The sequence below is a fragment of the Clostridia bacterium genome (assembly GCA_026414765.1).
In the GTDB taxonomy this organism is placed as follows: domain Bacteria; phylum Bacillota; class Clostridia; order Acetivibrionales; family DSM-27016; genus SKW86.
Map to the genome: position 1 here is coordinate 1 of JAOAIJ010000013.1, position 52679 is coordinate 52679.

The following is a 52679-nucleotide window of genomic DNA, read 5'->3' on the forward strand; positions in this document are numbered from 1 at the left end:
CAACTATAGGACCCATTGTTGCAGGAGGTAATACTACATCAAGCCACTTTGTTCCTACTGCTCCAATTATAAGAGCTGTTATAGAAAATATCAAACCAGCTAAGATAAAGCCACCTAAAGCTTTTGAAAAATTCAGATCCTTATCCGGGGAACTTGCTAGAACCGCACTGACTGGGGCTAAAAAAGCAAAACTTGAACCTAAGAATGCAGGTGCTTTGCCTTTACATAGGAATAAATAGATCAATGTTCCTATACCGTTCATAAGTAAAACTAACGCTGGATCAATTACCTGTTTTCCAGCCCAACTGTTGAATAGAAACGGTACTAATACAGATGCACCAAACATGGCGAACAGATGCTGAAAACTAAGTGGTAGCCCTTGGAGCAGTGGTACTTTTTCTTCTACTTGGATTACTCTTCTTTGCATGCTTGAATCCCCCTCAAATTTATTTATTTAAAGTAATGACAAACCAAGAAAACTTATAGGTTCATCATCTATTGGAATACAGTAAAATCAAAATAAAAAAAGCTTCATACCTACGAGCGGTAAGAAGCTTGTCTCCTATATTAACAAGGTTATAGAATAAACTTTACCAGCCTCACAGGACTAATTTAAAAGTTTGCTGTATTCAATTTCCTATAACAATATATCACATACTTAAAGAATAGTCTATAAGAATTTCGACAAAATTTTATGAGGAAAGATGAAATAATAAAACACGGTTTTCATGCGAGAAATTTTTTAATTTATTGTTTCATTGCTCCTTAATTATCCAAATCTTTCTACTTATATTCACGTCACTTTTTGAAACAATAATTATTAAGGAGGTGATATTATGGCAAGGAATAATAACAGCACAACTAATTTCGATCAGATGAAATACGAAATAGCAAGAGAAGTTGGCGTTAACTTAAAGCAGGGTTATAATGGTGACCTCGCAGCAAGAGATGCTGGTAAAATAGGTGGAAATATAGTTAAAAAAGTATTCGAATCATATACCGGAAACGCATACCCTACTGAACCTAGGGGAACAACCGGTAGATAATTAAGATAAGCAAAAGCAACATAAAAATAGCAGGAGTATACTCCTGCTATTTTTATTTCTTTACATAACCTCCGCAGCCACAATTATCTCCTGACATACAACTCTTATTGTTTACATTGCACTTTCCTTTTACAGATTCTGGTGCAATTTCCTTTGCAGCCTCGATATTTTTTTCCGGTTTGAAGCTCTTACAATCCTTGCAAATCATACTGTTTTCCCTCCGTTACATATTCATGGATGATTGAATACCGCTTACTTCCTGCTGTGCCCTGCTAATATCCTCCTGATTTGCATTCTGAACCTTATACCAGCCCTTTTGTGTCATCAGATCATAGATTTGTTTCTGATGCTGGAAAGTTCTTGTCAGTATGTTTGTTGTGTCATTTCTCAAAAACTGGTTTGTACTTTCCAGCACGAGATTTGTCAATGATGAAGCTGCCAATTTATGCTGACTTAACAAAACACTAGCTAAATCCTTATCTGTAATACTTCTCATCTGCTTTTCCTCCCTTATTGTATGGTTGCTGTGTTTATATGCTTGATAAGTGTCTGAAGATCATTCTGGTGATCACTTACCATTTGCTGGCATAAACTTCTGATTTGCGGGTCTGTGCATATTTCTGCACAACCTTGTATGAAATTGATATTGTTTTGTGTCATTGAGATATTATCCTCAATAAGCATTAATTCCTTACTTGTTAACGCCATAGTATTACCTCCTTGAAATTTGATTTTACTTCATATATAGTCTGCATTTTTCCATATAATATTCATTTACCCATGTATATATTTCAATACGATTTTCCCTCATAAATTTACTATTATATAAATATTGAATAAATCGGCATAATAATTTCTCTAACTATTTGTTTGACTGTATTTAGGCTCTGATATATAATAGAAAGAATGAAAAAATATTGTAACAGGAGGGCTTATCATGCCGTTATCATCAGATATGATTATTGCATCAATTATCTTTGTTCTTACATATATACTCATTGTATCTGAAAAAATAGACAGAGTGATAGCTGCTTTGGGCGGCGGAGTCATAATGATAGTTTTCGGGCTGTTTTCAGGAAAAAACCCATATACTCAGGAACTCGCCTTTGAGGCAGTAGATTATAACACTCTTGGCTTGTTAATCAGTATGATGGTAATTGTAATGATTACCAAAAGGACAGGTGTTTTTGAATTTCTCTCAATAAAAACTGTAAAAATAGCAAAAGGTGAGCCTTGGAAAATTCTTGTGTATTTATCGGTAATTACCGCTCTCATGTCCGCTTTTCTCGATAATGTCACTACTATACTCCTGATTCTCCCTATAACATTGGATGTGTGCAGGGAATTAAAACTCAAACCCGTACCATTTATCATAAGTCAGATATTTGCATCAAATATCGGAGGAACTGCAACACTTATAGGTGATCCTCCAAACATCATGATTGGTGCTGATACAAACCTCAGCTTTATGGATTTTATTTACAACGTAGCTCCTGTTATTGTTATTATTTTACCTATTACTGTATTAGCTTTTGTTATCTTGTATAAAAAACATTTTAGTACCAGTGATGACCTCAAAAAGAAGGTTATGCTGCTAGATGAAAGTAAAGCAATAAAAAATAAAACGCTTCTCATTAAGTCGCTGTCAGTACTGACCTTGACTATCACGGGTTTCATGCTTCACGGAGCATTGCATATAGAATCATCTACCATAGCAATAACAGGTGCCGTTTTACTTATGCTCATTTCAAAGGTTTCCATTGAGCATATACTTCAGGAAGTTGAGTGGAAGACGATTTTCTTCTTTACAGGGCTTTTCATGCTGGTAGGAGGACTGGAACATGCAGGTGTACTGAAGCTTATTGCAGAAACAATTGTTGGTGCTACAGGTGACAACGTAGTCCTTCTGGGTATTTCAATACTCTGGGTATCCGCAATATTATCTGCGTTTGTTGATAATATACCTTTTACGGCAACTATGATTCCACTAATCAAAAGTGTAGGGACATTAACCGGTATGAATATCGTCCCTCTCTGGTGGGCATTATCGCTCGGTGCATGTCTTGGTGGAAACGGTACTATTATCGGAGCCAGTGCCAATGTGGTTGCTTCAGGTATGGCAGAGGAAAACGGGCACAAAATCACTTTCGGACAATATTTTAAAGTATGCTTTCCAATTATGTTGATTACTATTATAATAAGTATGGTGTATTTACTGATTTTTCAACTACATTAATAAAAAGCAGGTAGGTAATAACATGGCTAAGATTACTTTTCGTATAGGCACAAACAGGATAATGAGACTTTCTCCAACCAGGATGGTTGTATTCAGCTTTGCCGTAATTATACTTATAGGTTCGATACTTCTCAGCCTTCCGGCAGTGTCAAACAGCGGTAAAAGCATAGGTTATCTTAATGCACTTTTCACTGCTACGTCCGCTACATGTGTTACAGGCCTCATTGTAGCAGATACTTATACACAATGGAATATCTATGGTCAAATCATAATACTCTGTCTTATACAGGCAGGTGGACTGGGCATTATAACTCTGGCAACCTTTTTCTCCGCCCTCTTGGGACGGAAAGTGAGCCTGAAAGGTATGCTTCTTGCTCAGGAATCAATAAATCACTTTTCTTTTGAGGGAGTGGTAAGGTTAGTAAAAAGGGTCGTGCTTGTTACTCTTGCCTTCGAAACCTTGGGAGCATTAATACTGTCTATAAGGTTTATACCGATATTTGGACTTAAAGGCATCTATATGGGTATATTTCACTCAATCACCGCATTTTGCAATGCAGGCTTCGACCTTATGGGAGGGTATAGCGGAGAATACAGCAGCCTGACGAGCTTTAACAATGATCCTGTAGTGATCTATACCATTGCAGCATTGATAATTATAGGCGGTCTTGGATTCCTTGTGTGGAAGGATTTATACGAATATAAAAAGAACAAAAGCCTCTTTCTCCACACTAAGTTAGTGCTAATTATGACTGTGCTATTGATTCTACTTGGTGCAGTTTTCTTCTTTGTTTTTGAGAGTAATAATCCATTGACAATGGGAAAACTAAATTTCTTCGAAAAAATAAATGCTTCCATATTCCATTCAGTTACTACAAGAACGGCTGGATATAATTCAGTTCCATTAAACGAAATGCAGGACATTTCAAAAGTAGCCACTGTACTGCTCATGTTTATAGGTGCTGCACCGGGTTCAACAGCGGGAGGAGTAAAGATTACTACTTTTGGTGTAATAGTAGCCGCTATTTTCTCTCAGATAAGCGGATCGAGCGAAACAGTAATATTCAGGCGAAGAGTTCCTCACTATGTAGTAAACAAAGCCCTTTCTATAATAGGCCTCAGTGCTATGGTCGTCATTGCTGTAGCAACAGTTATCCTCGCAATAGAAGGTGGGTCGTTTATAAATATATTTTATGAAGCCACTTCTGCTTTCGGTACTGTAGGATTATCCACCGGTATTACGCCTACACTTCACTCCGTAAGCAAGCTGCTGCTCATACTTACAATGTTTCTCGGAAGGGTTGGTCCTGTCTCTTTTGCAATTGCCTTAACACTAAGAGCAAATAAGAAGGATATGGATATGGTGTACCCTGAAGGAAAAGTTATAGTGGGATAAAAAAAGAGTTTGCATCTTCGGGTGCAAACTCTTTTTTCCTAATTACTTAATTATTATCCTGCAAAAATTCTTTTTACCTCTCTGCAGCAATGCTGATCCCTCAGTAAAGTCCTTCTTACTTGTGACAGCATCTATATCGGATATTTTCTGTTCATTTACGTATACTCCGCCTTGCTGGACTGCACGTCTTGCTTCGCTTTTTGACGGTGTAAGACCTGATTTGACAAGCAAATCCAGAAGCTTTATACCTTGCTCAGCCTCAGCCTCCGTAACTTCATATGATGGAATAGCATCCATATCACCATTGCCACCGAAAAGTGCCTCAGCAGCTTTTTGCGCCTTTAATGCCTCATCTTCTCCATGAACAAGCTTTGTAACTTCAAATGCCAGTACTTTTTTTGCTTCATTAATTTCTGCATCCTTCAACGCTCCCAGCCTTCTTACCTCATCCATAGGTATAAATGTCAGCAATGAAAGGCATTTTACAACATCATTATCCTGCACATTTCTCCAGTACTGGTAAAAGTCATAAGGAGAAGTTTTTGAAGCATCCAGCCAAAGTGCGCCTTTTTCTGTCTTACCCATCTTTTTACCTTCACTTGTAGTTAACAGGGAGAAGGTCATACCGAAAGCTTCCTTACCCTCAACTTTTCTTATTAACTCAACTCCGCCAATTATGTTGGACCATTGATCGTTGCCGCCAAGCTGGATATTACATTCATATTTATTGAACAATTCAAGAAAATCATAACTCTGCATAAGCATATAGTTAAATTCTATGAAAGAAAGGCCTTTCCCCTCAAATCTGGTTTTAAAGGCATCTGCTGTCAGCATTCTGTTTACAGAGAAATGTACTCCTATATCTCTGAGAAATTTTACATAATTCAATTCCAAAAGCCAATCTGCATTATCAACCATAATAGCTTTTCCCTCACTGAAGTCGATAAACTTGGAGATTTGCTTTTTAAAACAATTAGAGTTATGTTCAATTTCTTCCCTGGTCATCATCTTTCTCATATCGGTTTTTCCCGTAGGGTCTCCGACCATGGCCGTTCCCCCACCTACGAGAGCTATTGGCCTGTGGCCGGCTCTCTGCATGTGAGCCATAGCCATTAAAGGTACAAAGTGTCCTACATGAAGACTATCTGCAGTAGGATCAAAACCTGTATAAAAAGTAACATTTTCCTTTTCCAGCAACTCTTTCAGAGGTTCCTCGTGAGTAACCTGTTGTATGAATCCTCTCTCCATTAAGACATCAAAAACACTTGACATTTTCTATCACTCCTTTTACATAATACAAAACTTATCACAGTTTCAGAAATAAAAAAGTCTTATCATCCATAAGGACGAAAAGACTCGTGGTACCACCTTAATTCGTATCCAGACTATTAGCTATTGGTAATAGGAGCTTCCTATAAGCAATAGCTAAATCCTGAAAATACCTTTACAGATATAACGGTCTGAACCGGTACACTCTTGATGTACAGCTCTGAATCAGTAATTCACCATAGTTTCCTTAGAGTTCTTTATCCATGTACTACAGCCTTCTCACCAGCCAGGCTGCTCTCTCATGCTTATTCCGTATTAACCGGAATTTATGCTTGTAACCATGAACGGCTACTATTGATTCGTCATAGCTATATATGCTTACTTTATTATAGATTATGTTTCATTCTATTTCAAGAAATAATTTCTAAGCTCTTGCTGATCTTCCTGTGAAGAAACCGCAATTACCAAATCTCCGATGTGAAGCACAGTATAACCGTTAGGAATTATTACCTCCTCATCCCTTATGACCGATACTACGATACAGTCTGCCGGAATATTTATATCTTTAAGGCTTCTGTTGCACACGGGCGAACTCTCATTTATAAGAATTTCGCTAAGTACAATCTTACCGTTTTTTAGTTTCATAAGCGTCTTCATACCACTGTAGTCAACTTCCTGCTCTATCAAATCAGCTATGATGGAAGTGCTGCTGACTGCAATATCCACACCCAATCTTTCAAATACCTTTATATTTTTAGGATTGTTAACCCTTGCAATGGTTCTCTTTACACCAAAGCTCTTCTTTGCAAGTTGACAGGAAATCAGATTATCTTCGTCCCTTCCTGTTACTGCAATAAAAATATCCGCCTTATTAGCCTGTACATTTGACAGATCATCTATACTGGTTCCATCACCATTTACAACCGGAACATTCAGTTCATTGGCAATTTTCTCACAAAGCTCTTTCTGCCGTTCAATTACAGTTATCTTATGCTTATAAGGCAATAGTGTTTTGGAAAGGTAATAACCAATTTTCCCTCCACCGGCTATAACTATATACATACAACACCCTCCAGAAATTAATACGTCAAGAATATGTCCGCTTCTGATCGACTATCCGGACTTTTCCAGGCTAATCAACCATTTCGGTTATAACCAGAATATCATCCTTCTCTAATTTTATACCCGGATTTGCAAAACAAAATTTACCGTTTTGTATGACACCATACACCATTGTTTTGTCTTTCAGTTTCAAACTACCCAGCTTTTTTCCTTCATTTGCTTTAGTAACCTTTTCATGCTTAAAAGAAAATACATTACTGCCTATTGTATGATTCGATACACCTTTTTCCCCCAACACAATAGAACGGATAACCTCAGCTGTTATATTTGTAGGGCATATAGTTTCAAGACCGAATTCATGAAAAACATGCTCACGTGCAGGGTTATATATTCTTGCAATTACACGAGGAATTTTAAAAATCTCTCTCGCCACCTGACATGCCATGATATTCACATTATCATCAGGAGTAACTGCAGCAAGTGCGTCGGCCGTCTCTATTCCTGCCTGCTTTAATACATCCTGGTCTATAGGTACACCTGTAACTGTTATGCCGTTAAAGCCAGTACCTAAACTTTTAAAATTCTTTGAATCATTATCCAATATTACAACATCATGTCCCTCATCGGACAAAATATGTGCAAGTTTAGAACCAACCTTACCACATCCGATAACTATTATATGCATAAAAATCCCCCTGCTTAATGCTGCAAATCAGTTAGGTAAATCATGGCAGTCACTGCTTCCATGTATACCTAAATTGGCTCAATTATTATATAGTATATCATTTGCTTATGAATTGTATAGTTCTGATTTTGAATATTTTAGTTATATTTATATCTCTATAGTTTACTATACAGTTTCTTTTCCCTATAGCTTACCAAATCTGCTTCTAGCGTTCAATTGCTGCATTTCACAACTAATTATGCTATACATGTTAACATTTGTGTTAAGGTATTATTTTCTTTACATTAAAAACTGATAAATGAAAAAAATATTATAGTTAGTATTTAATAACCTAGTATGCTAAAGTAAAACGCTCCTTTCATAAATACATATTCCGTAAGGACCACCACTTTTAAGAAAGGATGATACCGTGCTGGTAGTTTTTATAAGGACATTGATTTTGTACTTTATAGTAATAATAATCATGCGGGTTATGGGAAAAAGACAAATCGGACAGCTACAGCCGTTTGAGCTTGTAGTGGCAATAATGATTTCAGAGCTGGCAGCCGTACCTATGCAAAATACAGGAATTCCCTTAATAAACGGAATAATCCCCATTCTTACCCTGCTTGTAGCTCAAATAGCCATGTCTTTCATATCACTGAAAAGCACTACGGCAAGAGCCATCATTTGCGGAAAACCCAGCATACTTATTGAAAACGGAAAAATAAACGAAAAAATACTAAAGAAAGAAATGTATACACTAAATGACCTGCTGGAACAATTGCGCAGCAAGGATATGTCTAATATAGCAGATGTAGAATTTGCCATTCTTGAAACCAATGGCCAATTGAGCATCATTCCAAAATCACAGAAAAGACCGGTCAATTCTGAGGATTTAAAAATATCTACAGATTATGAGGGGTTGCCGCTTGATCTTATAGTTGACGGTGAAATAAATTTTAAAAATCTCAACAGAATTAACTTAACAAAAGAATGGCTATATGGGGAGCTTAGAAACAGAGGCATTTCTGATATAAACAGTGTATTATTTGCAAGCCTGGATTCCAAAGGTAATCTTTACTATCAGGAAAAAGCAGGTCGGAAGGAGGATATATAGTATGCACACCCTGAAGATAACTATAATATTGGCTATATTAGTAGCGTTAATACTATCAATAGGTTTATTTACGCATAATATACTATCATCCACAGCAGACCGACTGGGAAAGCATATAGCACAAATAGAAAACAATACGATACAGGGTAACTGGACAAAAGCAGAAGAACAGCTTTCCGCTGCAAAAAACGAATGGTCAGGCACGGGAGATCAATGGGCAATGCTTATCGATCACATCGAAATTGATAATATAGATACTTCATTATCAAAAATGGAAAAATATATTTTTTCAAAAAATGCTCCTCTGGCTCTTGCCGAAGCAGCAACCTTAAAACAATATATAGAACATATACCGGAAAAAGAATCTTTCAGGCTTAAAAACATATTCTGAAATATTTCTTTAGAAATAGAAATACCCCCTCAGTCTTAGAGGAGGTATTTTTACTTTCTCTATATTTACATAGCTACCAGGAATATATATGAAATGAAAATCCCATAAAACACCCCGCCAAAAATTAATGGAATGGGGTTAAGCTTTCCTTTGAATTTGATCCATAAAAAAGTCACTAAAGCAGAAAGTATGGCTAAAACCGCACTTACTACAGCTACAGTGTCCAATTTCCAATTTGTAGCCAGTATACCAATAGTAACGGGTATGCAGCTTTGAAATACCATAGCTCCAGTTATGTTTCCTAATGCCAGCGTATCTTTTTTCTTGCTTATCCATATTATGCTATTGAACTTTTCCGGTAATTCCGTTGCGATAGGAGCTATTATTAGTGAAAGTATTAATGCAGGCAGCCCAAACATTTCCGATAAGTTCTCAATTATACCTACAAACAAGTGTGCACCAAATACTATGCCTGTAAGGGCTAATAGTATCTGAAATATTATCACGCCAAGGTTTGGCTTCATATTGAAAATTTTGATAATATATAGATTCTCTAATTCCGAGTGACTTGCCTGATCGTTTTTTACAGTCAGCATTATGTAGTATATATAGTATGCCACCAGAAAAACGGCTATAACATATCTTATTAACAAAATATCTATGAAACTCGCTGCAAGACCTAAACTGTAAACTATAATAAAGAAGCCAATATCACGGCCCAAAACCTTGTTGTTTACAAACATTTCAATACCTGTTTTTCTCCTCTTTCTGAATACAAGTACACTTATACCTGTCAGAAAAAATGCCAGAGTACTGAGCATAAAAGGAGCTCCCATAATAGCTCCTATTCCAATATCCTCTGAAGCACCCGATTTCCCCGAAAACAATATAGCTATTACTGGAATCATTGTTTCAGGAAGGCATGTACCTACTGCTGAAAATATGCTTCCTACTACCCCATCTCCCAAATTAAGCTTTTTGCCCAGCCACTCAATACCGTTTGTAAAAAGTTCACAACTTAATAGAATTACCGCCAGACTTAAGACCATCCCCAAAATATCCATTAACACTCGTTTATCACTCTCACTTTATTTTTATTTACTTTTGACCCCATAACCTATTCTATTCCCTACACATAAAAAAACTTCTAACATAATCCCACATTCTAAAAGTTGTTGTTCTCTAAAAATAGAGCCGCACCTTTTATGGAATTATGTTAAAAGTCTCGTTTCCTGGTAATAAGTTACTCTGTACAATTACAGTGAATCAAGAGTATAACTCATAAAGGTTGCAAAGCCAGGCTAAAGTCTATCCTTAACCAGTGTGTTGACTATGCAATTCAAACTACTCCCCTTTAACAAAGATAATATTACACTATGTCTTATATATTTGTCAATAAAAGCTAATAATAAATTATCATTAGCATGCAGGCTATGCGCTAAGAACTACTCTCCCCTTATAAGTCCTGGAAATACCGGCAGACAGCAAATAGCTGATGATTACATTCAATAGCTCCAGTTCCAGCTTTGACCTGTCTTTATCTTCGATAATTTTCCGTGTTTCATAATCATAGGTTATTTGAGGCACTGGCGCTTTCCTTATAACCTCGGCAATACCGGCCTTAATGATAAAATCCTTATCTACATATGAAAACTTGATTTTAAAATATGGATCCATACTTTTCTCTCTTATGATTTCAGCATCAAAATACATACTCTTCACCCCGACATAAGAACATTAGTAATACCTTCCATTATGAATATCGGAATCGAAATGCATTGTTATTATGGTAATTTAGGCCTATTTCTTAGAGCTTCATATATAAGCAATCCAGCTGCTACTGATGCATTCAAAGACTCGGCCCTGCCTGCCATAGGTATTTTTACAAGCAAATCAGCACTAGAGGCAACCTCATCACAAATACCGTTTGCTTCATTGCCGATAATAATAGCTGTATTATCCCATTCGCTAACATCATAATAATCCACTTCACCTTTAAGATGAGCAGCACATATCTTCACTCCCCTTGATTTGAGCAGTAAAATATCCTCTGTGATATCAGATGAAAAGCAGACAGGTAAATGAAATATTGAGCCCATTGTTGACCTTAACACTTTGGGATTGTACAAATCCACACACCCTTTTGACATAATTATGCCACTTGCACCTGCAGCGTCAGCAGTCCTTATTATTGTTCCCATATTACCGGGGTCCTGAATTGAATCCAGAACTATAAGAAAATTACATTTCTCTGACAAAATCTCTTCTAGTTCAAACATCTTCATCTTTATTACAGCCATTACCCCTTGGGGATTTTCCGTATCTGAAATCTCCCGAAAAAGCTTATCGGGAAGCAGATATAACCTATACCCCATTAAGTGGGCTATAGATGAAATTTGTTTTCCATCATCACTATCCAGATATTTTTCTGAAAACAGGATATATGCAATATTCATTTTTTCCTTAAGAGCCTCTTCAACAAACCTTGTACCTTCTATAAAATAAAGTTTCTTTTCTTCACGGTATTTTTTTGTCTTTAAAGATTTCAACTCTTTTATTATTGAATTCTGATTACTCGAAATCGGGTTCATTCCATGATAATCTCCTTATACTCAGAACGGTTTTGTGTTCCATTTCTACCCATATACACAACAAAAGGGCTCTTATGAGCCCCTTATAATATTATTTCAAACAACTTTTTGCTTTCTCAGCCAATTGGGCAAATGCCGCTGAATCATTAACAGCCATATCTGCCAATACTTTTCTGTTTAAAGCGATTCCTGCCTTCTTCAGTCCACTTACGAACTTACTGTATGTAAGTCCATTAACTCTTGCTTCTGCATTTATTCTGGCAATCCAGAGCTTTCTGAAATCTCTTTTCTTTGCTTTTCTATCCCTGTAAGCGTAAACCAGTGATTTCATAACCGCCTGGTTGGCTATTCTAAAGAGTTTGCTTTTACCTCCGAAATAACCTTTAGCAAGTTTAAGTATTTTTTTATGTCTTGCACGGGTTCTAACCGCACCTTTTACTCTTGACATGTTCTGAATCCTCCTTTAATAAGCTTATGCGTATGGAATTAGTTTTTTAACAGTTGCTTCATTTGCCGGTGAAACATAGGCTGTTAATCTATGATGTTTTCTTGCCTTTCTATCCTTAGACACAAGCCTGTGGTTTCTCCATGAATGTCCCATCTTAATCTTGCCGCTTGCAGTCTTTTTGAACCTTTTTTTGGATGCACTATGTGTTTTCAACTTTGGCATTTTTTTCTCCTCCTAAACTATATCTAAAATATAAGCTATCAAATATAAAAAATGAAAATCCAAATCCTATCTATGAAATCAGTTTAGCATTTGTTTTTCATCAGCTCACGTTGTAATCGAGTCAGTCCTATTGCTTAGGATTAATAATCATAACCATGCTCTTTCCTTCGAGTTTTGGTTTCTTTTCTACTACACCGACTTCCTTTACACCTTCAGCGAACTTTTCCAAAACTTCTTCGCCTAGCTTTGTGTAGTTCATTTCCCTGCCTCTGAATTTTACGCTTACCTTTACCTTATCCCCATCTTTAAGGAATTTATATGCATTCTTTAGTTTGAAACCGAAGTCATGTTCTTCTATACTTGGAGAAATTCTTACTTCCTTGATGCTTATGATCTTCTGGTTTTTCCTTGCTTCTTTTTCTTTCTTTGCAAGCTCAAACATATACTTACCGTAATCCATGATTCTGCACACAGGCGGGTTGGCCTGAGGAGCTATCTTTACCAAATCAAGATTTTTTGAATTAGCAAGCTTCTGCGCTTCCTTTGATGGCATAACTCCCAGCATAGAGCCATCTGCATCAATTAATCGAATTTCCTTATCCCTAATTTCCTCATTGATCATTAATTCATTTTTACTGCTAATAATAGAACACCTCCGGCTCAATAAAAATTATAAACAAAAAAGTGGATTATAGAAATAATCCACTAATAACCGTAACAAGCTTATACTTATAAAGCATTTGCCTATATGTAACAATTATTGACCTCGACAAACACATTCGCCGGGTGAGAAGCGGATCACTTCTGCTTTATTTTCGCTACTAAATGATAGCACATTAACAACTCATTGTCAAATGTTTTTTGTTACCTTCTGTCGACATATTATAGCTCTCTTACTGCGGAAATTATAATATCTTTGTTCCCATTTTCCTTCCGCCGACCAGGTGAAAATGAATATGGAATACAGTCTGACCAGCATCAGACCCGCAGTTGTTTATCAACCTGTACCCACTTTGAGCAATTCCCAGCTTTTCGGCTATTTTAGGAGCCGCCAGATGTATATCGGCAATGTAACTCACGTTATCCTTATTTAGTTCATTAGCACTGCTTATATGTATCTTGGGGATTATCAATACATGCACCGGTGTTTCCGGTTGAATATCATTGAAAGCAATTATCCTGTCATCTTCGTACACAATAGTTGAAGGAATTTCCTTTTTTATAATTTTGCAGAATATACAATTATCCATGACTTATACCTCCTAAGCACAGAATTATCTTAATTGACTCTCTATCACTCTGATTGCAGTATTAAGTGCCTCGTCTATCTTTGACAAGTCTTTTCCTCCGGCCTGTGCCATTTCAGGGCGTCCGCCACCTCCGCCACCTGCAACCTTTGCAATTTCCCTAATAATATTTCCTGAATGGGCTCCTTTTTCAACCGCATCTTTAGTAGCAGTGACAACAAAGTTCACCTTGTCACCATAGCCAGTTGCAAGTACTATCACACCTGTGCCAAGTTTGTTTTTCAACATGTCGCCAGTGTTCCTTAAAGCTTCCATATCAAGCTGGTCAAACCGTGCTGTTACTACCTTTATGCCTTTTACTTCGGAAGCTTTTGCCAATACGTCTTCTAGAGAACCGCTGACAAGTTTATTTCTTAACTTTTCAATTTCCTTTTCTGCGCTCTTGATTTCTGCGTTCAGTACATCAATTTTCTTTATACTCTCCTGTGGATTGGATTTCAATGCTGCAGCTATATCGTTGAGCATTTTTTCCTTCTCATTCAGGTATTCGATAGCAGAAGACCCTGTCAGAGCTTCAATCCTTCTTACTCCAGCAGCTACTCCGCTTTCACCTAAAATCTTTATCAAGCCGGCTTGTGCAGTTGAACTCAAATGAGTACCTCCACATAATTCAAGGCTGTAATCACCCATTTTCACAAGTCTTACAACATCACCGTATTTTTCACCAAACAGAGCAGTTGCCCCCAGTTTTCTTGCTTCATCGATAGCCATTTCCTTAACTTCTACCGTGATATTATCCATAATTTTGTCATTTATTTCATGCTCAATTTTCTTTAAATCATCGGCAGATATAGAAGAAAAATGCGTAAAGTCAAATCTCAACCTATCCGGTTCTACTAAGGAACCTGCCTGAGTTACATGGTCGCCCAGCACGTTTCTGAGTGCCTTTTGCAACAAATGTGTTGCAGTATGATTACGTGCTATGGCCATTCTTCTCTTCACATCTATTTTTGCTTTAACCGTACTGCCTTTTTCTATAAGTCCTTTTTCAACTACGCCCGTGTGAAGGAATTTGCCATCAGGAGTCTTTTTGCAATCAATTACTCTTATTACACCTTCTTTACTCTCAATATATCCGGTATCGCCTACCTGTCCGCCACTTTCACCATAGAAAGCGGTCCTGTCCAGAATAACAATAACTTCATCTCCTTCTTGCACGTTTTCAACCAGTTCATCCGATTTTATGATAGCAGATATACCTGCCTCACATTCGTAACTTCCATAACCTACAAATTCTGTCTTAATATCTTTATCGATTTTCGATAATACGCTTTCTCCCCAAGCAGCATTCCCTTTGTTTTTAAGTGCTTCTCTTGCAGCTTCTCTCTGCTTCTGCATTTCATTTCTGAATCCTGTCTCATCTATATTAAGTCCGTTTTCTTCAGCAATTTCCCTTGTCAGGTCCAAAGGAAACCCATAAGTATCATGAAGTTTGAATACCATATTTCCAGGCATAGTGTTTTCATCTTTTGCCTTAGTGTCTCTGATAAAGTCATTAAGAATATTAAGTCCCTGGTCGACAGTAACTTCAAATCTTTCCTCTTCGATTTTTATTACCTTCTGGATATATTCTGCTTTTTCAGCCAGCTCTGGATAAGCTTCCTTGGATTCATTTATAACTACCATAGCTACATCAAAGAGGAAAGGTTTTTTTATGCCTAAAAGCTTACCATGTCTTGCCGCTCTTCTCAAAAGCCTCCTAAGAACATATCCTCTACCCTCGTTAGAAGGGATTACACCGTCAGAAACCATCATAGTAGTACTTCTAATGTGATCTGTAATAACACGGATTGAAACATCAGTCTTCTCGGACTTCTTATACTCCACTCCTGCCACTTTACATATATAGCTGAGAATATTTGTAACAGTATCAACTTCAAAAAGATTATCTACACCCTGACAAATGCATGCAAGTCTTTCAAGTCCCATACCTGTATCTATATTAGGATTTGCAAGTCGTGTGTAGTTTCCTTCCTCATCCTTGTTAAACTGAGTGAAAACATTATTCCAGAACTCAACATATCTGTCACAATCACAGCCTATTTTACAATCAGGAGCCCCACAGCCCTTTTCAGGACCTCTGTCATAATATATTTCTGAACACGGCCCACAAGGTCCTGTACCATGTTCCCAGAAATTATCTTTTTTACCCATCCTTACTATTTTATCGGCCGGAATACCTACATTCTTATTCCATATTTCAAAAGCTTCATCATCATCTTCATATATAGTGACCCAAAGGTTTTCCACCGGCATTTTCAAGTCCTCTGTTACAAATTCCCATGCCCAGGGAATGGCTTGCTCCTTGAAGTAATCCCCAAAGGAAAAATTACCGAGCATTTCAAAAAATGTCCCATGCCTTGCCGTTTTGCCGACATTTTCTATATCGGGTGTTCTTATGCACTTTTGGCATGTAGTAACCCTGCGTCTTGGAGGCTCTTGTTCTCCTGTAAAATACGGTTTGAGCGGGGCCATGCCTGAATTTATCAATAAAAGGCTTGGGTCATTTTGCGGAACAAGTGGAAAACTTGGAAGCCTTAAATGTCCTTTACTTTCAAAAAATCTCAGATAACGTTCCCTTAGCTCATTTAAACCTAGCTTCTCCATTTTATTTATCTCTCCTTAGTTTGTTTGCTTTGAATTTATACATATAAAAACTCCCGTCTCCAAAAACAGGGACGAGAGTATATCACGCGGTACCACCCTTATTCCCTGGTAAACAGGGCTCTTAATGCTTTAACGCTGCAAACGTCGATACAACTCGAAACTCAAGGATTGCTTCATCCCATACAGCCCCTGAAGACTTTCACCTGCCGTCTCCTCTCTGAAGGTCGCCATATCGACTACTTTTTCCTCTCATTGTCTTTAGTCTATTTTAGAAATGAAAATTGCTCTATGTAAGTTTCTGCCTGTTTAGTCACAGACAAATAACCAAAAAACCTTATGTTGCTAGAAAATAACCCTGTATAGGATTTCCTAGATATAAATTATATAAAAGTAAACTGGCAGTGTCAAGGATTATTAATATACATATACACATCTACACATCATCAAAATCATATTTTTTTCGGATACTTCTGATGATCTATATTTTATCAGACTATTGCATCGACTGATCTTTTTAGTATAACCCTGAGTATTGCCAGCACAGGTACCGATACAAGCATGCCTAATATTCCAAAAAACTCACCGCCTATCAGTACCGCCAGAATTGTCCCTACAGGATGGAGTCCCAGCCTTCCTTCGATGATTTTGGGAGATATGAAAGCATTATCGACCTGTTGAATGATTACAAAAACGATAACAGTCCATACCGCTTTCATAGGAAAATCTATAAGCGCAACAGCTACTGCAGGAATTGCACCGATTACCGGTCCAAAATAGGGTATTATATTTGCTATTCCCCCTATCAAGCCTAAAACCAGGGGGTATTTAACTCTTACGATAGAGAGTCCTATCATCTCCAATGTTCCTATAATTACAGCTGTCATTAACTGGCCCTGTATGAAATTTGACAATATCAGGTTAATATCCCTTCCGGCATTTGTAAGGCCATTCCTCCATCTCCTGGGTGTAAGCGATAATACTGAAGACCTGAAAAATTCTGCATCTTTAATAAAGTAATATGCAATTATCATAGCCAGTACCAGATCAAGAAAAAATGAAAGTGCTTCTATAAAAGAATATAACGACTGTTTTAGAGTCACAGCTATATAGTTCTGAGCTATAGCTGTACTGTTTCGTACCTGATCGAATATTGCACTTTTTACATCTTCCGGCCAATCACTTGATTGGATTACCAGAACAAATCTGTTGAACATACTCTGATACCTGGCGGTTATTTCCGGCAAAGTGGTCATCAATTCCTTAGTGTTGTTTATAAACTCAGGAACAATAAAAATTATGACCGTAATAAGTGTAAGGCTGAAAAGGAGATAAATTATCAATATGGCTAAGGATCTTCGTATTTTCTTTCTCTCAAGCCTCTTAACAACAGGATTTAGCAGATACGCAATTATTACAGCTAAAAAAAATGGGGCAAAAATCTTCCCCAATTTAAGCCTGTAGTGATAAAAAAACAAACTGATTATCAATATTACTATAAAAGCAATTATGTAAAAAACAATCTTTCTTTTATTTGTCATAAGCTTTCCTATTAGTGGCTTAATCTATATCTTATGATAAAAAGACTGGATTTTTTTCCAGTCTTTTGAGGATTTGAGATAATGAAAAACCAGCCTTAACGGCTTGTTTTTCATAGATTATACATAAATACTAAAATTTATCTGAATAAATCAACAACATCACCAATGATATTACCGGATTTCCTTAAAATATTTTTCCCATTACGCATCATTTTTCTTCTACCCCTGCTCTTCATCATATCCGGGTTCACCATCATGCTTACAGACGCCCCTATAATACTTCCGATAATCATACCTCTTGTAAAGCCGCTTCTCATCATATCACTTCCTTTCATACATAAAAACAATCTATAAATATAATTTAAACAAAACATCTGGCTTTTATCCGTAATTTAATAAATATCAATGAATTACCATCTTTTTCACTTTTCCAAATAATTCTTTAGCCCTCCACCGGTTCCGGTCATTTCCTCCGCCGCTTCCCTATCGACAATTATATTCTCTTCTCCAAATTCCACCTTGCCAAATAAAGGAAGAATATTACGACCAAGAACGATATCCTGTAGAAGGCCATCAGAAACTTCTATACCCTCTACTAAACCGGTTTTATGATCAAACAGAACATCTTTGACTATACCAAGATCTCTTCCCGTCCTTGTATAAACTTTCAATCCCCTGATTTCACCCTTATCCTTTAGCACTCCCGTACCTTCAAGCTTTTTCATGTTTTTGATGCAATCCGCTTCACCTACTACAACAGCATCCCTGCCCATATTTAAAACATCACTCATTAATACAATTTTTTTTCTTATTTCATACCCCTTGCTTTCCAGCAAAAAACCTTTGACTTCACGGGTTTTGGGACAGAATACGACATCTTTTACAATTCCCAACCTCTTGCCGTTTTCTATACAGATTACCGGTAAACCAATAGCCTCACTATATCTTTCCAAAGCAATCGCTCCATTACTCTGATTTACTATTTTTATTATTACATTTACTTATGAAAAAAATTCATGCTAAAGAATTTGACTAAAATTGCATATTTAGATAAAATTAAAAAGCGCAGTTTACTGCGTGATGTAAATATACGGATAAAAGCAGCAAATGCCATAAAGCTGCTAAAAGCTTTTTTCTTATATCTGTATCAATACTTCAATTTTACGCATATTTGCGTTTCTTTGTGAGGTGTCAAATGAATAGTGAAATAAAATACAATAAACATAACAAAATAGGTGTACTAGCCCCGGATATACTTATGCCGAATAAAGAAGTTGACCTGGAAAAATGGTCGGTAGTGGCATGTGACCAGTATACCTCACAACCAGAATATTGGGGAAAAGTAAGTAGTTTTGTTGGTGATAGCCCATCTACTCTTAATCTGATATTTCCGGAAGTGTATCTTGAAGAAGATAATACAGGCGAAAGAATCAAAAATATCAATAATTCTATGAAAAAGTATATTGATGATGGTATTGTGATAGCTCATCCTTCATGCTTCATACTGATCGATAGAAAAACCAGTCACACAGAGTCAAGAAAAGGTCTTATAATGGCGGTAGACCTTGAGGAATACGATTATAACAAAGGCTCCCAGACCCTTATAAGGGCTACAGAGGGAACGGTAATAGAAAGGCTTCCTCCAAGGATAAGAGTAAGGCAAAACGCTTCCATGGAACTTCCTCATGTCATGCTACTGATTGATGATCCGGAGCGCACGGTTATTGAGCCTTTGATGCAAAAAATTTCAGGATATGAAAAGCTTTATGACTTTGTACTTATGATGGACAGCGGGTATTTAAAAGGATATAAGATAGATGATCCACAGACAGTTTCGTCTATAATTAAGGCACTAGAAAATCTGGCTGACCGCGAAGTATTCAATCGGAAGTACGGTGTTGATAACGAAAAGGGTGTACTGCTGTTTGCAGTAGGAGACGGGAACCACTCACTTGCAACCGCTAAGGCATGTTGGGAAAACATCAAAAAAACTTTGAAAAGTGAAGACATTGAAAATCACCCTGCCAGGTATGCTTTAGTTGAATTGGTAAACGTGCATGATGATGGACTTGTATTTGAACCCATACACAGAGTGGTATTCAATGTGAATTTCGAAAACGTACTCAACGGCCTGGTTGATTTTCTTTGCGATTGCAACGCATCATACAGGATGTATGAGACAAAAGAACAGATGCAGAAGGATGCTGGAGATTTGTCCAAAAATAAAAAAGCTCATATACTTCCCTTTATTACAAACAAAGGTTATGGTCTTGTTGTAGTGGACAATCCTAAATGCAACCTGGAAGTAGGTACATTACAGGCTTTTCTGGACGAACTTGTCAAAAATGATAGTACCGTAAAAATAGACTATATCCACGGTGATGATGTAGTTTATTCCTTAGGCTCAAAGAAAGGTAATATAGGGTTTTACCTGCCTTCAATGAACAAAAATGATTTGTTCAAAACCGTTATACTGGATGGGGTACTTCCAAGGAAAACCTTTTCCATGGGCGAAGCAGATGAAAAAAGGTTCTACCTTGAATGCAGGAAAATCAGCTTATAATAAAATTAATAGAAATGCAATGCACCCCAAATGTCATAAACTCTAATAAATAGAATGACAAATGGGGTGCTTTTTGTACTGTATTTACTGAGAAGAGGTTTTTCCAGTAACTTTGAGTGAATTCATTATCTTTTTGGCTATAGGCCTCCACTCTTCCATTCTTCTTTCTGTGCACTCAAAACTGCATATCAGAAGCCTTCCATCCACTTCGGTAAAAAACATTAAAGCATAAATATTTGTATATTCGGAAGGAGTCATACATTCAAGTACCCCCACATCCTTGCCGTTAATGCTGACAATCTTATCATCATACCAGACGGTAGAAGGGTGTAAAGCGTCAAAAACTGCTTTAGAGCTGTTTTTATATGCCTCCAGTTTTTCGCTGGGAACTGTCTCCTGTGTATAGTTCACTAAAATATTCACCGAAAAGTCATTATTCGTGAGTATAAAATCCGGTTTATCTTCAAACTTGTACTTTAGTTCAACTAATTTTTCCGGCATTTCCGTAAATAATTCCGGGATAAGAATTTCCGCCATATCGTCTGCAATAGGTATTTTTATTAAGTCAACTACTTTTTCTGTCTCTGGCGATACTTGTTCCTCCTTATACTTGTTGATCTTTGTATCAGTCTTGGTTTTTCCCCCTTGTATATTTCCAACATTATATTTAAAGTCAGCAGAGTCCGGCATTACAGTATAAACCTTAAAACTGACCTTCCCGCTGCACTCTTCACCCATCCTCGTCATTTCCAGTGTATCTGTAATTACCATTCCCTTGTGCTGTTCGTAATACTTCATAAAACTCATGTAGTCGCTGTATTTACCGGAAAAATCGAAAGTGATAGTCAACGAAGCTAGTTTGTCCTCTTTTTGTGAACTGCCGTCAGATAATTGCTGCTCACTGGCCTGTGATACGTTATTGGGGTCAATTCCAGATATCTGTGCTGTGCTATTCGAACCTTCCAGAATATTTGATGCAGCTTGTGTGCCAGCATCTGATTTTACTGCCCCTTTTACTGATGAGGCATCTCCCGAAAAGGAAATATTCTCTATGCCAAGATTATTCTTTTCGGCTATTGAATCCAGCTCCGAAATAATATCGGGCACTCTTACAGGTTGGGAAAGCTTTCCCCTTTTTTGAGCCATCTCACTTGCAATAGTATTTATTTCAGCTTTTATCTTTTCTATACGCTGCTTGCTGCCATTTGCCTGCTGAAGAAGGATCGTCTTTTGGCTGTATTCATCCTTCAACCGGTTAATTTTTGCACTTTCAGGTTTGTAGACAAACCAAAAGTATAAAAACCCAAATGCTACTACACTCAGCAGTACAAGAAGAATTTTCTCCCTGTTTGTCAGTTTCATTTTTTTGCCTCACTGTTTTTATTATTTACTTCCTTCTTTAGCTGAATAGTGACAGTTACACTAAATGGACTGATCTTACCTGTTATCCGGGATATGTTTATGTTTTCATACAGATTATCATCATGCAGCTTTTTAAGCAGTAACGACAAATCAGCCCTGTTTTCCCCTGAAAACCCGAACTCTATCTCACCACCTGACCCGGCAGCATATTTGATACTTGTAGCAGTTATTGTAGCGGGCATGATACCGGACACTCTTTCTATAAGTTCTGTAACTTTTGTCTTATCAGAGGGAACTCCTGAAAGCATTTTCTCAAGCTCTTTACTTTCTTTGATCTTTTGTGCCAAACTGTTTTCAGCATCACTTAGGGCTTTTAAAGCACTATTGTCAATGGTTGCGGAAATATCTGCAACCCGTTTTTCCATATCCATTCTTTGAAGTCTTATATTCAGCAGCCCATAACCTATAGCAGTAATCAGAAGCACAACTGCAAATACCTTGAATGCAGTATGGATTATTCTCTGTTTTCTATATAATATTTTATCTGGTAGAAGGTTAATATCATTTATCATTTATTCACCTCTGCACGCAGCACCTGCTATATTGGTAAACAGCGGGTATCGGTCAGATACAATACTCCCCTGGGATCCGTAACCTATAGTTTTATTATTTGAAAATTTCACAGTATCCTCTGCTGATACAGCCCTGCATGGAATATTGAAAGCCTCTTGAATATATATATCCAGCCCTTTCATTCCCGCCGTCCCACCTGTAAGTAAAATTGTGTCAACTGCTTTACCCCCGCTTTTAGACATAAAATTTTGAAAGTGTTTATACAAATCGGCAAGAATAAGGTCAATCTGGCTGTTTATTATAGACCCCACAGCTCTTGACATATCATCAGCAGTCTTGTTTTTCAGAAACTCCAATCCATATCTGATTTTATATTCTTCAGCTTCATCCCTCTCCAAATTCAAGCCTGTGGATATCATTATGTCAATTTTCTGTGAACTATGGTTCATTACCTGTTGATATACAGGTATCCCAGTATAAAAAATAACCATTTTAGCTGATATTGCTCCAAAATCAATCAATGCTATAGCCTTCTCGCTTTCTGTTCTATTGCCCGCAATACAGCGTTTCATATATTTGATCATTCCATTTATGGTAGTATCAATCGCTATAGGTTTTACCCCGGCAGCTTTCAGTGATTCGCAAAAATCCATAAGCAATTCATTTTTGATAGAGGACATCAGAATATAGTTTGTATTCCTTGGATTTTGCTTACTCGCAAGCAAAACCTTGTATCTGATAGTATACTCATTTATATCATACGGAAGGAACTCAGATGCATCCAGTTTTACCATCTGTTCAAGCTCCTTGGGTTTAGCAGCGGGAAGCTCTCTGTCACGGGTTACTACTAAAGAATCATTTATGATTACTACGGCTTTCTTCAATTTATACTTTCCTTTTGGTAAAACGTCTTTTAATAGAGATAAATTCATCCTTTTCTGCAATCCTTCCGTTCTGCACAAGAAATCTCGGTGTCTTAGCAACAACTGGCTCACTGATAGTTATAGATTTCTTATCAATGACTATGTCGGCAATTTTTATGTTATAAGATCCAATATCTATCCCAAGATACCTCTGTACCAATTACATATCCCCCTATAAACCTTCATAATTTCATTTGTTTCCGTAGTATAAACAATAGTCCTTAAGACTATAGGTATTGCTTTGTCCCAAAGCGATACCTGTAGGATCGCCTGATGTAATCTTATTATCAAAATAAGCAGTTCTTAAGTTGTTTAGCAGTACCTCCCGATTCATTTCGTATGTCTGGTTTCCCGAAGACCCTTTTACTGTTAAATGGGTAATAGCACTTCCTGACAAATTATAGACATAAAAGGTTATATCACTTATCATATCGACATCAAACTGGATTGAAGCCGAAGAAGTGTTGAAAGCAGTGAATTTGTTTCCGTTTACTTCAAAACCCCTTTGATATGTAACTGCGTCAGGTGGAGGTAATGTATTCAAAGTCACACCGAACTGGGTACAGTTTCTGATATTCTCAGTAAGATAATCAGCTGTATTCCTCACATTTCTCTGAATTTTTGCTTTGTTTTCTCCTTCATCAAAGGTTTTTGTCCCAAAAATATATAAAGAAACCGAAGCAGTTATAATCATAGCAATTAAAGTAACTGTGATAATAAGTTCAACCATTGTCAAACCTTTTTGGGAAAATATGCGAACGATGTTAAGCTCCCCCTTTCTTGAAAGCAGATAGGGAGATATACTCCGAGTTTGCTTTATAGAAATAAACGACAGTAACTTTTACACCGTTCAGGTTATTACTCAAGCCTTGTATTGGAGGGCTCACTGTTGTACTAACATTTTCTACGCTGAATTTAAAATCAGTTCCTGCGGTATATATGAAAGCCCCGGTATTATCAAATTCTGCACCAAGCATTAATCTTATTTCATTGACTTTCGCAGTTCTTCGCATTGCATCAGCGCTATTTACGGCATCTTCAATATTGCTGATTGTATATATCAAATCAATTTTTCCTTGCAGAACGGACATGGCCTTATTCTTATCACCCATAGAAAATATATGTGTATGGCTGACACTGAAAGCAGGAAAAATTCCCACAACAATGATACCGAGTATAGTCACAGCAGCAACTACCTCTACCAGTGAAACACCCTTATTATTTTGACGGAGCTTATTCTTTAGATGCTCTTTGATTTTCATAAGCATTAAGCCTCTGTTTTCCTATTTGAATACGCCTCCAGAACCTTCCGATGTTGTTATTGTGTAATGAAGGCTGTTAAAATCCACTTTACTTATATCACTTATCGGAATAAGCTGCTTTGGTTTCGGATCAAGTAAATCCGTCCCATCTTGAAAATAGTAATAGCCCGGACTGGTACCGGTTCCTTGAACTGTAGAACCGATGTATACTACTCCATATTGGGGACCATTCACTATCCCGCCTATATCCCGCCCTTTGATCTCGCTTTTATTTATATGGAGAATCAGCTCGGTGTTGTTTACATTTCCCGGACCCAGTGTTATCGGACCTGAAAAGTATATAAAATCGGCTATGAGAATTAGGGTTTTCTTTATTTCAATCCCTGTACCCTCAGTAAAATAGGCCGCAGGAGCTTTAAAGGTTATAGTATAGCCCTCCTGCTTGAACAATCCTGATGGGTGGTTCAATATTATCGGTAATGTTAATGCTGTATTATCTGCAATGAGCCGACCGGTGTCAGAATCAAACCAGGTAACGCCATCGGAAGAGGCCGATCCTCCATCATATGCGCTTCCCGGTCCAACGGGCGGAACACCTGGGCTTATAGCTCCCCCTGAAGTGGTCGGGGGAATGTATTTTATAAATTTCCTTGTTCCATTTACATTTCCGGTGGAGTCAATATTTGTAACGCCGCCCACCTTATGATAATACACAACATATGCACTGTTATCCGCAGCAGTATTGGCTCCGGAAATATAATCGCCGCTTACTATATTGGTGACGTTATTCAAATCACCGTATAAGTAAAAGGATACAGCAGGAGGTGTGGTTTGCAGCAACTTCAGAGTGATATCCAACCCCGACCTCGCATTGAAATACGCCTGAGTTTCCCGGTTATAGCCTTCGCCCAGAAAAACTTCTGCCGTACTTACTGAAATAAAAGCGGTTATTAATATTGAGAATACTACCAGTACCAGTAACACTTGAACCAATGCCGCCCCTTTTTTATTAAGCAGATTCATACATACTCCCACCTGTCAAAATACAAAAATAAATGCAATCAGCAATTATACTTATTTCTGCACTCTGAAAAATCAACCAAACAACACCCGAAAACGGGTGTTGTTTGGGAATCAAAGACTTTAATTGATTAAAGACCATGGTGCATTTATCGCCGCTGAAGTTGTGTTAACCTTATGTGTTGTTGTATTATAGATAAAGCTACCGCCGCCTGTTGGTGTTGGTATAGTTCCAGCTGTACCAATATTGGTAAATCTCTTGATTGCAGTACCGGCTTCTGTTCCATTTGTCGGGTAAGTCCCTCCGCCGCCGGCTGGTGTAGCAGTAGCAGGTGTAGCAACATACTTTTCTATAGCAGACTCAAACAATGCTATATTTGCACTATTTGAACTTGTATTGGCTCTTCCTACAAGATCTGCTGCCACAGGTATAGCTATAGCTGCCAGTATTGCAAGCACTGTGACAATAACTATAAGCTCAACTACAGTAAATCCTTTCTGGTTTTTTTTCATTCTTTTCATAGCATTTCCTCCTTAATTTATCTGGTTTGATTTTGTATATCCAAAAGCCTAACAGCTTGGATTTCATTCTTATATATAACTTTACTTTCCGATCATCCCATACATCTGAAACATGGGCTGTATAATCGAAATTACTACAAGGCCGACACCTATTGCCATAATGAGCGTCACCGCAGGCTCCGCCAATGCCGATGCCCTTTGTAGTTGCGCCTCTGATTCCTCTTCATATATATCGGCAACATTTGAAAGTACATCTCCCAAAGTTCCCGATTCCTCTCCTATTCTTATAGTCGAAACCACCAGCGGAGTGAACATAGTGAATTTTCCAACGGCTTGCGATATAGACAATCCTGACTGTACATCCTGTATTATTTCATCAAAGCTTGCTTTGATATATGAGTTGGATATTACGTTTCTGACTGTCTCCAGCGAGGGTATCACCCCTACTCCCCCCTCAATCAAGGATGAAAATGTCCTGCAGAATCTTGCCATTAGAATGATATTCTGCAATCTGCCTATAACCGGTACACCAAGCTTTATCCTATCAAGTTTTTTTTTCATCACAGGTTCTTTCAAAAGCAGTACTACCGCTATAACGGCTATAACTACTGAGCCTATGGCAAAATACCAATAAACAGTCATAAAATCTGATATACTAATCAGTGCTCTTGTCAGCGGCGGTAGCTTGACACCCATCTGCTCAAACATAGCTGTAAACTTTGGCAATACAAGCAGAGTAAGAAGCATCGTAGCCATGATTGTCACTGTCAGAAGTACTATTGGATAAATCATTGCACTCTTGACTTTTGAAACAAGCTTTATTTCTCTCTCCAGATTTACTGCCACCCTTTTAAAGGCTATGTCTAATCTTCCGTTTGCCTCACCTACCTCAACCATACTGATGAGAATCTGTGGAAACACTTTATGTCTTGACATTGCTGTTGAAAGAGTGTGCCCCTTCATTATGTCTGCGTTTATTTCGTCAAGGATCCCCTTAAAGGTCGGATTTCTCTCCTGCTTTATCAGCACCTCCATAATCACCACCAAAGGCATACCCGAGTGGAGCATGGAAGAGAATTGCCTTGTAAATATTGCAATATGCTTTTTCTTTACCTTTTGCCTGAATATATCCCTGCTGGCTGCAACTGCTTTTTCTGCTTTTTCTTTTTTCTCATCAATTTTTATAGGAAAGAGAGACTTCATTTTCAGTTCTGTTATCGCATGCTGCATTGAGTCACTCGATAATTGTCCTTTTAACTGTTTTCCCTGGCTGTCCCTTGCTATATACGAGTAAACGGGCATACCGACCTCCTAAAGCATTCCGGTAAATCTCTGCAGGTTGTCCCTGTCAACACAATAGTTTAAAGCATCCTGTTTGGATATTTTCTGCTGTCTGTACAAATCTGCAATAGACTTATCCAATAATTGCATCCCTAAGGCTCCGCCTGTCTGTATTGTCATATTGATACTGGCAGTTTTTCCTTCCCTTATGAGGTTTGCGACAGCAGGAGTCACTGACATGAATTCGTATGCTGCCACTCTGCCGTTACCATTGATTTCCGGTATAAGCCTCTGGGAAAGTACTGCCTTCAGCGCCATTGATACCTGAACCCGCACCTGCTGCTGCTGATGTGGAGGAAAGACATCTATAAGCCTGTCCACTGTTTTGGCAGCTCCCAGTGTATGTAAGGTGGATAATACAAGATGCCCCGTTTCTGCAGCTGTTATTGCTATGCTTATTGTTTCAAGGTCTCTCATTTCTCCAATAAATATGATGTCCGGATCTTCCCTTAAGGCTGCTCTCAGAGCACTCTGGTAAGACATACTGTCATGCCCAATCTCTCTTTGATTCACAGTACACTTATTGTGCCTGTGCAAGTATTCTATCGGATCCTCCAGAGTTAGTATATGGGCTTCCCGCGTATTATTTATCTCATTTATCATAGAAGCTATGGTAGTAGATTTTCCACTCCCTGTAGGGCCTGTGACCAGTATAAGACCTTCACGCAGAGTACAAAGATTCCTTACAGAGGCTGGAAGGCTCAAATCATCCATTGAAGGAATATTTGATGCCAGCACTCTTAGTGCTACAGCAGCAGAACCTCTCTGACGGTAAACATTAACCCTGAACCGCCCTATACTAGGTACCGATATGGAACAATCAACTTCACCAAGTTTTTTGAAGGTGTCAAACTGATCATCTTCCAGACACGCCCTTGCGTACTGCAGAGTCTCGTCTCCGGTCAGTCTTTCTTCATTTAGAGGTTTCAGATCACCGTTTATTCTTAAAACCGGGGCTCTTCCTACAGTTATATGAATATCGGAAGCCTTTTTTTCTATTGCTGCTTTCAGTAATTCATTTAATTCTATATACATACGTCACTCCTGAACATAAGCAACTTTTATCATTTCTTCATATGTGGTCATTCCTTCAAGTACCAGCTTCTTGCAGTTTTCACGTAGGGTAATCATGCCACTTCTGGCAGCAATATCTTTAAGTATATCTGCACTTTCTTCCTTGTATATTGCCTGTCTGTGCTCCGCCCCTATTTTCATAACCTCATGTACCGCAACTCTGCCCTTATAGCCTGTTCCCTTGCACACTTCACAACCTCTCCCTTTATAAAACACCGGTTTTTCTTTATAAAGAGGACCGAATTGCTCCATCTCGTTATCGGTTGGGATATAGCTTTCTTTACAATTAGTACAGATTCTTCTCACCAGTCTTTGCGCTACCACTCCAACTACAGAAGTGGAAACCAGGAAAGGTTGTATACCCATATCAATCAAACGTGCAACAGAGCTGGCTGCATCGTTAGTATGCAGCGTACTTAACACAAGATGCCCTGTAATAGCCGCTCTCACAGCAATCTCAGCTGTTTCGGCATCCCTTATTTCACCTATGAGTACAATATCAGGGTCTTGTCTTAATATGGAACGCAGCGCACTGGCAAAGCTCAAGCCCGCTTTAGGATTTACCGGAACCTGTGTTATTCCTTCTATAGTACTTTCTACAGGATCTTCCACCGTTACGATGTTGACATTTGCCTTGTTAAGTTCCTTTATAGCCGTATAAAGTGTTGTGGTCTTGCCGCTTCCGGTAGGTCCTGTAACAAGAATGATACCATGAGGATTTTTAAGTATGGAATCAAATGCTGCAAGGTTTTCAGGTAAAAATCCCAGCCTTTCTTTGGGGTAGTCGAAGGTTTCCTTGCTTATTACCCTTATAACAACCTTTTCACCAAAGATAGCAGGCAATACGGAAATTCTCAGATCAACTTCCCTGTTTGCCATCTTATATGTTATTCTTCCATCTTGCGGAAGCCTTTTTTCCGCAATATTCAGCCCCGCCATTACCTTTATTCTCGATACAATAGATGGCAATATTTCTATATCTGACTGCATCATATCCTGAAGTTGTCCGTCTATGCGGAACCGGATCCTGACATTCCTGTTTTGCGGTTCTATATGTATGTCACTTGCATCACTCTGGCATGCTTGTTCTATTAGAATGTTTATAAGCTTAACTGCCGGTGACTCACTGACATCATTTGCGGTATCACTCTCCATAGTTACTGCGGTTTGATTTTTGGCCAGCAGGTTATTCGCCCTGCTGAACTCTTCAACTACCTCCATAGCCTTCTGTGAATTAAAATGTCTGGCAATGAGGCTGTTTATCTGTTCCCCGTCAGCCATTACAGGCTGTACCTCAAACCCTGTATAAATCCTTACATCATCAAAAGATATGGCATTAAGAGGATCACTGGCTGCTACTGTAAGAATGTTGTTTTCAAATTTAATAGGTACTATTTCGTACTTCCTTGCCATATTTTCCGGAATCATACGTACTATTTTAGGTTCAACGTGATAAATCGCAAGATTGACATAAGGTATCCCTAACTGAAATTCCAATACCTCAATCATACTCTTTTTGGTAACATAGCCTTTATCTGTAAGAATCTCACCAAGCTTTTTACCAGTACCTTTTTGTATAGAAAGTACTTCCTTGAGTTGTTCATCAGATATCAGGCCTACTTCTACAAGTATATCGCCTAACCGCTTTTTAGAAAAATTTTTCAATACGCTCACCCTATATTAATTAGTCCTATAGTCTCACAGGATAGGTCTAAAGTACTATTTGAATAGTTATTCGACATGAATTTAGAAATTCCTGCCATCAAAAGATATTTTTTTACACATATATATTTAACCATATATCAAGTTAACAAAACAAGACAAAAATAGTCCCATAAAGAGACTATTTTTGTTCACATATTATCAAATTATTTCTCCAGTTCAACTATCCGACACTGCAGGCTAACTTACATCACAAGTTTAGAATTTCAGCAAAGATGCCTTTAAAACTCCGTCTATATTCTTTATTACCTGTAATACATCATTGCTGACTTCAGCGTCAACACTTACAAAAGAAACAGCTTTTTCGCCCTTTCTGTTTCTACTCCACTGCATGGCTGCTATATTGATATCGCTTGCACCCAAAATAGTACCAATCTGACCGATTATTCCAGGCTTATCTATGTTCTGTATTGCAACTATATAAGGTGTAGGTTCAAAATCAAGTTTATAGCCGAAGAAATCTACTATTCTGATTTCTTCCTTAGCGAATATCGTTCCTGAAACACTCAACTGCTTTTCTTTTGTAAAGAACTTGACAGTTATAAGGTTCGTATATTTATCAAGGTGAGTACTCTTACTCTCTACCATCTCTATACCCATATTTTTAAGCATCAATTCCGCATTGACATAGTTTACTTTTTCCTTGATAACCGGATCAAGGAAGCCTTTCAATACCGATAAGGACATAACGCGTGTTTCCTGTTCTGCAAGATCTCCGCTGTATACTACCTCTATCTTCTGAACCGTTTCCTTTTCTACCTGGTAGTATATTTTGCCAAGCATTTCTGCCAAATCAAGATACGGCTTAAGTTCTTTCAAATCCTTCACTTTCATAGGGGGCATATTTACAGCTGCTACCATCTCACCCTTCAAAGCTGCACCTACGAGCTTTGCAATTTCTGTTCCTACATTGTAATTTGCTTCATCAGTAGATGCACCAAGATGCGGTGTAGCAAGTACATTATCCAGTTCAAGAAGCGGGTTTGCATAGTCCTGATCTTCCGGTTTTTTATCATAGCTTGGTTCAGGATCCAGTACATCTATTCCGGCTGCTGCAACCCATCCTTCCTTTATAGCATCATATAACGCTTTTTCATTTACCAGTCCACCCCTGGCGGCATTAACTATCCTTACGCCCTTTTTGCAAAGTTTGAGTTCCTTTTCACCTATCATACCATAGGTTTCTTTGGTTTTTGGAGTGTGCAGAGTAATTAAGTCCGACTCTCTCAAAAGCTCTTCAAGAGTGTTACACTTCTCCACACCAAACATTTTAAATTTTTCATCGGTTATATACGGATCATAAGCTATAACTCTCATGTTACTTCCTTTGAGCTTTGTAGCTACTATAGAACCTATCCTTCCAAGACCAATTACACCCGCAGTTTTACCATCCAGTTCGTTACCTATGAACAGGTTCCTTCTGAAATCTTTATTCTTAACTGCCACATGCACCTTGTGAAGATTTCTGAATATCGCATATGCAAGTGCCACTGCCAATTCCCCTGCAGCCATAATGTTGCTTTCAGGTGTATTAACAACAATAATACCCCTATTGGTACAAGCCGGCACATCAATATTGTCTATTCCGTTTCCAGCTCTACCGGCAACTTTAAGATTTTTTGCCCTGCTCAGGAGCTCCTCATTGACTCTTGTAACACTTCTGACAATTATAGCATCATAATCGCCGATTATATCAAGAAGTTCACCCTGTGAAAGTCCGTATCTGGTATCTACTTCAAAACCGCTATCTTTTAAGAAAGATATTCCCTCATCTGCAATACGTTCCGTAACAATAATTTTCATACTCATTCTCCTTAACATAAATATTTACTTTATATATTATCTATATTTTTATAATATTAAGACCTGCTATTGGTTATTTGTTTTCAAGCTCAAACTTCTTCATGAATTCTACAAGTTTCTTAACCCCTTCGACAGGCATTGCATTATATATACTGGCTCTCATACCACCAATCAGACGGTGTCCGCGCAAGGTACACAATCCGGCTTTTTCAGATTCAGTTATAAACTTCTCGTTCAATTCGTTTGTAGGCGCTGTAAATGGTATATTCATAATTGAACGGTCCTTTTTATTAACATGATTTTTAAACATTTCTGATTCATCCAGGAAATCATAAAGAACCGATGCCTTTTCATTATTAATTGCTTCAATGGCCTTTATTCCACCCATTTCCTCTATCCATTCAAAAACAAGTCCGGCAATATAGATGCTATAGCATGGTGGTGTATTATATAGGGAGCTTTCCTTTGCGTGTGTTTCATACCTCATCATAGTTGGGACATTATCAATATGTTTGCCTATCAGATCATTTTTTATAATCACTATTGTCAGCCCTGCAGGTCCAAGGTTTTTTTGTGCGCCAGCATATATTAGACTAAATTTGTTGACATCAATTTCAGTAGACATTATGTCACTGGACATATCTGCTACCAGCGGTATGTTTCCTGTCTCAGGATAATTTAAATAACGTGTACCTTCCAGTGTATTATTACTGGTTATGTGTACATAATCAATATCTTCGGATATTTTGAAATTCTCAGGTATATATGTAAAGTTTTTATCCTCAGATGATGCAATAACATTTGCAGCCCCATACATCTTCACTTCTGAGATTGCCTTTTTTGACCAGTTTCCGGTATTGATAAAATCTGCTTTTTTATGATTGCTAAGGAGATTCATTGGAACCATTGCAAACTGAGTTGACGCTCCACCTTGTAAAAAAAGTACAGAATAAGTTTCATTTACATTCATTAGTTTACGGAGAAGATTTTCTGTTTTTTCAATTATAGAAATGTATGCTTTTGATCTGTGGCTCATCTCCATAACTGACATTCCAGTACCCTTATAATCAAGCATCTCTCCGGCTGCTTTTCTTAAAACTGTTTCCGGCAGCATTGACGGACCGGCTGAAAAATTATAAACTCTGTTCATAAAAACACTCCTTTATTATTAAAACTAAAAGGTCAAATCTATATGATTTGACCTCTGAATATACAAATAAATTATACATAAAAATGCATTTTGCATTTGCATATACTCTGTCCTTTTGCCTGAGAGATTGACGGTTTTATCCGTATTGCCCCTTCGGCGCCAACAATGGTCTCTCCAGAGGTTCGTCCTGATGAAGTCTTTTATACCTGAGAGTGCAACTCCTTCGGTGTTCCCTTGTATTCAAGAGAAACTCTCCTCCATCAATCATCCGACAGTATTAAGTTAAATAATTAACTATATTATAATTTTATAGGTAAATAGTGTCAAGATATATTTTAGTCATTATTCGACTACACATAAAAAACAAACATGAGTTTACGACCAGTAGAACTTATATTCCCCATACTCCTTGTAGTATAAAACTTTAAATCTGTAAATCCTCCATTCACCACGTTCTTGATCGAAAAAGTACTCATATGTTTCAAGAGCTGTTGGCTGTGCTTTTGAATACTCTACATAGTATAGATATACTTCTACATACTTATCGGGATATTGCTTCTGAATTTCTTCAGTGATAGTCTTTATCCAATTTTCCACTTCGTGCTTACTGCCTTTGGCTTCTGCTTCCTTTACTACTTCAAACGATTCCGGCGATTGAATCAGCATCACGTTAAGCTGATTTTTATTTTCATCATCCTCAAATATGACTACTCCGTTTAAATCTAAATCGTAGTCACCCTGAGTATAATCATAATAATCATAATATACTCTCTTTGCAATGTCATCATAGTTCTTTTTGGAATATACTTCGTCAATCACTTCAGACAGTTTTTGCTCATTCATTGATGACAGCATAGGTTTCAAATCAGTAACAGGTATGGTCCTGTTTAAGCTTTGAGCATTACGCACTGCATCGCTGCCATCTATAACTGCATAATTTATGCCTATAACCTCTCCATACATATTAAGAAGCGGTCCTCCACTGTTACCGGAAGAAATAGGCGTTGAAATCTGTATATCTTTATATTTCTTTTCTCTGCTTAACAATCCATCAATACTTAAGCTACCTATATTTCCAAAGGTTACGTTAACAGGCATCCCCAACGGGTATCCGATTGCAACTACATCCTCGCCATATACCAGACTATCAGAATTACCTAATTCTAAACTAGGCACAGAAACAACATTTTCCAGTTTAAGAATTGCCAGGTCTTTATCTACGCTATACCCTAAAACACCACTTACATTATATTTCTTCCCATTTACATCCTCAACTTCTATATAAGAAGCAAGGTCAATCACATGGTAATTAGTGACAACATTTCCATCATCAGATATGTAGAATCCACTTCCTGTACCCAATTCCTTTTTGTTTTTGTTATAAGTCATTACTTTAACAACAGATTTTTTCAATTCTGCAACCTGGACTTTAGTCAGCAGTCTGAGCATATTATCAATCTCTATACTTGCAACATCTGAAGCAATACCTGCTGCATTTGTACCACGCGCATACAGAGTACCGTTTTCTTTCATAACAACAGGAGTCGTATATTTCTGCCATACTCCATTACCTATCTTGTACTCCTTTATCTGAGCATTACCCCAATCCATTATTGACACAGTAACATTTCCCTTGGTTTTTTCCAGTGTATCAGGGGCAAATGTAGGAGTAGACGGTTTCTTCTCATTTATTGCAAGGAGCTTTTTCTTGGTATCCAGAGAGAAATCTTTATTCAGAAGGACAGCCGCATCTTTTGCCGAAACGAAAACGGCATTTTCATAAATATAATTTTCAAGCTTGGCAGCTTTCCCGTCTATCTTGATTACAGCAGGATTGGCTGTTACCTTTAAGGTTTTTGTAGAAGATGTTTTTATCGAAGCGAACTTTGCTTTTGACAGAGAAACAGCTTTTGCAGGCTTCTTTGAATTAATATTTACGGTTTTTGACTTTAAATCATATGTATACCCTATACCTAACAAACTGCTGATATCCTGTGCTTGTAAATATATCTTGCCAGAATAACTGAAGTTGTCAATTTTTGCAGCTTTTCCGTTTATTTTGACACTTACTGAATTAACCGATACGCTTATCGATTTGTCTGATCCTGCTGCAAATGAACTAAAACCAGATGTCATGATGCTTAATGCAACTAATAATACTACAAATTTTTTTAAAATCTTATGCATAATTTTATCCCCTTCGACAAAAATAATAACCATTTGATTATACCGTAGAGGCGTATAGGTTACAAGATACTATTTTTCTGTATTTTACGAGATATTTCGACAAAATTCTTCATTTTCCAGCTATAATTTGATAAAATTCTATGACATCCTTTGTTAATTTATCCCAATATATTACAAAAGATCATAATGCATTGAGGATTCAGAATAGAAATTCCAGCCTCTTCAGTCTGGTTTTCATCTCTTCGATAACAGTTTTTTCTTCATTTTCACTGCTAGCTTCAAATGTAACTGAAAATCTCAGATAAGCCCCTGCATCATCCCACGGAACAGTAGAAACTAAAGCCTGGCGTATTAAGTAGTCAGAAACTTCTTCTGCATTGCTAAACACAATTCCTGACTTTGTTCTTTTAGGGCATGGCACATAACAGTAAAAGCTCCCTTTTGGCTTCACCGCGTCAAACCCGACTTCCTTCAAAGCATCTATCAATAAATCAAACCGTCTTGAATACCTCCGGCAATTATGTTCAGTTATCTCAGTATGATCAAGAGCGTATATCCCAGCTTTTTGGATAGCTCTAAACTGACCCGAATCAGTATTATTCTTAACAATACCATAAGCTTCCATAAGTTTAGAATTTCCAACTGCAAATGCAAGCCTCCACCCTGTCATATTAAAAGCTTTCGATAAAGAGTGTATCTCTAAACCAACCTCCCAAGCTCCATCAACAGAAAGAAAACTGAGAGGCTTGTTATCGCCATACACCAAGGCACCGTAAGCTGCATCAGATATAACTACTATATTATTTTTGTATGCAAACTCAACAACCCTCTTATAAAATTCTTCAGTTGCAACTTGTCCGGTTGGGTTATTGGGATAATTGATATAAAGGAGTTTTGCTCTCTTCAAAATATCATGCGGGATGTCTGAAAATCCGGGATAGAAATCATTTTCCCGATGTAACGGCAGATTATATGCTTCTCCCCCCAGATATTGAGTATAGGTTGATATTACCGGGTATCCGGGAATAGTAGCAAGAGTAATATCTCCTGGGTTAATGAACATAAGGGGAATCATAGCCAGTATAGGCTTGGAACCTATACCGTGAATAATATTTTTATATGGATCTACATTATTAAGCCCATATACTTTCTTGAGATATCTTGCTGCAGCCTCCTGAAATTCGGGTATTCCGTTATCTGAATACCATCTGTTTTCAGCTTTCTTTGCTTCCTGCGATAGAATAGCGGCCACCAGCCCGTCTGCAGGAATATCCGGCTCCCCGACTCCCATATCGATCAAGGCGATACCGGGATTTTTCATCCTGGCCTCTGCCTTTGCAATTTTAATTTTAGCAAATTTATATAGTTTGGTTGAGTTTTCAAAGTCCCTTCCGCCAAGTCTATCAGCAATTTTGTCGAATATGAAATCCATAGTACACACCCTCTTTTTCAGTAATTACTCACTAAATCTTCCAACATATCCCGCCTGCGGATCAATTCATGGGTTCCATCCATCCTTATCAGCACCTCTGCCGGTCTTAACCGGTTGTTATAGTTCGAACTCATAGAATAACCATATGCTCCTGCATCCATTATTCCAAGTATGTCTCCCTCACTGATCAGGGGTAAATCTCTATCCTTGGCTATTATATCCCCGCTTTCACAGATATTGCCAACTACCGTAACAGTTTCCTGTCTATCCGAAAGAGTTTCTCCGACCTGTTTATAAACCTCTATGTCATGGTGGGAATCATACATAACAGGCCTTGATAATACATTGAACCCCAAGTCAGTCCCGATATAAGTCACTCCATAGTTTTTCTTGACTGCATAAACATTTCCCAAAAGTATGCCGCATTCTGCCGATATATAGCGCCCGGGTTCAATCTTAAAAGTCACTCCCTTGCCATAACTTTTCACCCAATCCTCTAAAATCCTGTTCAAACTGTATCCCAGTCCTTCCAAATCCAGCCTCTCCTGGCCTTCTTGTTTATGATACGGGATTCCGAAGCCACCACCCATATCAATAAATTCAAGATCATCAAATTCTTTGGCTACATTCAATATCGACCTGACCGCTTCAATATAAGCGTCCCCCTCCATAAAAAGCGAACCGATATGCTGGTTTACTCCTATAAGCTTCAAATCATATTCCTTTAATATTTTCTTAACTTCATTTATGTATTCCATGTTTACGCCAAACTTAGTTTTATTCCCGGCAGTCGTGACCTTTTCATGGTGCCCTGCTCCGATTCCGGGGTTAAACCTCACAGCAACCTTACCTCCGGGGTTAGTTCTGCCGTAGAGTTCCAACTGTGAAACAGAGTCTACACTCACAGCAACACCACAATCAACCGCATATTTCATTTCTTCCTGCGACACATTGTTTCCAACGTAAAAAATACTGTCGGGCGTAAAACCTGCTTTTAATAGAACATATATTTCTCCCGGAGACATCGCGTCTGCGTTCAGCCCCTCTTCTCTGACGATTTTAAGAAGTTCGATATTTGAATTGGCCTTTACCGAATAATTTACAGTGAACTTGGGATATGAAACCAAATTTACCATTTCCCTGCATCGTTCTCTAAGAATGGTTTCATTATATACGTATAAGGGACTCCCATATCTTTTCACCAGTTCACTTGCATTAGTGCTTCCGAAAAATCCGATCTTTTCTGTATAATACGTATTCATACCATAGTCCTCCATGTCAATTAATATTTTTGCAATAAACCTCTGCATCTCAACCTTTATCTTTCATATTAAGCTGAATAAGCTTAATTTCATTTGTCAATGAATCTTTTATCAGCTGTATCAAATTTTTATTTTTTGAATACAGGCATGCCGAGCTATTATCATCTCCGATTTCTCCAGTTATTACATGTGCCGAATCCGCAATCAGCCTTATTTGGCCAGGCTGCTTCTCGTTACGATATAGAACAACATCGTCCATACTAAAACCACTTGAAGTAATTACTACTATTTTTAGTCCACGCCCGCAAGCTTCTACGATTTCATCCCTTACACATTCAAGTTCGGTGGGCGACATTGAAAGGTATATTCTCTCAGTAGCTTCCTTAATTACATATCTCATCTTATTTATTATATGAGATTTACCTTCAACTGTTATATATGGTTCTTTTGGCAAATCCCTTACGGGAGTATTCCTTTCTATATAGTCAAAAACCTGATTTAACTGTGCCCTCATGTTAAACACCAATTCTTTTGCAGGTACTGCAATATATTTTACAGATTCACTTTCAATCCTGCAGGCTCCGCCCTTTTCCACCAGTCCAGACAACGCAAGATAAGCATTTGATCTTGGGATGCCTGAAATCTTAGCAGCTTCATAACCTGTTAACTCCCCCTCTTTGCATAATGCAAGGTATAAAATAGACTCATGCCTGGTAAAGCCTGTTTTTATCAAACATTCTATAATGTCCATATGTTCCCCCTATAATTGTAGTGGTTTTATTTAGTACCACTATATAATATTATTATAAATCTGTCAAGAAAAACCAACACAAAAAAGATGCCCATCTTGTGTGGGCACCCTCCAAACCAGCCTTTTTACCGCTAATACATTTATAGCTATTTTATTTTTTTCGCGTTTATAGTCATTCCTGATTGGGAAATAACCAGCCCCGTCACCTCGCCCATGTCATTCTTTTCAAAAGTAATTCTGACATCAACAGCTTTACCAAAAAACTTCATTTCCGACTCTGCAAATATCTCCAGTTTACCCTGCCCGGTAACTTGCGCATAATAATGGTCTTCTTCTGCGAATATCCTGACGTTTATTCCCGGAGCCAACTCATATTCTCCTGCATATGCTTCAAACACTTTCCGGTCAATGACAGCTTCTTTCTTTATTTCCTTTGCATATACTTTGCTTTTAGCATGAATATCCTGTCCGTTTTGATGAAGAACCAGCTCTACGACCTCACCCTTGTCATTTGTAACAAAAGTTATTTCAGCATCTACAATCCTGTAAAAGAATTGAGTTTCCGATTCGGGAAATATTTCATAACTTCCTTGGCCGGTAATTCCTGCATATAAATGTCCGTCCCTGTTTGTTATCTTAACTGTAATTCCAGGCGAAATTTCATAATCCCCGGCATATTTTTTATAAATGCTGCTATCTATCTTAATTGTTTTCTTTTCAATAGGCAATTCATACTTGCTTCCTGCCAGGATAGCTTTTATTCCGGCAAACATTTTACTGGTGTTCATATGGTCTTTGTTTGCAAGAACAATGATTGTAATATCCCTGTCGACATATCTCCTGAAATCTGCTGAAAAACCCAGTGTAAATCCGCTGTGCATAACCCCTTTCCCCAGTTCGCTTTCAGAAATAACCCAGCCATAGCCGTAATATCCCATACCTTTCGTATCTATATGTGGAGTAAATATTTTCTCCATTGCAGTTTTTGAAACCAGCTTTTCTGTGTATAAAGCCCTGTCCCATCTGTACAGGTCTTCTACCGTAGAGTAGATATTGCCTGCGCTGTGCGCTACTTTTGTAGCCATTTCATCATCAACATTATATATATCCAGATATCCTATATGACCTGACACCTGACTTCCTTTTTTACCAGAGTCATAACAAACACCTGAATCTTTCATTCCCAATGGATCGAAAATATTATTTTTAAGATATTCATCAAAGCTTAACTTGCTTGCACTTTCTATTATACCTCCCAACAGTAAGTACCCCGAATTACTGTATTTGTATTCCTTTCCCGGATCAAAATCCAAAGGTTTATCTTTCAGAAATGAAATAATATCTTCAGCTTTGTAAATTTTAGTGATTTGCCTGATATACTCCGGCATATCCGTATAGTTAGGTATTCCGGAACTATGTGTCAGAAGGTTGTGAATAGTAATTTCATCTCCTCTTTTAAAGTCAGGATAATATTCGGACAGCTTATCCTCAACACTCAACAACCCTTTTTCCTGCAGTTGCATGATAGCCATGGCAGTAAACTGCTTAGTTACGGAACCGATGGCAAATCTAGTTTGACTGGTATTTTTTGTACTTTGAAGGAAATCTGCCGCTCCATATCCTCTGTTTATTAGAATATTACCTTCCTTTGCTATCAGGACAGACCCCTGAAAGTTTGCAGCCTTCTGATATGCATTCAGATATTGATTGAGATTGGCTGCAATCTTTTTATTTTCATCAGACATCGCTACTTTCTCAAAGAATTTCTCTTCATTGGTTTTAAGGCTTTCAATACTCAAAACCCCGGTCTTGTAATTCCAGTCGACAATTACATCAAATACTTCACTGAAAAATTGTAACGGCACATATGTACGTTTGCTTATGATTGCAGTTTTATCACTAAGCTTTAGCTCGTTTCCATTTATTCTGATTATATTGGTTCCAGCTTCAAACTTAGCTTCCCTGTTACCCTTAACAACTGATACCGTGTGGTTTTTTCCCAGCCACAAAACACTTGCCCCCATAGCTTCAGCAATAAACCTTACCGGGCACAGCACTCTCTGATTCTCATTTATCAGTGGTTTTGCATCAGGAAATAAAACTGTTTTTCCATTTATGTTAACAAGTATGTCGTTCGCTTCTGCATGTGTATTCAAAGAAATACCCCCAAATAATAGGGCTAAAGTCAGTATAACCGCCAAAATTTTTTTAGTCATGCGCTCACTTTCCTCTCTAAACATAATTTTCTAAGGTATACGTCAAAAAATATACTTTATAGAATATTTTACAAATATACTCCTGTTAGACTATGCTGTCAATTCAATAAAAAGTGATAAATCTACTTATTTGCCTTACTTTATGCCTTTGGCTTTAAACCAGCTGTAAATTACACAATAACTATTCATCACACTTCTTTTTTTACCGATATAAAAATTAGATATACTACAATCCCAAATAACTGTTATGGAGAATTTTCATGAAAAAATCTTTACTTCTGGTTCTTATATTTACAATATTATTACCGCTGGCTCCCAGGAGCTTCAGTAAGGAAACAGTATGGCAGCAGAATACAAATATTGTCTTCTCAGGAGGAAAGCGTACCGTTAATGCAATATATATAAATATGAACGACAAAACTCTCAGGATGGAATCAGTAATCGCCAAAAACCAGGTTGGACAGGTTGATGATCTTAAGAATATAGCCGGACAGGCAAAGTCAGCAAACCGGCAAGTCATAGGCGCAATAAACGGCACCTTTTTTAATGCTTATTCCGACTTCCAGCCTGAAGGTACGATACAGACAAAAGGCCAGGTTGCGCACATAGGACAAACTGGTTCTGTTATAGCTTTTTCTGCAGATAACTCGGTAATAGTAGAAAATCTCTATACATACATCAGCGGTTCCATTAACGGAAGTTATGAATATCCCAACAACTGGTATGCATGGGGGTTTAACCACAAATATGACTCTAAAGATTCTACAATCGTATTTACACCTGCTTTTGGTAAAAGTACAGGAACACACAACAAAACCTCTATTACAGTAAGCCGCGGAACTGTTACCAAAATCTCTTCAGCCGAAGCTTCCATACCAGCTGACGGCTTTACCATTGTAACAGGTGATTCATCACTCACAAAAAGATTTGCAGTAGGAGATAAAGTAAACTACAAGCTGGAATATTTCAAATCCGTTAACGGGAAAAAAGGAACAGCTTTAAACTGGGATAACATCCGTACAACTGTTGGCGCCGGCCCTACCCTTGTTAAGAATGGAATTATCCTGGCAGATGGAAAAGCAGAGGGCTTTTCTGAAAATAAAATCAATAAGAATAGAGCTCAAAGAAGCTTTGCAGGAATAACCAAGAATAATATTTTAGTTTTAGGAACTGTCTCAAGTGTAACAGTAAAAGAACTTGCTGAAATTGTAAGAAAATTAGGTATTGTAAATGCTATAAACCTTGATGGGGGTGCTTCCTCTGGTCTGTTCTTCAAGGACAGGTATGTCACCACACCCGGCAGAAAACTCAGTAATGCTCTTGTCATTACCAAACTTAAGGAAATGCCAGTGAGAGTCAAGCTAAACAACAAGGATATATTTTACAGCCATGATCCATACCTTACAGGCTCCAACACGGTCATGGTTCCTTTAGTACAAGCTTTTAAAGACTTTGATTCATTTCCGGCATCAGATAGTTCAAAAAATAATATAATTTTTAGGAGATATGGAAAGATATACGAGTTTAAACCTGGAAGCACTCTTGTAAAAATAGATGGTATTCCGCAACAATTGACAAATTCCATAGAAACCCATGACGGACAAAACTTCATCCCTCTCCAGTTTATAGCTGATTTTCTCGGTGGCAAATTAACATGGGATAACTCGGGAAGAACTGCTGATATAAGTGCTGACATGGTAAAAACAGATGATATTTATATTAAAGCTAATAAGGCAATGGATAATAAAGATTTCTCTACTTCTAAAGAGCTGTACTTGAAGATACTGAAGCTCGAACCAAGACATGCAGGGGCCCTTTTGAAGCTCGCAGCCCTTAGTACGGCAGAAAAGGAATATGAACTTGCTATAGAGTGCTACACAGCTTACCTGGCAATCAGGCCTAACGACCTTGATATCCTTAATAAACTCGGATGGGCATATTATAACAATGGGAATCTTGCAAGTTCCATAGATACCTTTAAAAAGCTTATAGGAAAGAAACCTGACTCTGCTGCATACTGGATGTCTTTGGGAAGTATATATACACATTATTCGCTTAAGCAGTATGAAGAAGCGAAACAATGTTATGAAAAAGCACTAACTTTAAGTCCGACAAAGGAGCAGAAACAACTTATTGACAAGCAGCTGGACTTTATAAATGAAAAACTAAATCAGTAATAACATAGGCTGCAGTGTACACTTTTCTGCTATATCACTTTTACTAAACCCTCTTGCCTTCTCCTTTTGCGACATGTTTATCTCTCCTGACCATCTCATAACAGCCCATTATAAGCAGAAATACACCAAATAACTTTTTGAGAGTCACTCCGGGAAGTGCCAAAGCCATACGGGATCCCATATATGATCCGATTAACCCGAAAACAGCAATAGGCAGCATTAGCCTAAAGTCAATTCTTTTGTTTCTGATATGAACAATCAGTGCGACAACAGCTGTCGGTATAAAAAACAGAAGGTTGACACTCTGGGCAATATGCTGTTCAGGTCTGACAAATATTACAAGCGCAGGAATCAAAATAGCTCCTCCACCTATTCCCATCCCGCTTATTATTCCTGCCATTAATCCAATAAAAAAAAGAATCATCTTTACACCGTTTTCTACTGTTTTTTTAAATAGAGTTTGCGGCACTATTATTAGAATATTTTTCAGAAAAACATCCTGATAGCCGCTAATATCATAAATACTGCAAAAATTTTCCTCAGGGTACCGGAGGGACAAATATGAAGCAGTTTTGCTCCCACATAGCCCCCTGCTACCCCCCCCAGCACTACATTCAATGTCAACCCCCAATTAACATAATTATGAGAAATGTAAAAATACGAACTGATTAACGTCAAGGGGAAAATTATTGAAATAGCGGTCGCATGCGCTCTATGCTCCTCCACTCCCAGCAGTAAAACCATGGCAGGAACTACAATAGTTCCGCCGCCTGAACCGAACAACCCGTTTGCAGTGCCTGTTGCGATCCCAATAAGAATGTACTTAAAGTATTTTTTATAACTGAATTTCTCTATTTTCAAATTTACTCTCCTGCTTGAATTTTAGTACGTATCACACTTATCTTGTTAAAATCATATGCTTAATATTCAAGTTCCTGTAAAAAAACTATTGCAAATATTTCTAATGATAGTATAATAAAAGTGAGTACTCACTCATTTTTATTATTGTTACATTACATAATGATTGATGTAAATAAATATATCTCTTTATTTTCAAACTTTGATTTTGAGATATTAGCAATATCAATCCATACAAGAGTGAATCGCTCTTCTATAATATTTTAGATCGTTTACTGGTACAATTAAGCTAGCCTAATGCAGCCTGACAAGGAGGAAAATAAATGGAGATTCCCGGTTTATCGGAATTGGGGCTTCCCGAAAAGGAAAAAAAGATACTCGAGTCTGCAATAAAAGTTTTTTCAGAAAAAGGTTTCAGTGCAGCGACAACAAGTGAGATAGCAAAAAATGCAGGAATAGCAGAAGGGACTATCTTCAGGTATTTTAAAACAAAAAAGGATATTCTGCGAGGGATACTAATTCAGACTATAAACCTGCTCAGTGCCAAGGTAATCATGCAGCCAGTGGAAAAAATCCTGAATTCAGATGAAAACAAGGATTTAAGGGTGATAATTAAGAAATTGCTGTATGACAGAATGAAGCTTGTAGAATCAATTTTCCCTATGGCAAGAATAATACTTACTGAAGCCCTTCTCCATGAAGACGTACGTGAAGCAATATATCAGAATATCATTTCCAAAGCATACGCACTCTTTTTGGAGTATTACAAAAGTATGGTTTCACGAGGTGTAATACGTAGTAATATTAAGCCTGAAGTATTATTCAGATGTGTGCTTGGAAATATTGCATTATTTATTGCACAAAGAAAACTATTCGGTAATAAATTTGAATTTGAAGACCTTGAAAAAGAGTTCGATCAGATAATTGATGTTATTCTGTATGGTATATCAGCAGAAACTGGAGAAAAACACACTTAACTGGAAATACCCGATTATTGATTAAGTGCATAAATACAGAGTATTAACTCTGTAGTAATTATTTAGACTATTCTTAATTTGGAGGGGATATTATGTCTACTTTTAACGGTACAAAAATTCTAAAGAATTTTTCATTGTTATTACAAACAAGTATAATTATTATTTTTTTGCTAACCGGCTGTGGAAAGTCAGAGCTGCTGGTATTAAGCGGAACAGTTGAGTCGACACAAATAGAGGTTAATTCAGAAGCATCCGGGAAAATTATATGTATAGAAAAAAAAGAAAGTACGCTGATAAATAAAAATGATGAAATTGCAGTAATAGATGCTTCTGTTCAAGAATTGGTTGTAAAGCAGCAGGAATCTATAGTTAAGCTGAAGGAGGCACGCCTTGACGAACTTAAGTCCGGCTCAAGAGCAGAGCAGCTACAGCAGGCCGAGGCGGCAGTTAAGTCAGCCAAAGCAAAATTGGACGAACTCAAAGCAGGATCAAGACCCGAGCAGATCAGGCAAGCTGAAGCGTCTGTCAACACAGCAAAGGCTTCTGTAGAAACAGCTCAAATAAGTTATGACTATTGGCTTGATAAATACAAAAAAATCAAAGAGCTTTACAATTCTGATAAAGTTTCTGAAAGTGAGTTATCAGATGCAAAATATAAACTGGATACTGCCGGCCAACAACTGAAAACTTCAAATGAGCAGCTGAATTCTGCACAATCACAGCTGGATCTTCTTAAAAACGGTGCTTCAGAGCAAGCAATCCAGGCAGCGCAGGCAAACTACGAACAGACAGTGGCTCAACTGGATCTTTTAAAAAACGGCTCCACCAGTCAGGCCATAAAAGCTGCTGAAGCAGACCTGGAGCAATCCAAAGCCTCTCTTGAACAAGCAAAGCTCCTTCTTTCCAAATATCATGTAAAATCTCCTGTCGACGGTACCCTCATACTAAATAATGTCAATATCGGCGATATGGTAAATGTAGGAACCAGTGTGGGTACAGTATCTGATCTGAATGATTTATGGGTGAAGGTTTATATACCGCAAAAAAATCTGAACGCTGTAAAACTGGGACAGGAACTGGAACTAAAATCTCCGCTAGTAGAAGGAAATATTATAAAAGGTAAAGTAATATATATTGCAAGCGAATCAGAATTTACACCAAAGAACACAGAAACAAAAGATGCAAAAGAAAATACCGTATTTAAAGTTAAAGTAAAAATAATGGATAACGTGGATAAGTTAAGGCCTGGAAGCACTATTGATGCTTATATACCTCTCTCTTAGCTAATATCTTGTGCTAGTTTAGCAAATTTATAGATAGGACTTATACAAGATAATATAGTTTTATGAACAGACTCGACTGGCACAGCCGGCTAAGTTTGGCCTAAAACGCATTTCAATGGAATGGAGGTAATTTATGAGTTACGCTATAGAAGTCGAAAATCTGACAAAAAAATTTGGCAGCTTCACAGCCGTAGATAATATAAGCTTTAAAATACCAAAAGGTTGCATATTCGGTTTTTTAGGTCCCAACGGATCGGGTAAATCTACAACTATACGAATGCTCTGCGGTGTTCTGAGTCCCTCCTCGGGTAAAGCATTCGTATTGGGAAAAGATGTGGTAAAAGATACGGAAGCTGTTAGACAAAACCTCGGGTATATGTCACAGAAATTCAGCCTTTATGAAGACCTTACAGTAGAAGAAAACCTTGATTTTTATGCAGGAATATATGGGCTTGATAATAGTGTAAGGGACTCAAGAAAAGAGGAACTTATATTGATGGCAAACCTCAAAGGAAAAGAAAAAGCTTTGGCTGGAACTCTCTCCGGCGGCTGGAAACAAAGACTGGCCCTGGGTTGTGCATTGATTCACAAACCCAAATTGCTTGTCCTTGATGAACCTACTGCAGGAGTTGATCCAGTTTCAAGAAGGGTTTTCTGGGAAATAATCCACGAACTTTCACGTCAGGGTATTTCCATACTGGTAACGACACATTATATGGACGAAGCCGAAAGCTGTGATATAACAGGATTCATATTCAACGGAAAAATAATAAATATAGCACCTCCACAGGAGCTCTTAAAGCAGGAAAACGCAAAAAACCTTGAGGACATATTCATTACTTATGTTGAAAGAATTACAAACAGAAAGGTCAGTTCTACCTTTAAAGAGATGAAATTCCTGCATGGGGGGGAGTAATATGAGGAGGAAATTATTCAGCTATAAAAGGTTTTTATCTATAGTAAAAAAAGAATTCATCCAGGTAAAAAGAGACCCTATAAGTTTAAGGCTTCCTGTTGTAATGCCGGTTGTCATGATGCTGCTGTTTGGTTATGCAGTAAATACTGAGGTTGATAAGATTCAGACAGTAGTTTTTGATCAGAGTAAAACACAGGAAAGCCGTGAGTATATAGAAAAATTCACGGCATCTGACTACTTTTTGGTGAAATACAATGTTACGAGTGAAAAGGAAATGTCAGAGTTGATTGATGGAGGCAATGTGAAGGCTGGACTTATCATCCCTTCCGACTATGCAAATGATATAAAAAGAAACAGGATGGCAAAAACCCAGTTAATCATTGACGGAACAGATCCTACAACAGCGAGGACAGCACTAAACAGTGGCCTGCTTATTTCTGAGGTTTATTCAAGAAGTTTTAAGGAAAAAGCTATGAAAAAAATCGGAGCTTCAGCTGCTCAAACATCTGGTGTGTCTGTCAATACTAAGGTTTGGTACAATCCAAATCTGGAAAGCACCAGATTCACTATCCCGGGGTTAGTTGGTATTATACTTCAGAATATAACTTTAATGCTTACAGCTTTTGCATTAGTCCGCGAGAAAGAACGGAGCACCATAGAGCAGCTTATAGTCACTCCTATAAGGCCATTGGAACTTATTCTAGGAAAATTGGTTCCTTATGTCATAATCGGGTATGCAGGCTTTCTTTTCGCCCTTTCACTTTGTGTTTTCTGGTTTGGGGTTTACCCTGCAGGCAGCCTTGTATTGTTACTTATTCTAGGCTTTCTTTTTGTATACTGTTCACTTGCCATGGGCATGCTCATATCTACATTTGCAAAAAACCAGATGCAGGCAATGATGGTGATGGTATTGATTTTACTGCCAAGTATCCTACTTTCTGGGTTTATTTTTCCAAGAGAGTCCATGCCTGCGGTAATTAGTTGGATCGGCTATGCAATACCCATCACCTACTTCCTTGACATTGTAAGGGGCATAATGCTTAAGGGTGTAGGTATAGATTTCCTTTGGAATGATGTAATAGCACTTTTCATTTTCACGGTTACAATTCTTGCACTTGCAACGCTAAGATTCAGAAAAAGCCTGGATTAAGTTAATTAGGGCAAGCTATTATGGTAAGATCAAGTGATGCATGGGACCCGAAAATTTCGGGTCTTTTTTTATGGATTTGTATACAAGAAAAATCCGGCCTTTTAAGTAGTTTTTCTTCATCTTGTGTAGTTAATTGTATTATTATGATAAGGGAAAAACAAAATTGTATTGAAATCTGTGAAGAAAGAATATATAATAATATTACATCGTATGAACATATAATCATATATTTGTACAAAGGAGATATTATATGAACACTAAAAAACACGATTTTGCTAGCTGTGAATGCACAATAATTCACGAGAGTACAATAAAAAAGGCGAAAGAAAACATGTACAATGAAAATACTTACTATGATCTTGCAGAGTTTTTTAAAGTATATGGAGATATAACAAGGCTAAAAATACTAAATGCCCTTTTTACATCAGAAATGTGTGTTTGTGATATATCTGCTCTGCTTGGTATGAACCAATCAGCAATTTCTCACCAGCTTAGGGTTCTTAAGCAGGCAAGGCTTGTCAAGTATCGTAAGGAAGGAAAGGTAGTATACTATTCTTTAGATGACAGTCATATAAAAAAGATATTTGATCAGGCATTGGAACATATTGAGGAGAATTAAGTTATTATGCTTTTGTTCGGATTAATAGGTTAAATTTAAGCGTTAAGTTGAAGCATAAATGTTCACATCTGAAGATAAAAAATAATGTTTTTAATTTCGGTAATTATACTATTAAGTGAGGTTGCAAATATGAGTGTTAAAAGTTATAGATTAAAGGGTCTTGATTGCGCTAACTGCGCTATAAAGATTCAGGAAAAAATAAATGAACTGGATGATGTGGAATCAGCAGAATTGGCTTTTACTACCCAAAAACTAAGAATTAAAACTAAGGTTGATTATAATGATGAAAAAATCTCAGAAAAAATAAAAAAAATCATCTCCGGTATAGAATCCCATGTAGAAGTTGTTGAAATTGATTCTCAGCATAAAACCCATAATGACCATGACGAAAAAAGCAGTGCAACAATTGAGATTTTAAGGCTGGTAATAAGTGCTTTACTATTCACAGCTGGAATTATTTTTAAATTACCGTTTTGGGGTGAATTGACCCTATTTGTCTCAAGTTATCTGACAGCAGGTATTGGTGTACTTTCCAATGCTTTTAAAAATATAATACGGGGTCAGGTATTCGATGAAAACTTCCTTATGAGTATATCCACACTTGGAGCCTTTGCAATTAATGAATTCCCTGAAGCTTCCGCCGTTATGCTATTTTTTAAAACAGGAGAGCTGCTTGAAAATCTTGCTGTTAACAGATCCAGAAAATCAATAAAATCTCTTATGGATATCAGACCGGATTATGCTGTCATAAAAACTGGCAGCGAACTGGTAAAAGTCAATCCTGAGGAAGTTCATGTGGGTGATACTATAGTAGTAAGACCAGGGGAAAGAATCCCTTTGGATGGAATAGTCTCTGAAGGCAGTTTCTACGCCGATACTTCCGCATTAACCGGAGAATCATTACCACGTTTAGTGGAAAAAGGTGATACTGTTCTAAGTGGATTTATTAACAAGGACAGCCTTGTTTCTATCGAAGTAACAAAGACTTTTGAACAATCCACAATATCCAAAATACTGGATCTGGTGGAAAACGCCTCTTCCAAAAAAGCCCGGACTGAAAATTTTATTACCAAATTTGCAAAATACTACACCCCTGCCGTAGTTGCTGCAGCGCTGCTGGTGGCTGTCCTCCCTCCTATTCTTACAGGCAGTATGGATTTTAAACTATGGATAAACAGGGCTCTGATATTTTTGGTAGTATCTTGTCCATGTGCGCTGGTAATTTCCATTCCTTTAAGCTTTTTTGGAGGAATAGGAGGAGCTTCTGGGCGTGGTATACTAATAAAAGGCAGTAATTACCTGGAGGCATTGAATAGTATAAATACCGTTGTATTCGATAAAACCGGAACACTGACAAAAGGGTATTTTAAGGTTACCGAAATAACTGCTGAAAACGGCTTCCATAAAGATATGGTTCTGGAATTTGCTGCCTTGGCTGAAATGTACTCAAGCCACCCTATAGCAAAATCAATTGTAGAAGCATACGGCAAAAAATTAGACAGTTCACGTATCATTACTTATAAAGAAATACCCGGATTAGGGATAGAGGCTGTAATAGATAACACCACAGTATTGGCTGGAAATCTTAAACTTGTCGGCGAGTGTACGGAAAAATCCATATCGGAACCAGATGGCACCTCAGTTTACATCTCAATAAATGGAAAGTATGCGGGTTGTATTCAGATTAATGATCAAATAAAGGAAGACTCTTATGAAACAATTTCCAAGCTTAAAGGGCCAGGGAATATGAGGATAGCTATGCTGACAGGTGATAATAAAAGCTCAGCAAGTAAAGTAGCAAAAGCACTTGGAATAGACGAATTTTACTATAGCCTGCTTCCCCATCAAAAAGTGGAAGCACTCCAGAAAATCAAGAATTCATCAGGAAATTCAAGACTAATGTTTGTAGGCGACGGTATTAATGATGCACCTGTTCTTGCGATGTCTGATATAGGAGTTGCAATGGGTGGACTTGGGTCTGATGCAGCAATAGAAGCTGCCGATATTGTTTTGATGACAGATGAACCCTCGAAAATAATTGAGGCAATGCAAGTTGCTAAAAAAACAAAAAAAATTGTGTGGCAGAATATTGGTTTCGCATTTGGTATTAAAATCATCGTTATGATTCTGGGTGCAGGCGGAATTGCTACTATGTGGGAAGCTGTCTTTGCAGATGTCGGTGTTACACTTATAGCAGTCTTCAATTCAATTAGAGTAATGAAAAACAAAACAGTGGCAGTCTAGTACTACCACTGTTTATCTATACTCAATTCCACTCTAAGGACATAAAAGCAACTAATTTACCGGATATATACGCAACTAGGTTTATTACATGTAGAAATATAAATGTTAGAAAAAACCCGACAACCATATATATTAGGGATTTTTCAAAGGAAGAGAAGTAATCCGGTGCCAAATAGTAAAAGATATCATACTGAAAAATATCTATATTAATGCTTTGGATTATTGCACTGTATGTGATAGGTGCTGAAATAAGGGCAAGACTTATTGAGAGCAAAGTTACCACCACTACAAAAGAAAAAATACCGGCTGGAAATTTGATAATAAGAAAAATAAGACTTTTCCATGCTTTCAGGTCAAACACCTGAGCTTTAAATCTTTTCCAAAACCCGTTTGCAGGTGCCTCTGTCATATCTGACGGAGGAATTTCAGTTCCTAAGAATTGTCTCGCAAGTGTTCTTTCAAATGCCATAAAATATTTAGAAATATAAAACATAAACATTATCAGTGGCAAACCAATAAAAATGGGAACAAGACCAACCCCCAGTGAAAAACCGGTTACAAAAAATATGAAATAAAATATCCCTAGCGGAAATGCAAGAAGGAGGTAAAAAATATTTGCATAAGTTCTGGATTGTGCAGCTACCTTAAAAAAGTTATTAAAGAAATTTTGAAGAGGTTTTTTTGATTCTTCCATGTATCTATCTCCTTTTATTATCATTTAGCTCTAAATATTTATACGGGAGATCATAAAAAAAGTCTTATAAGCCAGTGAAATATTTTTTTGATGTAGTAATAGTGCTCAATCAACAGGTAGATCTTAAAAAATAAAAAACATAGACATTATTCTATATATTCTATTAATATATTACAAAACCAAGAAAATTATGGTATAATAATGAAATGAAACTATTAATTTAGGGAGATGATACTTTGAAAAACTTTAGAGTAAAATTATTAGCTGCGATTATTTCTTTATTATTCAGTCTGGTATCTTTGAATATATCTGCATTTGCTGAAGAAACCACTATTCCAGAAGATAATTCAACTACAAAAACTGAATCAACAGACAAGCCTTCCGAACAAACCAAATCAGATAAACAATCCAAGGATAAGCAACCTAAGGATAAGCAGCCTACTGACAAACAGCCCAAGGATAAGCAGCCTACTGATAAACAGCCCAAGGATAAGCAGCCTACTGATAAACAGCCCAAGGATAAGCAGCCTAAGGACAAGCAGCCTGCTGACAAACAGCCCAAGGATAAGCAGCCTAAGGATAAGCAGCCTACTGATAAACAGCCCAAGGATAAGCAACCTAAGGACAAGCAGCCTGCTGACAAACAGCCCAAGGATAAGCAGCCTACTGATAAACAGCCCAAGGATAAGCAACCTAAGGAC

53 protein-coding genes, 1 riboswitch and 2 other annotated features are annotated in these 52679 nt (G+C 37.6%); of the genes, 14 read left to right on the forward strand and 39 right to left on the reverse strand.

What is annotated here, in order from left to right; translation table 11 throughout:
* The coding region (locus tag N3I35_03320) for a uracil permease (GenBank protein MCX8129114.1) at positions 1 to 427 on the reverse strand (427 nt) is incomplete at its 3' end.
* A 409-nt stretch (positions 428 to 836) separates the two neighbouring features.
* Here N3I35_03320 and N3I35_03325 point away from each other — a divergent pair.
* The gene (locus N3I35_03325) at positions 837 to 1046 is read left to right on the forward strand and encodes an alpha/beta-type small acid-soluble spore protein (protein ID MCX8129115.1); all 210 of its coding nucleotides are present in this window, start codon (positions 837 to 839) and stop codon (positions 1044 to 1046) included.
* 52 nt (positions 1047 to 1098) lie between these two features.
* Here the strand turns inward: N3I35_03325 and N3I35_03330 are convergent, their stop codons facing one another.
* The 3 genes from N3I35_03330 to N3I35_03340 are packed head-to-tail and all read right to left on the reverse strand — an operon-like array spanning position 1099 to position 1754.
* Entirely contained in the window at positions 1099 to 1254 is a 156-nt protein-coding gene (locus N3I35_03330; GenBank protein MCX8129116.1) for a hypothetical protein, read from the reverse strand.
* 15 nt (positions 1255 to 1269) lie between these two features.
* Positions 1270 to 1542 carry a spore coat protein gene (locus tag N3I35_03335; GenBank protein ID MCX8129117.1) on the reverse strand — a complete coding sequence of 91 codons (273 nt, stop codon included), beginning with the start codon at positions 1540 to 1542 and terminating at the stop codon, positions 1270 to 1272.
* A gap of 14 nt (positions 1543 to 1556) precedes the next feature.
* Positions 1557 to 1754: a hypothetical protein gene (locus N3I35_03340; GenBank protein ID MCX8129118.1), complete on the reverse strand. Its 198-nt coding sequence runs from the start codon at positions 1752 to 1754 to the stop codon at positions 1557 to 1559.
* 229 nt (positions 1755 to 1983) lie between these two features.
* Here N3I35_03340 and N3I35_03345 point away from each other — a divergent pair, with 229 nt between their 5' ends.
* Both N3I35_03345 and N3I35_03350 read left to right on the forward strand, forming a co-directional pair.
* Complete coding sequence (locus tag N3I35_03345; GenBank protein ID MCX8129119.1) at positions 1984 to 3282, forward strand: ArsB/NhaD family transporter; 1299 nt, start codon at positions 1984 to 1986, stop codon at positions 3280 to 3282.
* Positions 3283 to 3304: 22 nt separating this feature from the next.
* Positions 3305 to 4678 carry a TrkH family potassium uptake protein gene (locus N3I35_03350; GenBank protein ID MCX8129120.1) on the forward strand — a complete coding sequence of 458 codons (1374 nt, stop codon included), beginning with the start codon at positions 3305 to 3307 and terminating at the stop codon, positions 4676 to 4678.
* A 42-nt stretch (positions 4679 to 4720) separates the two neighbouring features.
* Here N3I35_03350 and tyrS read toward each other — a convergent pair whose 3' ends face one another.
* From tyrS to N3I35_03365, 3 genes are all read right to left on the reverse strand, one after another.
* A complete protein-coding gene (tyrS, locus tag N3I35_03355) occupies positions 4721 to 5950 on the reverse strand; it encodes a tyrosine--tRNA ligase (GenBank protein MCX8129121.1) in 1230 nt (409 codons plus the stop codon).
* A gap of 402 nt (positions 5951 to 6352) precedes the next feature.
* Positions 6353 to 7009 carry an NAD-binding protein gene (locus N3I35_03360; protein MCX8129122.1) on the reverse strand — a complete coding sequence of 219 codons (657 nt, stop codon included), beginning with the start codon at positions 7007 to 7009 and terminating at the stop codon, positions 6353 to 6355.
* 70 nt (positions 7010 to 7079) lie between these two features.
* Positions 7080 to 7694 carry an NAD-binding protein gene (locus tag N3I35_03365; protein ID MCX8129123.1) on the reverse strand — a complete coding sequence of 205 codons (615 nt, stop codon included), beginning with the start codon at positions 7692 to 7694 and terminating at the stop codon, positions 7080 to 7082.
* 409 nt (positions 7695 to 8103) lie between these two features.
* Between N3I35_03365 and N3I35_03370 the strand changes: the two genes are divergently transcribed.
* Positions 8104 to 8793, forward strand: coding sequence for a DUF421 domain-containing protein (locus tag N3I35_03370; protein ID MCX8129124.1), 690 nt, complete (start codon positions 8104 to 8106; stop codon positions 8791 to 8793).
* Position 8794: 1 nt separating this feature from the next.
* Positions 8795 to 9184 (forward strand): DUF4363 family protein, encoded by a 390-nt coding sequence (locus tag N3I35_03375; protein ID MCX8129125.1) that lies wholly within the window; start codon positions 8795 to 8797, stop codon positions 9182 to 9184.
* Between the two features lie 65 nt (positions 9185 to 9249).
* Here the strand turns inward: N3I35_03375 and N3I35_03380 are convergent, their stop codons facing one another.
* From N3I35_03380 to N3I35_03430, 11 genes are all read right to left on the reverse strand, one after another.
* The gene (locus N3I35_03380) at positions 9250 to 10254 is read right to left on the reverse strand and encodes a sodium:calcium antiporter (GenBank protein MCX8129126.1); all 1005 of its coding nucleotides are present in this window, start codon (positions 10252 to 10254) and stop codon (positions 9250 to 9252) included.
* Positions 10255 to 10615: 361 nt separating this feature from the next.
* The gene (locus tag N3I35_03385; GenBank protein MCX8129127.1) at positions 10616 to 10897 is read right to left on the reverse strand and encodes a hypothetical protein; all 282 of its coding nucleotides are present in this window, start codon (positions 10895 to 10897) and stop codon (positions 10616 to 10618) included.
* Between the two features lie 71 nt (positions 10898 to 10968).
* A complete protein-coding gene (rlmB, locus tag N3I35_03390; GenBank protein ID MCX8129128.1) occupies positions 10969 to 11775 on the reverse strand; it encodes a 23S rRNA (guanosine(2251)-2'-O)-methyltransferase RlmB in 807 nt (268 codons plus the stop codon).
* 91 nt (positions 11776 to 11866) lie between these two features.
* Positions 11867 to 12223: a 50S ribosomal protein L20 gene (gene rplT / locus N3I35_03395; protein MCX8129129.1), complete on the reverse strand. Its 357-nt coding sequence runs from the start codon at positions 12221 to 12223 to the stop codon at positions 11867 to 11869.
* Between the two features lie 24 nt (positions 12224 to 12247).
* Positions 12248 to 12445 (reverse strand): 50S ribosomal protein L35, encoded by a 198-nt coding sequence (gene rpmI, locus N3I35_03400; GenBank protein ID MCX8129130.1) that lies wholly within the window; start codon positions 12443 to 12445, stop codon positions 12248 to 12250.
* 127 nt (positions 12446 to 12572) lie between these two features.
* The gene (infC, locus tag N3I35_03405; protein ID MCX8129131.1) at positions 12573 to 13067 is read right to left on the reverse strand and encodes a translation initiation factor IF-3; all 495 of its coding nucleotides are present in this window, start codon (positions 13065 to 13067) and stop codon (positions 12573 to 12575) included.
* Positions 13068 to 13115: 48 nt separating this feature from the next.
* Positions 13116 to 13261 (reverse strand) — a sequence feature (ribosomal protein L20 leader region).
* An 89-nt stretch (positions 13262 to 13350) separates the two neighbouring features.
* Positions 13351 to 13695, reverse strand: a complete 345-nt coding sequence (locus N3I35_03410) for a histidine triad nucleotide-binding protein (protein ID MCX8129132.1) — start codon at positions 13693 to 13695, stop codon at positions 13351 to 13353.
* Positions 13696 to 13719: 24 nt separating this feature from the next.
* Complete coding sequence (alaS, locus tag N3I35_03415; GenBank protein MCX8129133.1) at positions 13720 to 16359, reverse strand: alanine--tRNA ligase; 2640 nt, start codon at positions 16357 to 16359, stop codon at positions 13720 to 13722.
* Between the two features lie 64 nt (positions 16360 to 16423).
* Positions 16424 to 16621, reverse strand: a binding site (T-box leader).
* A 226-nt stretch (positions 16622 to 16847) separates the two neighbouring features.
* The gene (locus N3I35_03420) at positions 16848 to 17897 is read right to left on the reverse strand and encodes an AI-2E family transporter (GenBank protein ID MCX8129134.1); all 1050 of its coding nucleotides are present in this window, start codon (positions 17895 to 17897) and stop codon (positions 16848 to 16850) included.
* Positions 17898 to 18034: 137 nt separating this feature from the next.
* Positions 18035 to 18232: a YtxH domain-containing protein gene (locus N3I35_03425; protein MCX8129135.1), complete on the reverse strand. Its 198-nt coding sequence runs from the start codon at positions 18230 to 18232 to the stop codon at positions 18035 to 18037.
* 87 nt (positions 18233 to 18319) lie between these two features.
* Complete coding sequence (locus tag N3I35_03430) at positions 18320 to 18850, reverse strand: PRC-barrel domain-containing protein (GenBank protein ID MCX8129136.1); 531 nt, start codon at positions 18848 to 18850, stop codon at positions 18320 to 18322.
* Between the two features lie 242 nt (positions 18851 to 19092).
* Between N3I35_03430 and N3I35_03435 the strand changes: the two genes are divergently transcribed.
* Complete coding sequence (locus N3I35_03435) at positions 19093 to 20460, forward strand: DUF1015 domain-containing protein (GenBank protein MCX8129137.1); 1368 nt, start codon at positions 19093 to 19095, stop codon at positions 20458 to 20460.
* A gap of 84 nt (positions 20461 to 20544) precedes the next feature.
* Here the strand turns inward: N3I35_03435 and N3I35_03440 are convergent, their stop codons facing one another.
* From N3I35_03440 to N3I35_03525, 18 genes are all read right to left on the reverse strand, one after another.
* Positions 20545 to 21822 (reverse strand): hypothetical protein, encoded by a 1278-nt coding sequence (locus N3I35_03440; protein ID MCX8129138.1) that lies wholly within the window; start codon positions 21820 to 21822, stop codon positions 20545 to 20547.
* A complete protein-coding gene (locus N3I35_03445; protein MCX8129139.1) occupies positions 21819 to 22394 on the reverse strand; it encodes a hypothetical protein in 576 nt (191 codons plus the stop codon). Before N3I35_03445 ends, N3I35_03440 begins: the two co-directional genes overlap by 4 nt.
* Positions 22395 to 23279 (reverse strand): pilus assembly protein PilM, encoded by an 885-nt coding sequence (pilM, locus tag N3I35_03450; GenBank protein MCX8129140.1) that lies wholly within the window; start codon positions 23277 to 23279, stop codon positions 22395 to 22397.
* A 1-nt stretch (position 23280) separates the two neighbouring features.
* Positions 23281 to 23478: a pilus assembly protein PilM gene (locus N3I35_03455; GenBank protein ID MCX8129141.1), complete on the reverse strand. Its 198-nt coding sequence runs from the start codon at positions 23476 to 23478 to the stop codon at positions 23281 to 23283.
* 30 nt (positions 23479 to 23508) lie between these two features.
* Entirely contained in the window at positions 23509 to 24048 is a 540-nt protein-coding gene (locus N3I35_03460) for a hypothetical protein (protein ID MCX8129142.1), read from the reverse strand.
* Between the two features lie 34 nt (positions 24049 to 24082).
* Complete coding sequence (locus tag N3I35_03465; protein ID MCX8129143.1) at positions 24083 to 24580, reverse strand: prepilin-type N-terminal cleavage/methylation domain-containing protein; 498 nt, start codon at positions 24578 to 24580, stop codon at positions 24083 to 24085.
* Positions 24581 to 24601: 21 nt separating this feature from the next.
* Positions 24602 to 25603, reverse strand: a complete 1002-nt coding sequence (locus tag N3I35_03470) for a hypothetical protein (GenBank protein ID MCX8129144.1) — start codon at positions 25601 to 25603, stop codon at positions 24602 to 24604.
* Positions 25604 to 25723: 120 nt separating this feature from the next.
* A complete protein-coding gene (locus tag N3I35_03475; GenBank protein MCX8129145.1) occupies positions 25724 to 26122 on the reverse strand; it encodes a prepilin-type N-terminal cleavage/methylation domain-containing protein in 399 nt (132 codons plus the stop codon).
* Between the two features lie 81 nt (positions 26123 to 26203).
* A complete protein-coding gene (locus N3I35_03480; protein ID MCX8129146.1) occupies positions 26204 to 27424 on the reverse strand; it encodes a type II secretion system F family protein in 1221 nt (406 codons plus the stop codon).
* 9 nt (positions 27425 to 27433) lie between these two features.
* On the reverse strand, positions 27434 to 28498 hold the full coding sequence (locus N3I35_03485; GenBank protein MCX8129147.1) for a type IV pilus twitching motility protein PilT: 1065 nt from the start codon (positions 28496 to 28498) through the stop codon (positions 27434 to 27436).
* A gap of 3 nt (positions 28499 to 28501) precedes the next feature.
* Positions 28502 to 30202, reverse strand: a complete 1701-nt coding sequence (locus N3I35_03490; protein MCX8129148.1) for a GspE/PulE family protein — start codon at positions 30200 to 30202, stop codon at positions 28502 to 28504.
* 255 nt (positions 30203 to 30457) lie between these two features.
* On the reverse strand, positions 30458 to 32062 hold the full coding sequence (serA, locus tag N3I35_03495) for a phosphoglycerate dehydrogenase (GenBank protein MCX8129149.1): 1605 nt from the start codon (positions 32060 to 32062) through the stop codon (positions 30458 to 30460).
* Positions 32063 to 32135: 73 nt separating this feature from the next.
* On the reverse strand, positions 32136 to 33212 hold the full coding sequence (serC, locus tag N3I35_03500; GenBank protein ID MCX8129150.1) for a 3-phosphoserine/phosphohydroxythreonine transaminase: 1077 nt from the start codon (positions 33210 to 33212) through the stop codon (positions 32136 to 32138).
* A 97-nt stretch (positions 33213 to 33309) separates the two neighbouring features.
* A riboswitch (glycine riboswitch) is annotated at positions 33310 to 33400 on the reverse strand.
* A 187-nt stretch (positions 33401 to 33587) separates the two neighbouring features.
* Positions 33588 to 35399, reverse strand: coding sequence for a S1C family serine protease (locus N3I35_03505; protein MCX8129151.1), 1812 nt, complete (start codon positions 35397 to 35399; stop codon positions 33588 to 33590).
* Positions 35400 to 35598: 199 nt separating this feature from the next.
* The gene (locus tag N3I35_03510) at positions 35599 to 36831 is read right to left on the reverse strand and encodes an LL-diaminopimelate aminotransferase (GenBank protein ID MCX8129152.1); all 1233 of its coding nucleotides are present in this window, start codon (positions 36829 to 36831) and stop codon (positions 35599 to 35601) included.
* A gap of 17 nt (positions 36832 to 36848) precedes the next feature.
* Positions 36849 to 38093, reverse strand: coding sequence for a diaminopimelate decarboxylase (gene lysA / locus N3I35_03515; protein ID MCX8129153.1), 1245 nt, complete (start codon positions 38091 to 38093; stop codon positions 36849 to 36851).
* Positions 38094 to 38142: 49 nt separating this feature from the next.
* Positions 38143 to 38844 carry a TrmB family transcriptional regulator gene (locus N3I35_03520; GenBank protein MCX8129154.1) on the reverse strand — a complete coding sequence of 234 codons (702 nt, stop codon included), beginning with the start codon at positions 38842 to 38844 and terminating at the stop codon, positions 38143 to 38145.
* Positions 38845 to 38990: 146 nt separating this feature from the next.
* Entirely contained in the window at positions 38991 to 41000 is a 2010-nt protein-coding gene (locus N3I35_03525; GenBank protein ID MCX8129155.1) for a serine hydrolase, read from the reverse strand.
* Positions 41001 to 41320: 320 nt separating this feature from the next.
* Between N3I35_03525 and N3I35_03530 the strand changes: the two genes are divergently transcribed.
* Positions 41321 to 43237 (forward strand): phosphodiester glycosidase family protein, encoded by a 1917-nt coding sequence (locus N3I35_03530; GenBank protein ID MCX8129156.1) that lies wholly within the window; start codon positions 41321 to 41323, stop codon positions 43235 to 43237.
* A gap of 43 nt (positions 43238 to 43280) precedes the next feature.
* On the opposite strand, the gene N3I35_03535 is transcribed toward N3I35_03530, so the two are convergent.
* Together N3I35_03535 and N3I35_03540 are read right to left on the reverse strand one after the other, a co-directional pair.
* Complete coding sequence (locus N3I35_03535; GenBank protein MCX8129157.1) at positions 43281 to 43661, reverse strand: sulfite exporter TauE/SafE family protein; 381 nt, start codon at positions 43659 to 43661, stop codon at positions 43281 to 43283.
* 62 nt (positions 43662 to 43723) lie between these two features.
* Positions 43724 to 44092 carry a sulfite exporter TauE/SafE family protein gene (locus tag N3I35_03540; protein ID MCX8129158.1) on the reverse strand — a complete coding sequence of 123 codons (369 nt, stop codon included), beginning with the start codon at positions 44090 to 44092 and terminating at the stop codon, positions 43724 to 43726.
* A 326-nt stretch (positions 44093 to 44418) separates the two neighbouring features.
* Between N3I35_03540 and N3I35_03545 the strand changes: the two genes are divergently transcribed.
* The 6 genes from N3I35_03545 to N3I35_03570 all read left to right on the forward strand — a co-directional run bounded on the left by N3I35_03545 (position 44419) and on the right by N3I35_03570 (position 51284).
* Positions 44419 to 45072, forward strand: a complete 654-nt coding sequence (locus tag N3I35_03545) for a TetR/AcrR family transcriptional regulator (protein MCX8129159.1) — start codon at positions 44419 to 44421, stop codon at positions 45070 to 45072.
* 92 nt (positions 45073 to 45164) lie between these two features.
* Positions 45165 to 46355 (forward strand): efflux RND transporter periplasmic adaptor subunit, encoded by a 1191-nt coding sequence (locus N3I35_03550; protein MCX8129160.1) that lies wholly within the window; start codon positions 45165 to 45167, stop codon positions 46353 to 46355.
* A 133-nt stretch (positions 46356 to 46488) separates the two neighbouring features.
* Entirely contained in the window at positions 46489 to 47271 is a 783-nt protein-coding gene (locus N3I35_03555) for an ABC transporter ATP-binding protein (protein ID MCX8129161.1), read from the forward strand.
* Between the two features lies 1 nt (position 47272).
* Positions 47273 to 48421, forward strand: a complete 1149-nt coding sequence (locus N3I35_03560) for an ABC transporter permease (protein MCX8129162.1) — start codon at positions 47273 to 47275, stop codon at positions 48419 to 48421.
* 250 nt (positions 48422 to 48671) lie between these two features.
* On the forward strand, positions 48672 to 49040 hold the full coding sequence (locus tag N3I35_03565; GenBank protein MCX8129163.1) for a metalloregulator ArsR/SmtB family transcription factor: 369 nt from the start codon (positions 48672 to 48674) through the stop codon (positions 49038 to 49040).
* 129 nt (positions 49041 to 49169) lie between these two features.
* Positions 49170 to 51284 carry a heavy metal translocating P-type ATPase gene (locus N3I35_03570; GenBank protein ID MCX8129164.1) on the forward strand — a complete coding sequence of 705 codons (2115 nt, stop codon included), beginning with the start codon at positions 49170 to 49172 and terminating at the stop codon, positions 51282 to 51284.
* Positions 51285 to 51306: 22 nt separating this feature from the next.
* Here the strand turns inward: N3I35_03570 and N3I35_03575 are convergent, their stop codons facing one another.
* Positions 51307 to 51978: a sensor domain-containing protein gene (locus N3I35_03575; protein ID MCX8129165.1), complete on the reverse strand. Its 672-nt coding sequence runs from the start codon at positions 51976 to 51978 to the stop codon at positions 51307 to 51309.
* Positions 51979 to 52214: 236 nt separating this feature from the next.
* Between N3I35_03575 and N3I35_03580 the strand changes: the two genes are divergently transcribed.
* Positions 52215 to 52679, forward strand: a 465-nt coding sequence (locus N3I35_03580) for a hypothetical protein (protein ID MCX8129166.1), incomplete at its 3' end; no start/stop codon positions are given.

Bases quoted from the DNA above. Each gene is read 5' to 3' on its own strand.
- N3I35_03325 (MCX8129115.1), top strand. From the start codon at position 837: ATGGCAAGGAATAATAACAGCACAACTAATTTCGATCAGATGAAATAC.
- N3I35_03330 (MCX8129116.1), bottom strand. From the start codon at position 1,254: ATGATTTGCAAGGATTGTAAGAGCTTCAAACCGGAAAAAAATATCGAG.
- N3I35_03335 (MCX8129117.1), bottom strand. From the start codon at position 1,542: ATGAGAAGTATTACAGATAAGGATTTAGCTAGTGTTTTGTTAAGTCAG.
- N3I35_03340 (MCX8129118.1), bottom strand. From the start codon at position 1,754: ATGGCGTTAACAAGTAAGGAATTAATGCTTATTGAGGATAATATCTCA.
- N3I35_03345 (MCX8129119.1), top strand. From the start codon at position 1,984: ATGCCGTTATCATCAGATATGATTATTGCATCAATTATCTTTGTTCTT.
- N3I35_03350 (MCX8129120.1), top strand. From the start codon at position 3,305: ATGGCTAAGATTACTTTTCGTATAGGCACAAACAGGATAATGAGACTT.
- tyrS (MCX8129121.1), bottom strand. From the start codon at position 5,950: ATGTCAAGTGTTTTTGATGTCTTAATGGAGAGAGGATTCATACAACAG.
- N3I35_03360 (MCX8129122.1), bottom strand. From the start codon at position 7,009: ATGTATATAGTTATAGCCGGTGGAGGGAAAATTGGTTATTACCTTTCC.
- N3I35_03365 (MCX8129123.1), bottom strand. From the start codon at position 7,694: ATGCATATAATAGTTATCGGATGTGGTAAGGTTGGTTCTAAACTTGCA.
- N3I35_03375 (MCX8129125.1), top strand. From the start codon at position 8,795: ATGCACACCCTGAAGATAACTATAATATTGGCTATATTAGTAGCGTTA.
- N3I35_03385 (MCX8129127.1), bottom strand. From the start codon at position 10,897: ATGTATTTTGATGCTGAAATCATAAGAGAGAAAAGTATGGATCCATAT.
- rlmB (MCX8129128.1), bottom strand. From the start codon at position 11,775: ATGAACCCGATTTCGAGTAATCAGAATTCAATAATAAAAGAGTTGAAA.
- rplT (MCX8129129.1), bottom strand. From the start codon at position 12,223: ATGTCAAGAGTAAAAGGTGCGGTTAGAACCCGTGCAAGACATAAAAAA.
- rpmI (MCX8129130.1), bottom strand. From the start codon at position 12,445: ATGCCAAAGTTGAAAACACATAGTGCATCCAAAAAAAGGTTCAAAAAG.
- infC (MCX8129131.1), bottom strand. From the start codon at position 13,067: ATGATCAATGAGGAAATTAGGGATAAGGAAATTCGATTAATTGATGCA.
- N3I35_03410 (MCX8129132.1), bottom strand. From the start codon at position 13,695: ATGGATAATTGTATATTCTGCAAAATTATAAAAAAGGAAATTCCTTCA.
- alaS (MCX8129133.1), bottom strand. From the start codon at position 16,359: ATGGAGAAGCTAGGTTTAAATGAGCTAAGGGAACGTTATCTGAGATTT.
- N3I35_03420 (MCX8129134.1), bottom strand. From the start codon at position 17,897: ATGACAAATAAAAGAAAGATTGTTTTTTACATAATTGCTTTTATAGTA.
- N3I35_03425 (MCX8129135.1), bottom strand. From the start codon at position 18,232: ATGAAAGGAAGTGATATGATGAGAAGCGGCTTTACAAGAGGTATGATT.
- N3I35_03435 (MCX8129137.1), top strand. From the start codon at position 19,093: ATGAATAGTGAAATAAAATACAATAAACATAACAAAATAGGTGTACTA.
- N3I35_03440 (MCX8129138.1), bottom strand. From the start codon at position 21,822: ATGAAACTGACAAACAGGGAGAAAATTCTTCTTGTACTGCTGAGTGTA.
- N3I35_03445 (MCX8129139.1), bottom strand. From the start codon at position 22,394: ATGATAAATGATATTAACCTTCTACCAGATAAAATATTATATAGAAAA.
- N3I35_03460 (MCX8129142.1), bottom strand. From the start codon at position 24,048: ATGGTTGAACTTATTATCACAGTTACTTTAATTGCTATGATTATAACT.
- N3I35_03465 (MCX8129143.1), bottom strand. From the start codon at position 24,580: ATGAAAATCAAAGAGCATCTAAAGAATAAGCTCCGTCAAAATAATAAG.
- N3I35_03470 (MCX8129144.1), bottom strand. From the start codon at position 25,603: ATGAATCTGCTTAATAAAAAAGGGGCGGCATTGGTTCAAGTGTTACTG.
- N3I35_03475 (MCX8129145.1), bottom strand. From the start codon at position 26,122: ATGAAAAGAATGAAAAAAAACCAGAAAGGATTTACTGTAGTTGAGCTT.
- N3I35_03480 (MCX8129146.1), bottom strand. From the start codon at position 27,424: ATGCCCGTTTACTCGTATATAGCAAGGGACAGCCAGGGAAAACAGTTA.
- N3I35_03485 (MCX8129147.1), bottom strand. From the start codon at position 28,498: ATGTATATAGAATTAAATGAATTACTGAAAGCAGCAATAGAAAAAAAG.
- serA (MCX8129149.1), bottom strand. From the start codon at position 32,062: ATGAAAATTATTGTTACGGAACGTATTGCAGATGAGGGAATATCTTTC.
- serC (MCX8129150.1), bottom strand. From the start codon at position 33,212: ATGAACAGAGTTTATAATTTTTCAGCCGGTCCGTCAATGCTGCCGGAA.
- N3I35_03505 (MCX8129151.1), bottom strand. From the start codon at position 35,399: ATGCATAAGATTTTAAAAAAATTTGTAGTATTATTAGTTGCATTAAGC.
- N3I35_03510 (MCX8129152.1), bottom strand. From the start codon at position 36,831: ATGGATTTCATATTCGACAAAATTGCTGATAGACTTGGCGGAAGGGAC.
- lysA (MCX8129153.1), bottom strand. From the start codon at position 38,093: ATGAATACGTATTATACAGAAAAGATCGGATTTTTCGGAAGCACTAAT.
- N3I35_03520 (MCX8129154.1), bottom strand. From the start codon at position 38,844: ATGGACATTATAGAATGTTTGATAAAAACAGGCTTTACCAGGCATGAG.
- N3I35_03530 (MCX8129156.1), top strand. From the start codon at position 41,321: ATGAAAAAATCTTTACTTCTGGTTCTTATATTTACAATATTATTACCG.
- N3I35_03535 (MCX8129157.1), bottom strand. From the start codon at position 43,661: ATGATTCTTTTTTTTATTGGATTAATGGCAGGAATAATAAGCGGGATG.
- N3I35_03545 (MCX8129159.1), top strand. From the start codon at position 44,419: ATGGAGATTCCCGGTTTATCGGAATTGGGGCTTCCCGAAAAGGAAAAA.
- N3I35_03550 (MCX8129160.1), top strand. From the start codon at position 45,165: ATGTCTACTTTTAACGGTACAAAAATTCTAAAGAATTTTTCATTGTTA.
- N3I35_03555 (MCX8129161.1), top strand. From the start codon at position 46,489: ATGAGTTACGCTATAGAAGTCGAAAATCTGACAAAAAAATTTGGCAGC.
- N3I35_03560 (MCX8129162.1), top strand. From the start codon at position 47,273: ATGAGGAGGAAATTATTCAGCTATAAAAGGTTTTTATCTATAGTAAAA.
- N3I35_03565 (MCX8129163.1), top strand. From the start codon at position 48,672: ATGAACACTAAAAAACACGATTTTGCTAGCTGTGAATGCACAATAATT.
- N3I35_03570 (MCX8129164.1), top strand. From the start codon at position 49,170: ATGAGTGTTAAAAGTTATAGATTAAAGGGTCTTGATTGCGCTAACTGC.
- N3I35_03575 (MCX8129165.1), bottom strand. From the start codon at position 51,978: ATGGAAGAATCAAAAAAACCTCTTCAAAATTTCTTTAATAACTTTTTT.